Genomic DNA, 56,535 nt, shown 5'->3' with positions numbered 1-56,535 from the left:
CCGGACGATGTGGCGATTAAAGACTTCAGCGCCATGAGCTACACCGCCGCCTTCGACAAAATGTTTGAAACCGTCAAAAAGGAATACGCCTTCACCGACATCCCCGGCAAAGCCCCCGACTGGGACGCGCTCTACGACCAGGTTGCCCCGCTGGTGCAGCAGGCCGAAAGCCAGAACTCGGCAGAAGCCTACTACGACGCCCTGCGCCTGTTCACCTACGCCTTCAAAGATGGGCACGTCTCGCTCAACGCCGAAGGCCTCACCGGCCAGGCCTACTCCATGGCCGCCGCCTTTGGCTACGGTTTCGCCGCGCGCGAGCTGGATGACGGGCGCGTGATCGTGGTGTTTGTGGCCCCCGGCGGCCCCGCCGCCCAGGCCGGCCTGCGCGTGGGCGATGAGCTGCTGCAGATGAACGGCCAGGCCATTGCAGACGCGATCAGCGCCGTGCAGCCCTTCACCGCCCCCTTCTCCACCGATTTCGCCCTGCGCTACGAGCAGGTGCGCTTCCTCTCCCGCGCCCCCGAAGGCACCCGCGCCAGGCTGGTGTGGCGCGCCGCGGGCGGGGCGCAGCGCTCGGCCGAGCTGACCGCCGGGCTGGACATCGACACCTTCGACGCCACCTCGCCCTACCAGAACTACGACCCCAACGCTCTGCCGGTGGATTTCACCATCCTGCCCTCAAACCTGGGCTACGTGCGCGTCAACTCCAACTACGACGACCTCGGCCTGCTGGTGCGCCTGTTTGAGCGCGCCCTGCAGACCTTTGAACTCAATGAAGTGGACGGCGTGATCATCGACATGCGCCTCAACTTTGGCGGCGCGCCGTTGGGCCTGGCCGGCAACCTGACCGATGAAAAAATTCTCATGGGCCAATTGGAATATTACAGCGACGCCACCGGCCAATTCGAGCCGGAAGGCCTGCGCGACAAGGTCTACCCCAGCGTAAAACAGTTCCGCTTCGACAGCCTGGCCCTGCTGGTCGACCAGACCTGCTACTCGGCCTGCGAGATCGAAGCCTACGCCTTCAGCCAGGTGCCGGGCATGCTCGTCATCGGGCAGTACCCCACCGCCGGCGTGGAAGCCGAAGTCTCGCGCGGGCAGTTCACCCTGCCGGAAGGCATCGAGCTGCAGGTGCCCACCGGGCGCTTCCTGCTGCCCGACGGCTCCGTCTTCCTTGAGGGCGCGGGCGTGCAGCCCGCCCTCGACGTGCCGATTGACGAAGCCAGCGTCCTCTCCGGCGAAGACGTGGTGCTGCAAGCCGCCGAAGAAGCCCTGCTCAACATCAACGGCCAGTAAACGCCCTAATAGCAACTCCCCCCAGGGCCGCTGGGGGGAGTTTTTTTGAATCAGCCAGAAAGGATTATGTTATAATCACCGGTGCGCTGAGGGCCCGTAGCTCAGCGGCAGAGCGCGCGGCTCATAACCGCTTGGTCGAAGGTTCGAATCCTTCCGGGCCCACAATTACAAATTTTTTAGCGGGGATATCTTATTAATGGTAAGCGAATGGCTTACCTTTTTTAATTTCTACAGGCAACAGCTTTGTGTACAGTCTTATTGAATGCCGACAAAACGGATAGGGGAATTTGTTGTTAAAACCGCTCATTGATTAATTCAATTAAGAATATAATAGATTCATTGGGGGGTTACCAAAAAAGCACTTCATGTTGATATCTCCCAATTAGATAGATCCCATGCATCTATATAACAGTCTTTCAGGGATTGTTATACGGAATGAATGCAGTATATCCAGTAGTTGGGCGCATAAGATTTTCTACACTTACAGCATAGGGAACACCATTTAGGAATACCCCTAAAAGACAATCAGAACAACCTGAGTCGTGTAGGTAAAATTTCCGCGGCTTCTGTCCGTGTGAAAAACACCCACAGTCAGCAGGCATCAATAACCAGTATTGGTTTTTTGGAAAATTATTAAGAAATGCATGGAGGTCAGCCATCGTATGAAAAGTCAGATTTGTGAACGATGTGGCGGTGGTGAGTTTGTTGATCGAGATGGGTATAGAATTTGTCAATATTGCAATACTAAATATCTGGTAACGCCCGATGACGTAACACAGAAAGGATCAAGTATTGCTCTTGACAATGATATTAAGATGTTGTTGCAAAAATGTCAGGATGATCCTGCGAATGCACGCAGGTATGCAAGTTTAGTTTTAGATATAGATCCTGGCAATGTAGATGCTGTCAAATTCCTTAAAAGAAGGTAATTGGAGGCAACTTATGAAAACAAAGGATGTAGCAACTCAATATGGTTTAGACAAGGATAAGTTTGAAGCCTTTTTAAGGCAGTCGAATTATAAATCTCAAATTAAAGATGGTTTCCTAGGAATGACGATTGATGATGGCGCAAATGTAAGTGCAATAATCGGAGATTTTAAAAAGTATGAAGATGAGAAAGCTAAAGAAGATGCAAGATTAAAAAAGGCTGAGGAAGAAAAAAAAGCAGTCTTGGCCAGCATGCTCATTACATCAGGGTTCAATTTTGATGGCTATACAATAACAAAATATTCTGGCTATATTTCAGGCGATGACGCTATTTCGGTAGACAGGGGAATGTCTGGTAGCATATTTAGTTCGCCTACCAATGTCCAGGACATGCTCATGGAGTCTCTGGTAAGAATTAGGAGGAATGCTTTAGCAGAATTAAAGGAAGCAGCCTATGCGTTGGGGTGTAATGCTGTAATAGGTGTGGATTTCGATTATTTGACACTGGATCCACAAACGGCAAACGCTGGTGGTGGCACAACCTACCTGCCATACGTTTTTGGGGTTACTGCTAACGGGAATGCTGTAGTAATAGAAAAGATAGAAAACTTCAAAAATTCAAGTACCCATATTCCACAAACCACTAACATGATTGCCCAGGAGGATCCCGTTATTTTTCCTAAATCAGACCCCAGGGAAGTTATATGCCCTAAGTGTCATGTGCCGATGATTATACAAACAGCCACAAATGGTGAAAATCAAGGAAAAAAGTTTTATGTCTGCCCGAACTATAAACAATGTCAGCAATTCTTTCCGGTCGAATAACTCAAAATCCCGAACACACCCGACACTGTTTGCAGCGGACAAAAGCAGGGTGGTTCTCCGCTTTTGCCGCTAAAACCAGCCGTTGGGCTGCAAGGAAATCGAATGTCACACCAATTAAATCTTGAAAGTGTAATTGAGAAATTAGTTCTTCTTCAGCACTTTGCCCACGGCAGTAAAGAATATTGCCGTGAAAGATTGGCTGGATCCGAAAAAGACATTGGGGATGCTGAATTTGATGACTATTGGGTTTGGGCAAAAGGTCTTGTTAGTTCATATATATTGGAATGCAGTATTAGGGTTCGAGTTTTACTCGATACGGTTTCAGATAAACCAGAAGCGAAAGAAATAGCGAAAATTGACATAGAATCGATTTCAGGTCTGACACTTGGCAAGGTAGTAAAGGGGGATTTTGATCTGTCAATTCGAGAATCGTGTAACAAAATCATTCATGCAAAAAAAGTTTTTCCTGTATGGCAAAATGCTTTTGAAAAAGATGTAGAATTTCGATACTGGAGTGGTGAGTTCAACTTAATAGGCACAAAGGGAAAAGATGAGTGGGAAGTGATTTTACATATTGCATCTTGGGCAAGAGCGGTTGAAAAATTTCTAACAAACATTGATTTACAAGATTTAATTATTTATGTTGGTCAAGATTGGTATTAATTACAAAATGCAGCCCAACAAAGCGTGCACCGGCCGTGTGGCACACTTTGCGTCCTGCTCCCAGGTGGAGTCCACGCCCGCCCATACGCAGGTATCGCTTGCAATTGATCTAGTTATTGAATCATCAACTTCAGTGAAAATCATTAATCCTGACAGGAGTGATTATGAGTGTGAAACTTGAAAATGACTTTGCCGAGCTACTAAAACAGAAATTAGAAGAAGCATTAAACCAACGTGGCAAAGTAAATATCGTTGTTGCTGGTAAAACGGGGGTTGGCAAAAGCACGCTTGTTAACGCGGTCTTTCAAGGCAATTTGGCTGAGACTGGAGATGGACGCCCTGTTACCAAGACAACTAGAGAAATCAATAAAGAAGGAATTCCCCTCAGCATATTCGATACTCGCGGGCTGGAAGTAAGCGAGTATCATAATACTGTTCATGATCTGGAAAAACTTATACAGGACAAGAAAAAAAGCAAAGACCCGAACCAGCATATTCATATCGCCTGGGTCTGCGTGATGGAAGGCTCTCGTCGTGTTGAAGATGCTGAAATTAAACTTGTAGAAATGCTGGATAAATATATTCCAGTCGTTGGGGTGATTACAAAAAGCATGTCGGACAGTGGTTTTCGGCATACCGTCCAAGAACTTTTACCACAAACTCGAAATGTGGTTAGAGTTCTTGCAAAAGAAACGGTGTTTGATGGCGGATATACTATTCCAGCAATGGGGCTTGATAATCTTGTGGAACTTACAATGACCCTTGTTCCCGAAACTCAAAGAGATGCACTTGCTGCCGCTCAAAAGGTAAGCCTCAATCACAAACTGCAAAGAGCGCATACAGTAGTAGGTGGAGCAGCTATTACTGCTGGTGGCGCAGGTGCTGTTCCTCTTCCTTTCTCTGATGCGCTTGCGATTATTCCGATTCAAATATCAATGCTTGCTAGTATAAGCGCGGTTTGGGGGCTTCCCATATCAACTGCGTTTCTGGGTACTCTGGTTAGCGGAGCTATTACAGGTTCTGCGGGCACATTAGTAGGGCGTGCAACAGCTGGAGCATTATTGAAGTTGATACCTGGAATTGGATCTACAGCAGGAGGGGCAATAAGCGCTGGTGTAGCCAGTACTCTGACAATTGCCTTTGGAGAAGCCTATATAACAGCCCTCTATGTGCTTACTAAAGATGATCCAAGCCGAATACCTACAGCAGAAGAAATCCGCGATGAGTTTATGCGCCAATTGAAATCACTCAAGAAAGAACCAGCGGTGGATTAACAAAGCACGCACCTGATAAGCAGGATTCTGTGCCATTTTCGAGCATTTTCCAGGAAGTACAGAATCCTGCTCCCAAGCAGAAATCACGCCCGCCTACACGCGGAAGGAACTGACGGATGAGAAAATTGATTGTGCTTGAACATATCTCCCTGGATGGCGTGATTCAAGCCCCAGGCGGACCAGACGAAGATCCCAGCGGTGGCTTCGCGCATGGCGGGTGGATCAGTCCATTTTCCGATGAGATTCTTGGAACGTTATTGAGAAGGCAAATGAACACGCCGTTTGATCTCTTGCTGGGGCGCACAACTTTTGAAATTTGGGAGGCGTATTGGCCTGAACACTCGGATGTTTGGCCGGAAGTCAACCAGGCGACTAAGTATGTTGCCTCGAACAACAGAACTTATAGTCAATGGCAGCCGTCTGTATTTTTAAGCGGAGACATTGCAGAAAAAGTCGCCAGCCTCAAACAACAGCAAGGTCCAGATTTACACGTTTGGGGAAGTGGTAATCTTATTCAGACGCTCATCAAACATAATCTGGTAGACACGTTCTGGCTGATGATCTATCCAATCACATTGGGCGCTGGCAAGCGGTTGTTTTCTGACGGCGCACTCCCAATGGCGTTCAAGGTAACCGAAAGCACAATCACCCCGAATGGTGTCGTTGTTATGAATTACGAGCGCGCCCCCCTTTGAGCCAATCCCATCAGCCGAATTAAGCGATAATAATCCATATTCCATCCACCAGGGGGGTTGCGTATGCGACTCCAGTTCTCATCCAATAAAATCTCCAACCAGGCCCGCGCCGCTTTTGGGTTCGCGCTGGGGCTGGTCTTGATGCTGGCGGTGGTTCAAGTCTTCCTGGTCAATCACTTTGATTTCGATAACATGCGCCGTGGAACCGGTCTGCTGCTCAGCGGGGTGAACCCCTGGGCGCCGCAAACGCGCATCCCCCATTATTACAACCCGCCCTTCTCGGTGCTCTTCTTGTGGCCGCTGCTCTTCACCACCCCGCACCTCATGCTGGTCATCGGCGGCGCGCTGATCTTCGCGGTGATCTTTTACCAAAAAACCTGGGCGGCCCTGGCCTGGTTTGCCACCAACACCTTTCTGTGGCTGGTGGCGGCGGGCGGCGTGGACCTGTACCTGATCGGCGCCGGGCTGCTGCTGCTCTTCGCCAGCGACCGGGCGCCCCGGCGCTGGCTGCAAACGGCTCTGCGCGTGCTGGGCTACGGCTTTCTGATGGTCAAGCCGCAGGGCGGGCTGTTCATCTGCGTTTTCTACGCCCTCAAACGCCGCGATTGGGCGGGTGTGCTGGTCAGCGGGCTGCTCTATGGGGTCTTGTTCGCGCCGCTCTACCCCCACTGGCTGCGCGTGTTGATCAGCGACCCGCCCCAGGCGCAGAATGAGGCCTCGCAAAGCCTGCTGATTCAGTTTGGCCCCTGGGCTTGCGCCGCGCTGGCCGGGCTGGTGCTGGTCTCTCGCCGCTGGAAGTACTGGCAAATCGGCGGGGCGCTGGCGGGCATTCTCATGCCCTACGGCATGCCCGGCATTCCCGCCCTGCTGACCCTCTCAGCCGCGGGCAATCTGGCCGCTGCCCCGGCTTACGTTCTCTTCTCCGCCGGGCTGGCCTGGCTCACCTGGACCGGCATCCCCACCCCGCAGATCATGGGCATTTATCACCTCGGCATGATCGGCCTGGCGCTGGTGCTGGCCTGCCTGCTCCCCGCTCCCGAAGAATCAGACGCCGATACCATCGATCTGCGCCTCACCACGCTGCTCAAACACGCCCGGCGATGGAAGAACCGTCGCGGCTTACCCACCCTGTAACACAACCCCTCCCGTCTGGCCACCCGGCTCGCGCCAACTGCCGCGTTTCAGCGCGGATTTTTTTACGCGCATTTTATCCGCGCCTATATCAAATCTAAATCCGCGCTGATTAGCATGGTCATTAACCCATTCGGGCAAACCACATCCGGTCAAAATGACACACAGGAGGCACAATTGATGATGAACGGCATTCAAGGCGCGGGCGGACCTCCGCCCATGGGCGGTATGGGCGGCATGCGCGGCCCGCAGCAGCTCAGCGAAGAGCAGAAACAAACCGTGCAGGATCTGCTGGAGGAATACGAAGAGGAAGAAATCACCACCGAAGATGCCAAAGAACTCTTTGAAGCCTTCAAAGAGGCTGGCATTCGCGGACCCGGCTTGCGCGAGGCGATTGAAGAAGCCGGTTTCAACGCCGACGAGCTGTTCTCCAAGGCGCACGACGGCCAAAAACCGCCCGCTCCACCGTCTGGCGGCCGGCAGGTGAACAGCGCGTCTCTGCAGTCGCTGCAATCCATTCTCGAACAGTACGATCTGGAAAATATGGACCAGGAACAGGCCAACCAGCTCTACTCACAGCTCAATCAGGCCGGTCTGCTGCGCGCCGGTGGAATGATTGACATTACCACCTGAGTTAACGCCAACCGAAAAAGCACAAAAGAGGCGCGGGCGCGCCTCTTTTGATGGGTACGGGCCGCCTTTCCCTACCTGCCAGGCGCGCCCAGGAAGAAAGCCTTGCCATCGGTGGCCACCGCGGCCGTCTGCTGGCAGTGCGGGCAGGGAATGAGAAAAATGGGCATCCGCTCCGCCATAACCAGTCTTAACAGCGGCTCAACCAGCGCGCGGCTGATCCACAAACCGCCCCCCATCCCCACCATCAGCGCCAGCCACCCGCTCACCAGGGGGTGAACACCCACCGCCAAACCAGCCGTGAAGGCCAGCAGCGCGGCGATCAAGGGTGTTACGCGGCGGCAGGTCTGTGGCGTGAAAAGGCGCGCGAAAGCGCCAGAAAACTGAATCCGCGCGCTGGCCGGCTGGCGGTGACCGGAGTACGCGTACGGCAGCTGCTCAACGATTTCTTCGGCCACAACAAAATGGACATGCCGGCAGTCCGGGCAGCAGAGATTAAATCCCCGCTCCATCTCATTTTTAACGGTGCGCAGCTCCACCGCCAGCGGGTTAAAACATAACTCCTCCAAAGGCTGCCGCGCCGCCGGGCCAGAGCCGCCCAAAGGGCTTTTTGCCAGGCTGGGGCCGGGCGCGGGAGAAACCGCAAAAGCCAGGTGAACACAACCGCTCATTTCACACCTTCCTTCCCAATACCGTTCCCATAAACGTTCCAGTAATAAAAAAACGAATCCGGCCAGGCGCGGATTCGCGGTGAGGTTTGCGGGTCTGCGAAAAAACAAAGCAGGCATGCATACCCGGTGAGACTTCCTTAACTTATAATAGCATGAATGGATGACGCGTCCAAGTCCGCGTCGTTTCGCGCGGGCGGCAAACGCCCCCACTCTTTCATCTCAAGGAGACAATTATGCTGCAAGCCCTGTTTGGCAACGCCTCAGAAGTGGATAGCAAAAACCTGCAACGCGACCTGAACGCCATCTTATGCGAGGGCGAGCAGGTGGTGAAAGCCTTTCGCGTGCTGCGCGACCTGTTCATCTTTACTGACAAGCGCCTGGTGCTGGTCGACAAGCAGGGCCTGACCGGCAGCAAAGTGGAATACCACTCCATCCCTTACCGCGCCATCTCCCATTTCGCGGTCGAATCGCCAGGCACCTTCGACCTCGACTCTGAGGTCAAAATCTATCTCATTGGCGAGCCCAACCCGATTGTGCGCGAGTTCAAGCGCGGCACCGACATCACCGGCTTCCAAAAAGCCCTGGCGCAGTTTGTGCTCAAGTAAATTTCGCGCGCCTTGCCGGCCTTTCCCGCCGTGGCGGGAAAGGCTTTTTTTATATGAGAGCTTGTTCATCTCATCCAGCCATTTTGGGGCAAATTGGCCGGGAAAATACGCGGAACCTGTGATTCCTGTGGTATACTGGACAAGTTCGCTTGCCAAAAGGCTCGCCGGACAGCAACATCATACCGGTGGGAAAAATTCTAAGCATTCTCACTGAAGAAAACCACATCAGCAGTCTTTGCCGCTGTTACTTTTTGAGCCAAGCCTCATTCCCCTGACATCCGCTTTTGACTTCTGAAGAAAAGGAACTTTTTGTGAACTTTACCCAGTTCAACCTTGACACGCGCCTGCAGGCCAGAATTGAGCGCGCAGGCTTCACCACGCCCACCCCTATTCAGGAGGCCGCGATTCCCGTTGTTCTCTCAGGCCGCGATCTGATCGGCACCGCCCAAACCGGCACCGGCAAGACCGCCGCCTTTGTATTACCTATCCTCAATAAATTGTTGCGCGGACCGCGTAACCGTACCCGCGCGCTGATCATCACCCCCACCCGCGAGCTGGCCGAACAAATCCACGAAGTGGTGCGCCTGCTGAGCGCCGGCACCAAAGTGCGCAGCGCCAGCGTTTATGGCGGCGTCTCGCAGGGCCCGCAGGTGCGCGCCCTCAAAGACGGCACCGAAATCATCATCGCCTGCCCCGGCCGCCTGCTGGACCTGATGGGCCAGCACGCCGCTGACCTGAGCGCGGTGGAAATGGTGGTTCTCGACGAGGCCGACCGCATGCTCGACATGGGCTTTTTACCGCCTGTTCAGCAAATTCTGGAACATGTTCCCGCCCAACGCCAAACCCTGCTCTTCTCGGCCACCTTTGAGCCCGAAGTGGAAAAGCTGGCCAAACGCGTGCTCACCGACCCGCAGCGCATCACCATTGGGCGCAGCCAGCCGGCCTACACCGTGGCGCACAGCATTTACCCGGTCAAACAGCACCTCAAAACCCCGCTGCTGATCGAGCTGCTCAAACAAACCGAAACGCAGTCGGTGCTGGTTTTTACCCGCACCAAACACCGCGCCAGCCGCCTGGCCGAGCAGATTGAGCGCGCCGGCTACAGCGTTACCAGCCTGCACGGCGACCGCACGCAGGGCCAGCGCCAAAACGCCCTGCGCGGCTTCAAGAGCGGCAAATTCCAGGTGATGGTCGCCACCGACATCGCCGCCCGCGGCCTGGACGTGGAAAGCATTTCGCACGTCATCAACTACGACATGCCTGGCTCGGCGGACGATTATATTCACCGTATCGGCCGCACCGGGCGCGCCCAGCGCAGCGGCGACGCCTACACCCTCGTTACCGGTGAAGACATGGACCTGGTGCGCAAGCTGGAAAAAATCCTCGGCAAGCCCCTGCCGCGCCAGATCCTGACCGACTTCGACTACAAGGTCCCCGCCCCGGCCGGCGCGCCCAACACCAAAACCGCGCCTGCGCGCCCCACCAACAAGCCCGATAAATCCGCGCGCAACTACCTGCGCAAGCGCGGCATCACCGTTACCCAATCGTCCCGGCAGCCTACCGCCGCCTGACCATTACCCCAATCCTCTCAGAGCGAGCCACGCGGCTCGCTCTTTTCATTTGTGTGCCGCTCTATGTTTGCGTTTTTTTGCACGATATTGAACATATTAAGTACACGAAATTACACGAATTTACACGAAACGTCTTGACAAAACCCGCATTCCGGCGTAGACTGGTTTCATATCCAAATAAAGGGTCAGGTTATTTACCATGCAATCTGCAAACAGCAAAATCATCTTGATCATTTCCTGCGTGATCTTCTTCGCGCTGGGCAGCCTTACCGCCGTCAACGGCCCGTTGCTGGCCGAATTCGCTCAGCTCAACCAAACCACCCTCACCGAAATCGGCGTAATCTTCACCGCCCTGTTCGCCGGGGCGCTCATCAGCCAGCTGGCAGCCGGCCCGCTCAGCGACCGCGTGGGGCAAAAGCCGGTCTTGATTGTGGGTGTGGCGCTGATGGTCATCGGCATTGTCAGCTACACCTTCACGCGCGTGTACCTGCTCACCCTTTTCTTCGCCCTGCTGGCCGGGTTCGGCCACGGCGCGGTAGACCTGGGCGGCAACGTGCTCATCGCGCGCGTCTTCAAAAACCGCAGCGTCTCCGCGCTCAATCTGCTCAACCTGTTCTTCGGGTTGGGGGCTTTTGTGGGGCCGGCGCTGGTCAGCTTCGCGCTCAAAACCTGGCAAACCGGCCTTCCGGCAGTGTGGATCAGTGCCGGCATGCTGGCGGTCAGCGGTGTGTGGATGCTGCGCACCCGCGTAGACGAAGAAGCCCCCACCGCGCAGCCTGGCAGCGCCCCGGCAGCCAGCGTCTACCGCTCGCCGCTCTTATGGCTGTTTGGCATGGTGTTGCTCATTTACGTCGGCACCGAGAACGGCATTGGCGGGTGGGCCACCATCTACTTTGAACAGTCGGCCGCCATGCAAACCGCGCAGGCCGCCCTGGTTACCTCGGGATTCTGGCTGGCGCTCACCGCCGGGCGGCTGGTCTCGGCCGGCCTGGGCATGCGCCTCTCTCCCGCCGCGGTGCTGGTTTCCAGCCTGGTTGAAGCGGCCGCCGGCGCGATTTTGCTGGCCGTCAGCCACGGGCAAGCCGCCCTCAGCGTGGTGGCGGTGCTGATGATCGGCTTTGGCTTCGGCGCGGTCTACCCCACCATGATCGGCATCACCACCGAAACTTTTTCGCAGGGCCCCGGCAAAGCCGCCAGTGTGGCCGCGGCCATGGGCTCGGTGGGCGGCATGCTCATCCCCTGGCTGCAGGGCGTCGTCATCGAACAAACCAGCACGCGTGTGTTCACCTTCGCGGTCGGCGCTCTCATCGTCCTCATGCTGGCTATCGCATTCTCGGTTACGCGCCGCTCCGCCCCGCCGGCAGCGATTCCCGCCCGTCCGCGGCCCTGATTGACCTTATCTGTTCAATCCTTCCTTACCCCGCCTCACGGCGGGGATTTTTTGCCAACAAAAAACATTCAATTTACGGTTTCTTTTTTTTATTGAATCGATAATAATATCTTCATCATCACACCATCATTTTTCAGAAAAACGGGGGAGATTAACTCCATATTGCATTTGCTAGCCTGAATTGATTTGGTACACAAAACGACGCCGAATGGGCTGTTGAGTCCATTATCGGCAGTCTCATCTTGACATTCATTGCTTTGTTTATTTGGGGGCAATATTCACCATGTTCGCTATGGAAAACATCGACCATCGCATTTTTAAGAAACCGTCTGCTGGAGAATTTGCAGCAATTGTTTTTGTGCTAACCATATCCATCTCGTTCGTCGTTTGCCATACCGGCGATTTTGTAGACTTCAAAGCCTATCTGGCTAGGACTAAAGGAGATTTCAGCCAATACTTTTATGGCTACTGGCTGCTGCCTTTTTTTCAAATCCTCTCTTGGCTGCCATTTGAAGCGAGTTATATCCTATGGATCGGATTAAGTGTTTTAGGCGTCTGGTTTGCCGCGAGGGTGTTTAATGGAAACAGTGCTCTGGCTTTGCTATCCTACCAGATGAGCAGTGTCTTATTCTGGGGACAAATTACAGGTATCCTTTGCGGCCTGTTAGGATTGTTCTGGTGGTCCATCCATCACCGCCGGTGGTGGATGGCTGGGATAGCATGTTTTTTGGCCGCGGCCAAACCCCAATCTGGCACAATTTTCGTTTTTCTGCTCTTACTATTTTCAAACACTTCATTCCGGGAAAAAATTCGCATTCTAATCATCCCCATGGTTGGATTTATCGTTTCGCTTCTTTTTTATCCGGGTTGGATTCTCGAAATTCTCTCCAGAAGAGGGGCTGTTTATACGGCAGGCAATATTTCTCTCTGGCAGTGGATTGGTCCATGGGCAATGCTCTTGAGTCTACCGGCGCTGGTCATCCCCGCGACGAAACAACAACGTTTTTTGGCGCTGTCAGCAGCCTGGGTACTCAGCATTCCGTATTTTTCGCTGCCTGATTTGTTGACTCTTTTTATATTTCCAGTTGAAATTGCGCCCATCCTGCTGGGCTATCTACCGGGTATTCTGATGCAGTTCTTTGGATTTGAGAGTCAAAAAGCCGGTTTTGTGATTCCCCTTCTGATTCTTGCGATGAATCTGCTTCCGCATTTCTTGCAAAGCAAAGCGGCACAAAAAAAGCTCCGGCTACCAGCAGCCGGTGAGCAAAAGCCCAACAATTGACTTTCCGCGCTTCAAATCCAGCTCAATTGCTCCACCCTGGGCGGATGCCAGCGCGGCGTGCGTGTGGACAGGCCCAGGCGCTGGCACTCGGCGCCCAGGGCGGCATTCAGCGCCTTCCAGTTCAGCGGGCGCGCGTCGTAGCGCTCGCCGTAGGTCTGCTCGTAGCGCGCCCGCAAGCCAGGAAAATGCTCATCCAACTGCTCGTAGAAATACAGGCGCTGGCGGTCGCGCAGAGTCATACCCACCGCCGGCAGCAGATAATCCGCCCCGACCTCTTTCGCCCTGCGCGCGATGGTCAGCAGGTTCTTCTCACTGTCTTCAAGAAACGGCAGCACCGGCATCAACGCCACCCCGGTGCGCACACCCGCAGCAGAAAGGTTTTCCAGCGCCCGCAGCCGGCGCGAGGGCGGCGGGGCGTAAGGCTCCAGCACGCGCGCCAGGTCGTCGTCGGCGGTGGTGAGTGTGAAGGCCACCACCGCCATGCTCTTGCGGTGAATCTCAACCAGCACATCCGCGTCGCGCGTCACCATGTCGCTCTTCGTCAGCAAATGCAGCGGGAAGCCAGCCTCAGCAATCACCTCCAGCGCGCGGCGAGTCAGGCGGTAGTCCCGCTCCACAAAGGTATAGGGGTCGCTCATGGAGCCGGTGCCAATCGTGCCCTTCACGCGCTTGCGCTTTAATTCCGCGCGCAGCACTTCGGGCGCGTTGACCTTGACCAGCACATCGTTGAAATCTTCGATCTGGTAGCATTCGCTGCGCGAGTCGCAGTAAATACACTGGTGCTGGCAGCCGCGGTAAATGTTAAAGCCATACGTCAGCCCGAACCAATCGTCGGGCTGGCGATAGCGGTTTAACATCGTTTTGGCTTCCATCTCGCGGATCAACTCAATCTCCAGTTCTGCGCAGCACCATCTATTGGCAGATGACGCCTGAGCGCTCTGCAGCGCGCCAGCAAATCCATCTCATTTTATACCCGCCCTGGTCATGCGCCGTCAACGGCCAAATCAGAAAGTCCGCCAGTCTTGCTTACCCCCTATAGTGGATGGATGTATAATCGGGGTTGAACTTTTTCTCTAAGGACCACTCCATGATCGCCAGTTTTCGCACCCGCATCGACCGCGCTCTGGGCGCGCAGCCTCATCAGATTCAAAACATGCTGGCTTATTTTGCTGCTTTTGGCGGTTTGGGGCTGTTGGGCAGCCTGGTGGGGCCCACCCTGCCCACCCTCGCGGAGCAAACCGGTTCGCGGGTGGGCGCGCTGGGGCTGATCTTCTTTCTGCGCTCTCTCGGCTTCTCCATTGGCACCGTCACCCTGGGGCGGCTGGTAGACCGCGTGAAAATTAACCAGTTGATGGGCGCGTGCGTCTTCGCCGACGGTCTGGCGGTGATTCTGATTCCCTCTTTGCATTCCAACTGGCTGTTGGGCGCGGCCTTCATGTTCGCCGGGTTAATGGAAAGCGTTATCGCTGTGGCAGCCAACACCGGCATCGTGTGGATGTATAACGAACGCGCCAACCCGGTCATCACCGGACTGCATTTTTGTTTTGGCCTGGGGGCTTTCATCGCCCCGCTGATTGTGGCCCAGCTCATCAATCAGGCGGAGGGCGTCAAACTGTCCTATTGGATCGTATCCGCTTACCTGTTGCTGGTCGGCGCGACACTGCTGTTGCGCGCGCACAGCCCGCTGCCTTCCGAAAGCCACGAAGAAGCGCGGGCGGCCACCACCCGCTCCGACTACGTCCTGGTAGCGGTAACCTCAATGATGCTCTTCTTTTATGTCGGCGCGGAAATCTCTTTTTCCGGCTGGTATTTCACCTTCTTAACCTCGCTGAACGTGGTGGTCGAGCAGACCGCCGCCTATATGAACTCGGCTTTCTGGCTTGCCTTCACCGCCGGGCGGCTCATCGCGGTGCTGCTCTCCATGCGCGTCAAGTCGCAGACCATTCTGCTGGTGGCTCTGCTGGGCTGCCTGACCGCCATGGGGATGCTCATTTTGCTGCCGCCGCTGCCGGCTGTGCTGTGGCTGGTTCCCGCCCTGACCGGCTTCTTTATGGCGCCCATCTTCCCGGTGGGGTTTGCCTGGGCCAGTGAATCCCTGCGCCTCACCGGGCGGCTGACCGGTATCATCTTTATGGGAGACAGCATCGGTGCCATGCTGCTGCCCTGGCTGGCCGGCATGCTGCTCGACACCACCGGCCCGCAAATGCTGGCGCCCACCGTCTTTCTGATCATGTTCCTCAACCTGGCCGCCTACCTGATCATGCGCCGCCTGGTGGCTCACCGCCAGAAGCAAGCCGGGGCTGCCAGCACGTCCTGATCCAGCCGGGTATTTTTCTCCTGCCCCAAAATACGCTATACTGGTTTTAGCACACCGCTGAAAGCCGGTGAACGCGTTTAACCCGCTCATCCAAAGAGAAAGGGGCAGCAGGATGGCAAAAAATCCGGTGGTATTCTGGGAGCTGGCCAGCCACGACCAGGAAAAAACGGCGCAGTTCTTCCGTGATGTGTTTGAATGGGAAATCAACTTCAATGAGCAATTGGGCTTCTACATTGTGCCCGAGCGCTTCACCCCCGAAGCGATGGAAGGCGGCATTTTCACCCTCAAACGCGCGCGCCTGCCGTTTATCGCCCTCTATATTCAGGTGGAAGGGATTGAGGAGATGGCCCAAAAAGTGGAGGCGGCAGGCGGCTCAATCCTCGACCCGGTTACCAGGCTGGGCAGCGGCTCCAAACTGTGCCTGTTCAATGAACCCTCTGGAGTAACCTTCGCCATGATCGAACCGGCCCCCAAACCCGCCTGACGCCCCCTATGAGACTGAGACCCAGGGGTGAATGTATCCAATGAACGCTGAGAGCAATTTCCCCGGCCTGTCCGCGCAAATCGCCGTATTTTGGCCGCTGTTGGGGCTGGCCGCCATCCCCCTCTGGTGGATCGGCCGCGATGACCGGGTCAGATCGCTGCGCCTGACTTTCTCTATTCTGTTGGGACTGTGGCTGCTGTTCTTCGCCTTGCGCTTTACCGCCTGGGTAGCCAGCGAACCGCTACCGGCTTTCATTCCGTCCTGGATTGAAACTGTCCTCTTCTTCGCCGCTGGTCTGGGGCTGGCCGCCGCCCTGCTGATCGTTTTCTCGCTGCGCCTGCAGCCCCCCAAACCCGCCTATCAGCGCGTTAAGAAAGCCGCCGACCTGCTGGCGCTCTCCAACGACGGCTTTGAGCGCCTTGTCCAATACACCTACCAGAACATCGGCTACACCCTCGAAAAGCCTGCCAATCCATCCCAGGCGCGGCTGATCAATTTCATCGCCACCGGGGCTAACAGCCCCACCCACCTGGTACACAGCCACCGCTATGCCGGGCGCGTGGGCGAGCCAGTGCTGCGCGAATTGATCCGCATGCTCGATATCTATCCCGACGCGCGCATCGATGTGATCACCACCAGCACCTTCAGCCCCCAGGCCGAGACCTACGCGCAGAACAAACCTTTTCATCTCATTGACGCCGATGAGCTGATCCGTCTCTTCCAGCGCGCGCAGAAAGCCCAGCTTTCAGCCGCCGCCAAAAAGAAGACAAAAAAAACAGCCCGGCCATAAGCACCGGGCTGGTTTGCTGTTCACAACCACCTGAATTAGATGAACAGGGTCGCGTTCGATTCGTCGGAGCTGGCGATAAACGTGGCCACCCCGGCAATTTCCACGCCGTCGAGCAGTTCTTCCTTCTTGATACCCATCAGATCCATCGACATCTGGCAGGCCAGCAGGCGCACGCCGTTTTCTTGCGCCGTGCGGATCAGCACCGGCAGCGAGTCGACGTTCTTTTCTTTCATAATCCACTTGATCATCTCGGTACCCATGCCGGCCATGTGCATCTTCGAGAGGGTCAGTTTGTTGGCGCCGCGCGGCATCATAAAACCAAACATCTTCTCAATCAGGTTCTTCTTTACCGGCACATAAGCGTCTTTGCGCAGAATGTTCAAACCCCAGAAAGTAAAGAACAGGGTGACTTTGTGGCCCATGGAGGCCGCGCCGTTAGCGATGATGAAAGCCGCCAGGGCTTTATCCAGGTCGCCAGAGAAGACCACCATTGTCTTATCCAGCGAAACTGCCGCCGCGCCGGTCTCGGCTGGTTTTTCAACCATGCCCTTTTGAATGCGCGCCGTGATCACGCCGTTTTCCGTATCCACCGAGAGCAGGCGGTTGCCGGTGCGGTCGCTCCAGGCCTTCACGTCGCTGGTAAAGCCAAAATCGGTGGCGGTGACGGTAATCACATCGCCGTCATTGACTTCTTTAACCTTGTTGTACAGCTTAAGGATGGGGCCTGGGCACTGCAGGCCGCAGGCATCCAGCATGTATTCATTCACATTGGTCAATGTTACCGGCGGGATTTCCTTGATCTCTTCACGGCTGCTGATTGAGACATTTTCAAAAATATCAAAGTTAGACTGCCTCCCCACCGCATGGGAGTAGGTTTTGAAGCCGCCGTTCAAATTGACCACGTCAAAACCTTCCTGCTTGAGCAGGCGGTATGCAAAATAACCACGCTGCCCAGCCTGACAGTAGATCACCACGCGCTTGTTGCGCGGAATCTCGTTGAGATGGTCACGCAGTCCCTGCAGGGGAATATTCGCCGCGCCGTCAATCGCGCCAATCATCAGCTCTTCGGGCTTGCGCACGTCCAGCAGGAAGTTGGTTTCACGGTCCAGACCGGCAATTTCGTTCCAATCAATCGTTTCCACATCACCGCGCAGCATATTGCCCGCCACAAAACCGATGATATTCACCGGGTCGCGTGAGGAGCCAAAAGGCGGGGCGTACGCCAGTTCCAGTTCTTCCAGGTCAAACACCTTCATCCCGGCGCGGATGGCAGTAGCGATCACGTCAATGCGCTTGTCCACACCTTCCATACCCACAATCTGCGCGCCGTAGATCGTGCCATCCAGGCCAAAGAGCAGTTTGAACGCCATCGGCGCTGCGCCAGGGTAGTAACCGGCATGATTGGAGGCGTGAATAATGGCATTCTTGAACTGGATGCCGGCCTGTTCCAACTGGCGGCTGTTCATGCCGGTGGCGGCCACGGTGATGTCAAACACTTTCACAATCGAAGTACCCTGCACGCCCTTAAAGCGCACGTTGCGTCCAACGATGTGGTCGGCCACCATACGGCCCTGCTTGCTGGCCGGACCAGCCAGCGGCAGGCTGGTGGCTTCGTGGGTCAATAAATGCTCCACCGAAGCCGCGTCGCCAATCGCGTAAATGTCGGGGTCGTTGGTTTGCAGGGTGGCGTTGGTGGCAATCGTGCCGCGCGGGCCCAGCTCCAGACCGGCGTCTTTGGCCAGCTGGTTTTCGGGCTTCACGCCAATCGAGAGGATCACCATCTCGGTGTCCACTTTGCGGTCCGACTGCAGGGTAACTTTCAGCCAGCCTTGCTCGCTCGGTTCAATGGATTTCACGCCATCACCCAAAGCCAGGCGCACATGCTTAAAATGCATGTGCTGGTGCACCAGGGCGGCCATATCGTAATCGATGGGCGCCATCACCTGCGGCAGCATTTCAATCAGGGTAACCTCAATGCCGCGGTGCTGCAGGTTTTCGGCCAGCTCCACGCCAATGAAACCACCGCCCACCACCACCGCGCGCGAAGGGCGTTTTTCATCCACAAAGGACTTGATCTTGTCCATGTCAGGAATGTTGCGCAGGGTAAACACCTGCGGCAGATCCGCGCCGGGGATGGGCGGCAGGATCGGCGCCGCGCCAGGCGAAAGCACCAGCCGGTCGTAGCTTTCCAGGTATTCCGTTCCAGTGCGATGATCTTTAACTGTAACCGTGTGATCGTCGCGGTTGATGCGAATCACCTCATGCTGCGTGCGCGCTTCAATCCCCAGTAAATTCTTCAGCTCTTCGGGGGTCAGCACCAGCAGTTTCTCACGATCCTTAATCACCTCGCCGATATGGTACGGCAGGCCGCAGTTCGCGAAGGAAATATATTCCCCGCGCTCCAGAATCACAATATCGGCATGTTCATCCATACGGCGCAATCGCGCGGCCGCGCTGGCTCCACCTGCCACACCACCAACGACAACTGTCTTCATGTCTTGCTCCTTAAAAATAATTACTTGTTATTCCGGTTAAACGATTGGGTTAAATCGGCCCGCGCCTCAATTTTCGAGGTCAGAATGCCGCGCATTAAATCCAGGGCCTGGATAATACGCTGGTCGCTGAGCGAATAAAACACTGCCGGCCCCTGCCGGTCGGTTTCCACCAGCTCACGCTCGCGCAAGACGCGCAGGTGACGCGAGACGGTGGACTGGGGCATATCCAGCAGCTCTGATATCTCGTTCACGTAGCGGCCTTTCTCGGCCAGCACATAGAGAATCAGAATGCGCTTGGGGTCGCCCAGGGCGTAGCACACCCGCTCATGCAGCAGATTGATTTCCTGTTCCAGGATTGGAAGTTCCATCATCCCTTCTTTCTTATATTCACATAACCGCATATAAGAATATACCACTATTCTAACCTGATTGCTTGTGACAAATGTCACGATTCGGGAATGATACAAGGTTTTTCAGCAGGCTTTTGCAAAGTAGCCGGTTTCATGCCATAATACGAGCCACAGAAAGGATGAAAACCGATGAGCCTGCCCTACCAATGGTTATTGTTTGACGCGGACGGAACCCTGTTCGACTATGACGCCGCCGAAGCCAGCGCCCTGCGCGAGGCCTTTCGCCTGGAGCGGCTGTCCTTCTCCACAGAGATCGAGGCCGCCTACCGGCAGATCAACGCGCGCGTCTGGCAGGCCTTTGAAAACGGGCAGATCAGCTCGCAAGAGCTGCGCGTGGAACGCTTCCGCCAGTTATTCCAGCAGTTCAACCTCAATGAAGACGCGCAAATCTTCAGCCGCCTCTACCTGGGCTTTTTAGGCCAATCCAGCCAGCTGCTGGACGGCGCGGAAGAGCTGATTTTCGGCCTGCGCGGGCAGGGCTACCGCCTGGCGATCATCACCAACGGTCTCTCCGACGTGCAGCGCCCGCGCCTGGCGGCTTCTTCCATCTCCGGTTGTTTTGAAGGGCTGTTCATCTCAGAAGAGCTGCCGGCCGCCAAACCTCACCCGGCCTTTTTTGACGCCGTCTTCCAGCAGATTGGCCAGCCGCAGAAATCTAGCGTGCTGGTTATCGGCGACAGCCTCAGCTCCGACATTCGCGGCGGGCAGGCCTACCAGTTGGATACCTGCTGGTACCACCCCAACGGAGGCGCTCCGCTGCCAGACGATCTGCAGCCCACCTACACCATCACCCGCCTGGAAGAACTGCTGGACATTCTCCAATCCCAATAAGCCTGTCCGTTGATTTCCTTCTGGCGTAGACAAAACCAGGGCGCGAGAATCTCGCGCCCTGTTGGGAAACCGAAAAGGATAAACTGCCTCAGGCGCCCGGGCTGGTGCGTCCCCAGTCGTCTTCAAGGCGCACAATATCATCTTCCACACAGATGCCGTACTGCGTTTCAATAAACACCAAAAAATCTTCGCCGTTATTCTCGATGCGGTGAACCTGGCCTTTATCAATATAAATCGCGTCGCCGCGGCGCACCGCGCGCACCTCATCACCAACCGTCACCAATCCGCTGCCCTGCACCACAGCCCAGTGTTCCGCGCGCAAATGATGCAGCTGCAAAGAAAGGCGCTTGCCCGGGTTGACAATAATGCGCTTTACCCGGTAACCCGGCTCATTCAAATATTCTTCCCAACGCCCCCACGGGCGGTTATCTGAATCGATCATAGGTCAATTTGCCTCCTGTTAAGTGTGCACCTTCATTGTACCCCATCCGGCCAGAAGCAAGCCAATCACCGCGGGTAATTGGCTTCTCCATCAATTCTCATGCGTCCGACCAACCCGGATACAACCCCCCACCCCTTTTTTCGTACTATAATCAAGACGTTATCGCATTTCTTCTTTCTATTCTCAGGAGACCCTATGACCAGCGACGCTCAAATCTGCGCCTATTGTGGAGCCCCCCTTTCCCCGAATGCCCGTTTCTGCGAGGCCTGCGGCCAGCCCGTTTCCGGCAGCGCGCCCTCGCCCTTTGAGGCCAAACCGGCTTCTGCCGAAAGCTGGAGCCGCCCCGATGCCGAAGAATTCCCCATCCCGCCCATGCCCGAGACCGACCGCTGGGGTTCGGTGGCGTCCAGCCCGGCGGACAACGAACCGCAGCGCTGGGGCTCACCGCAGCCGATCACCCCGCCCGCGCCTCCGGCCGCCCCGCAGGCTCCCTACATTCCCCCCGCTAAAACCCCAACCGGCGGCAGTTCCTTCCCCTGGAAGGGCATCATCATCGCCGCGGTGGTTCTGGTGGGCCTGAGCTGCCTGTGTGTGATCGGCGCGGCGGTCCTGTTTATGACCCAGACCGGGGTAAACTACTAAGCCCACCGCGGCTGGAACGGCATGAAACAATTATTGAACCGTTGGCGCTTTCCGCACTGGAGCGTGCCCATTGCCCTGCTGGCGCTGTGCCTGCTCAGCTTTGGCCTGCTGCTGCCCCAGATGGGTTTCTACTGGGACGACTGGGCCAAGATGCTGGTCAACCGCATTTTTGGCCCGCAGGGCTATTGGGCTTATTACGCCGAAGACCGCCCCATCTCTGGCTGGACGCACATCTTCCTCACCCCGCTGCTGGGCGAAGCCCCGCTGGGTTGGCAGATTTTTGTGCTGCTCATGCGCTGGCTGACCGCCGTAGGCCTGTGGTGGAGCTTTAGCCTGGTGTGGCCGGGTGCGCGCCGCGCGGTGAGCATGGCCGCCCTGCTGTTTGTGGTTTCGCCTATCTTCACCATGCAGCCCATCGCGGTGACCTTTCACCAGCAGTGGCTGCAGTTCGCCCTGTTCGCTTTTTCACTGGCCTTCATGGTGCTGGCCTGGCGCAAGCCGCGCCTGCGCCTGCCGCTGACCCTGTTGGCCGTGTTCTTCACCCTGGCGCAGCTCACCGTTACCGAATATTTCATCGGCCTGGAATTGCTGCGCCCGGCGGTGCTGCTGGTGCTCAGCCTGGAAGAGAAGCAGCCATGGGGCCGCCGCCTGCTGCGCGTGCTGGCGCACTGGGCGCCGTACCTGCTGGTGCTGGTGGCCTATGTGGTCTGGCGTTTGTTCTTCATTCAACTCACCGGCGAAGACCCCTACCAGGCCGAAACGCTCTTTGGCTTCTTCAGCGATCCGCGCGGCACGCTCGGCTGGCTGTGGCAGACCGTCGCCTTCGACAGTCTCTTTATGCTGGTCACCGCCTGGCAGCCGGTGCTCTCGCTGGGCTATTACAACCTGCCCACCGAGGCGATCAAATCGCTGTGGGGGCTGGGGCTGCTGGCAGGCGGCTTATGCGCCGTATACCTGCTTGGCCTGCGCGATGATTCCCCCGCCGGTGAACCCGCTGCACCCGAAACGGAAAAGAAAACCTGGCTGCTGCAGGCCCTGTTCATCGGCCTGGTGATCATGCTGGTCGGCAGCATCCCTGCCTGGAGCACCGGGCGGCAGGTGGTTACCGATATTCATTCCAACCGCTACGCCCTGCCGGGCATGTTTGGGCCTTCGCTGCTGCTGGTGGCCCTGCTGGAATGGGCCGTGCAGAAACCGGTGCGCCGCGCGCTGGCTTTCTCCGCGCTGATCGGCGCAGCCGTCATCTTCCACTACACCGAACAGGTCAAATACCGCGACACCTGGCAGCAAGAGATGAGCTTCTTCTGGCAGCTTTCGTGGCGCGCCCCCTACCTGGAACCCAACACCGCGGTGATCACCGAAAACCCCATCTTCACCGACCAGGGTGGTTTTTCCATCGCGGCCGCGTTGAACCTGCTCTACCCGCAAGAGAAAAACCCGCCAACCCTGGCCTACTGGTACTACGCCCTCAAACCACGCTTCACCCTCTCCACCGTGGATCCGCTGGGCATTCCCCTGCGCACGCAGTTCCGCACCCTGGTATTTGAAGGTCAGACCCCACAGTCCCTGCTGGTGATGGCCGACCCAGCCGTTTCGGAATGCATCTGGGTGCTGGACGCCAACGACGCCGCCGACCCCGATCTTTCGGAGCTGGCGCGGCACATGCTGCCCATGTCTTCCCCTGAGCGCATTCAATTCGAATCGCCCGACGATTCCTACCCGCCCCGCCACCTGTTCAACCAGGAGCCGGATCACGGCTGGTGCTATATCTACCAGAAAACCGAGCTGGCCCTGCAAATGCAGGACAACCAGCGCGCCGCCGAACTGGCCGACCAGGCGCGCGCCATCTTTGCCGACGCGCCGTACACCTCGCGCTACGACCAGCCGCACGAATGGCTGCCGATGGTGGAGGCCTATGCCCGCACTGCCCGTTGGGAAGACGCTGCCAGCGCCGCCCTGACCGCGGCGGGATTCAACCCCAACCGCTACGGCCCGTGGATGTGCGCAGAATGGCAGCGCATCGCAGACCGCGAGGCAGACTCGCCGGAGAAATCTGCCGCCACGCGGCAGCTCAAACAGGAGCTGAACTGCCAGCCCTGATCCTCACCCCCTGAATCCATTACGCCCGCCGTCCTTTGGCGGGCGTTTTTTCTTCATCCCGCGGGGGCAGCGCGCCTGCCGGTAGAACGCGCCCCCAAAGCCCAGCGCTCATGTTACAATCCATCTCATCCCATGCAGGAGAAAGATAAAATGCGCACCTATTCGATTGTTCTCATCGGTTTTGGCAACGTAGGACAGGGGCTGGCCCAGATTTTGGCCGAGCGCTCGCAAGAGCTGGCAGAGCGCTTCGGCGTGGAATACAAAATCACCGCCGTCTGCGACTTGTTGAAAGGCTCCGTGTTCGACCCCGCCGGGCTGTCGCCCGCCGCGCTGCTGCAAGCCGCCGCGCAGGGACAGCCGCTCTCCAGCTTGCCCGCCGCCCACACCGGCTGGGACGCGCAGCGCACCCTCCAGGAATGCGGAGCGGACATTCTGTGCGAGATGAGCTACACCGATCTGAAAACCGGTCAGCCGGCCATCAACCACGTGGAAACCGCGCTCAAAGCCGGCATGCACGTTGTTACCACCAACAAAGGCCCCATCGCGCTCGACTACCCACGCCTGGCTGCTTTGGCCCAAGAGCGCGGGCTGGAACTGGGCGTGGAAGGCACCGTGATGAGCGGCACGCCCGCCCTGCGCCTGGGCAGCGAACTGCTGGCCGGGGCCGGCATTCGCAAGATTCAAGGCATTTTTAACGGCACCACCAATTACATCCTCACCCGCATGGCCGCCGGAGACAGCTACACCGCCGCCCTGGCCGAAGCCCAGCGCCTGGGATTTGCCGAAGCCGACCCCACCGGCGATGTGGAAGGCTTCGACGCGGCCGGCAAGGTGGTCATCCTAGCCAACCTGCTGATGGGCGCGCACATCACCATGCAAGACGTAGACCGCCAGGGCATCACCGCCCTTACCCCCACCGATATTGAGCAGGCCGAGTCGCAAGGTCAGCGCTGGAAGCTGATCGGCAGCCTGGAGAAGAAAGATGACCGGCTTACCGCCAGCGTGCAGCCCACCCGCGTGGCGCACAGTCACCCGCTGGCCGGGGTGAGCGGGGCCACCAACGCCATCACCTACACCACCGACCTGCTGGGCGACGTCACTCTCATCGGCCCCGGAGCGGGCCGCCTGGAAACCGGTTACGCCCTGCTGGAAGACATGCTCGCCATTCACCGCCGACAGAGCAATTAGGAGCCAACCATGCCGCACAGTCCCGAAACCCTTGCCTTTTGGCAGCGTTTCCTTGATTCACTGCCCGCCGGCGCGCCGCGCCCGCAGACATTTCAGAGCTGGGCCTTTGGCCACGACGCGGACGTTGCCAGCCGCCTGGCCGCCCTGGTGCGCAAGGGCGTAAAAACCGCCACCAGTGGTCTGCTGTGGAGCTATGAAGCCGAACAGGAAGACACCCCAGAGGTGGGCGGCTACAGCGTGATCACCGACTGGGAAGGCCGCCCGTTATGCATCATCCAGACCCTTGAAGTGATCGTGCGCCCCTTCCATGAAGTGGGGGCAGACATCGCCTGGGAAGAAGGCGAAGGTGACCGCTCGCTGGAATACTGGCGCGAAGTGCATTGGGAATTTTTCGCCGAAGAGTGCGCGCAGTTGGGCCGCGCCCCACAGGACGATATGCCCGTGGTCAGCGAGCGTTTCCGCCTGGTCTTTGATCAATCGCCAGATATTTAGTATCATATAAGTACAGAAGGGAACCCTCCTTTCTGCTCCGTTCTTAACTCAAAAAGGCAGCTCGCGGCTGCCTTTTTGAGTTAACCGGCGCGGCAACATTAACCTCCAGCCATGGGTGGTAAAAAGGTAACCTCAGCCGCGTCTGGCAGCGATTCGCTGTCCAGGTAAAGGGTTTGCTTGTTGATAAAAGTAACGGTATTGACCAGTTGGTAACTCAGCGCCGGGTAGCGCTGTTTCAGCACGGTTTTCAGGTCAGCCACCGTTGCCCCGCGTTCCAGTTCCACCTGCGTGGATGCCACACCCGCGGCCGTTTTGAGATGGGCGTAAAAGACCACCTGCACATGGATCAAACCATTTTCGTGTGCCATATCCTCACTCACAATTCACCACCAATTTTGTCTTATTATTATACCCTCTCAGACGGGCGCCGATCAAGAACCTGAAAAGGCGGCTTTCCGGCGCCTGGCCCTTGTACTCCAACAAACACGATGGTTTTTATCCCAAATTAATGGATTTTTTTCTTCAATCGGTTAGAATCTGGTAAATTCTAAATATCAATACGGAAATAGTGCCATGCGTAAACAAAACCAGAAAGAACGCGGCCAGGGATTGTTAGAATACGCCCTAATCCTGGTGGCCGTTGCCTTGGGCGCGCTGATCATCCTCAATCTATTCGGCGTCTCCACCGGCGAGCTGTACCGCACCGCGGTCAACGCCATCGGCCTGTCACCCAGCGGCGGCAGTCCGTCTGAAGAAGCGGCGCTGCCCGGCGATCCCCCCACCCCGTCCGAAGAGGAAGGTCCCCTTTTTGAAGACGACTTCAGCGAAGGGCTTGGCGGCTGGACCTTCCTCGCCTCCAAGTTTTGGAAAGGCACCGTTACCGAGCAAGACGGCAAGATGATGGTCGGCCCGATGGGCGCGGCCTTTGCCACCGGCTTCAGCGGAACGGATTACACTATCAACCTCAGCGGCGCGGAGCTGCAGAAAAAAGCCTCCAACAACGAAGGATTCAACGTCATCTTCCGCTCCGACGGCGCGACAACCACCTTTGACGGCTACACGTTTTCCATTGATAAACCCAAAAACAAAGACGCCGGCACCCTTTCCTTTTATAAATGGGAAAATGGCGTACAGATGGAGCAGCCCATCTCCAGCGCGGCGGTTCCGCCCGGCTTCAACTGGGATCATCCCGGCGAGATTCAGGTGCGCGTGGAAGGCAGCAACTTCACCGCGGCCATCAACGGCCAGGCCGTCCTCACCGGCTCAGACAGCACCTATCCGCAGGGCGGCGTGGGGCTTTCGTCCAATTTTGGTTCGTACCTGCTGGTAGACGGCGTCTCCATTCAGAGCGCGCCATAAATAGAAAAGGCTGTTCAGCATGAGTTTAGACAATTCACCCAAACTGGATCAGTTCAAAAACGGCCTCCCAACCCAATTGCCCGACGTCACCGCGCGCCGCCGGCGGCAGCGCCTGGCGCTGACCGGCCTGGTGGTGTGTCTGCTGGCCCTGGCCGGCTTTCAGTTCCTGCGCTCCGATCCGGCCTCCCACCTGGCGGGGGTGGGCAAAATCACCGGCAGCCTGGTGGATGAGCAAAGCGGCCTGCCGGTGACCGGAGAAGTTTTCATCTCTGGCAGCGACCAGATCATTCAAACCGACGCCAGCGGGCGCTTTGAACTCTTCGGCGTGCCATCCGGTCCGCAGTCCCTGGTGGTGGTGTACCGCAATACAGGCCGCGCCTACCCGATCGAAGTGCCACGCGGCAGCACATTGGATGTAGGCAGTCTTAGCGCCCCCACCCTGGCGCGGTCGTACCTGGATTGAGCCGCCTGATACAGACAAACAAAACCGCCGGGAGCCGTTTCGTTCCTGGCGGTTTTGTTTGATCAGTCAATTTGGCAGGCGCGCCGTTAGTGCAGCACCTGGTAAGGGCGGTATTCGGGCAGCAGGTCCTGAAAAATTTCGTCCAGGTCCTGGCGGGCCATTTCGGCCAGCTCGCTGCAAAAGTCGGGGTTACCCCCGGCAATAATGGCGATGGAGGTGTAGCGCTCGCGGTCGGGGGAGTAACGCGCCAGGCGCAGCGAAGCAGGCGACAGGTTGCCGGTCATCACTTCCCAGATCACTACCGCCGTAATGGGATGCAGCTGGGTCATTAAATCGATCCACTCCGCCGGAATTTCGGGCGGGTTTTTGAAATGCACATCCAGGTTTTCCAGGTCCCGTTCGTTAGTCACGCCATCCTCTTTCTTCGCGCGCAGCGCGTGATGGGAATTATACCCTGAAACCCGCCGGACAGAAAAAACCGCCGCGGGGCGGGATTAAAAGATGCTCTTGTAGGGCGGGTTAGAGGGCGGTAATCTGTTGCGCGTCAAATCAATCTCGAAACCGCCCGCAACCCGCCGTTGTGCGGTGAATTACCTGTCTGCGCCGCGCCCGCGATCATAGTATACTAAAGGTAGCCTTCCTCTGCGGACACGGCCCTTATAAATGGATAAAAGAGAAAGCGAGGTGAAATATGCCTGTTAAAAATACACCCGAAGAACGGGAAATTATCAAACTCATTCCCAAGCTGCCCGTTCAAGACAGTGATAAAAACCAGTGGATGCAGCAGATCGATGAATTTGGCCTGACCGAAGAACTGGTCGAAGAAATCCGCGAGAAACTGAACCATCCCGAAGCAGGCCAGGAAGACCAGGCCGGGCGCTACCGCATGCAGCTTGCCCGCCTGGTGCAGCGCTGGCGGCTGGCATCCCAGTCCCGCCATTTTTCATCCCACTGATCCTGAAGACTCACCAGCTCAGCCTGCCACCCGGCAGGCTGGGTTTGTTAATCTCCCCTAATTGCTTTTCCCCAGCGCCACGGCCACGCAGTCGCGGCCCTGATTTTTTGCTGAATACAGGGCCACATCGGCGGCCTTAAGCAGCGAACGCAGCGTAAGGCCATGCTCCGGGAAGACGGCAATGCCAACCGAAACGGTGATGCCTTCCAACTGCTTGCCCTGGTAAATCAGGGTCAGGTTTTTCAGGCCCACGCGCAGCTGCTCGGCGCGCTTGCGTGAGTCATCCAGAGCCGTATCGGGCATCACCACCACAAACTCTTCACCGCCGTAGCGGCAGGCAATGTCACTGCCGCGCACATGTTCCTGCAAAAACTTGCCAAACAACTGCAGCAGCGCGTCCCCGGCATCGTGGCCGTAGGTGTCGTTGTATTTCTTAAAATGGTCAATGTCGATCATCACTACGCAAATGGTCTGCTTGGCGCGCAGGGCGCGATGCAGCTCGCGCTCCAGGGTTTCATCCAGGTAGCGGCGGTTGAACAGGCCGGTCAGCGCGTCGCGAAGCGACTGCATGCGCAGCGTCTCGCGCAGGCGAATATTCATCAGCGCCATGCCCACCTTTTCCGCCAGGGTCACGGCCAGTTGTTCAACCCGCTCAAAAGACGGCGACTGCCATTCTTTGAAGGTGATCACCCCCAGCGTTTCGCGCTGCACAATGATGGGCGCGCATAGGCAGGGCGCAATGCGCATTCCAGAGTAGGATTCTTCCAGATTGCGGCAAACCATCGGCGAGCGCCCATCGCGAACGCGAAACACCTGCCCGCGGCTCAACGACCAGCAGAATTCAGGGGTCAGCACCGGGCTTTCCATTTTCGACTCGCCCCACATTGCCTGCCGATCAAACAAGCCGCTGCCATTCTGGCCAATATACAGCGCCCCACGGCCGCCTTTGATCAATTTCGGTATGTACTCTTGCAGAGTATCAAACACCTCTTCCTGCGAGTGGCAGGTCTGGAACTTTTCTCCAATCTCATTGATGAGAATGGCTTCTATATTGCGCTGTTCCAACTCGTTAATGCTCTCTTGCAAGCGCCGGTTCGTCTCGGTGAGAGCTTTCTCAATTTTCTTATGGGAGTCGATTTCACGCATCGAGCAGACCCACCCGCGCATCTTCCCGCCGCCATTCCAGATCACGCGGCTGCGCGTCTCCACCCAGAGGTAATTACCGTCCTTGCACCGCCCGCGCCATTCAAAAATATGCTCTTCCCTTTCCAATAGAGAGGGGCCATTTTCGCGCATCAGCTTTTCCCGGTCTTCCGGGTGCATACAATCCAGCCAGCTCGTGCCTGTCAGCTCCTCAGGCCGGTAGCCCAGCACTTTTTCCACCGATGGGCTGATGTAGATCAGGTACCCGTTGTTATCCAGCAGCGACACCACATCGCTCACCGTCTCTGTCAGCAGGCGGTAGCGCTCCTCGGTCTGTTCGCGCTCTTCCTCGGCATGCTTGCGCTCGCTGATATCGGTGAGAAAACTATAAAACCGCCGCTCACCCGAAGGCAGAAAACGGCATGTCTGGTTATCTTCCACCCAGCGTATTTGATCGTCGCTGCGCAGAATGCGGTATTCCAGCACATGGGTTTGCTGGTCTTGCATGCTGTACATTTCATCCCAATAATTCAACAGGCGGGTGCGATCTTCCATGTAAGTCATGTTAAACCACAAATTCGCATCCGCCAGAAACTGCTCAAAGCGGTAACCCGTGATCTCCTGGATGGGGGGAGAAATGTAGATCAGCGAGAAAGGACCCTCTTTTTGAATGGAGCCAATCGCCACTGAGCTGTTGAGAAAGGAAAGCAGAAAATTAAAATCATCGCGGCTGGCGTGCGAAGAATCCCCTTCACTACCTTCCGGGCGCAGCGCCAGCAGGCGTGCTGAAGCGTCTCCCCACTTAACGGGCAGCTCATGATAGCGAAACCGTTTCTCTCCAGCGCAGGAACGCACCTGAATCACGCCCAGGTCGACCACGTTCATCAAGTTTTGAAAGGTAACCGAAGCAGTTTCCTCAGTGGGCAGGCACAACAGGGATTCCGCCCTTGTGCTGGCGAACCGTAAATTGTTCTTTTCGTCCACCAGAATCAACGGACTGTCGACAAGATCGGCAAAACTGGCCAGAAAGTCCGCCAGAACAGCAAAATCGGGGTGTTCATTTCGGTTGGTCTGATCTTCTCCCATATCTACAAAAGACTCCCCTTCCCCTTATTTAACAATCTCAAAAAATGCCTCCACCACGCGCGGATCGAAATCAACGCCGCTTCTCTCGCGGATATAAGCCAGCACGCGCTTCTTCGACCAGGCGTAGCGGTAAGGGCGCTCGTAGCACAACGCGTCAAAGACATCGATCACCGAGAAAATGCGCGCCGCCAGGGGAATATCCTCCCCTTTCAGCCCGCGCGGATAACCGTTGCCATCCCATTTTTCGTGATGGCAGTAGGGAATATCCAACGCCGGGCGCAGAAAAGGCACGCTGGAAAGCAGCTGCATGGCGTATTCGGGGTGCTTGCGCATCACCTGAATTTCGGCGTCGGTGAGCGGTCCCGGTTTGAGCAGAATGGAATCTGGAATTCCCGTTTTGCCAATATCATGCAGCAGAGCGCCGCGCCGCAGATGCACGAACTGCTCTTCGGGCACGTTAAGCTGTCGCGCCAGTTGCAGTGTCAACTCCATCACCCGGTCTGAATGGCCTTTGGTTTCCAGATCGCGCAGCTCGAGGGTTTTTGACCAACCCTGAATGGTGGCGTCATACGCCAGCGAAAGCTCATCGTGCGAGTGCTGCAGCTGTCGGAACAGTTCAGTATTATCAATTGCCACCGCTGTCTCCGCAGCCAGGGTTTCTAAAAAGCACAGCCAGCCGGCGTCGGCTCGCACCGCCTTGCGCGAATACAGTTCCAGCACCCCTTTGAGCGCGCCTTTTACCACCAGCGGCACGCCGTAATAACTGGCAAATTTCTCTTTGCGGTAGAGCGCCAGGCGCTCAAAATCGTTCATCATATGCGCGGCGTCGGGCAGGTGCACAATGCTGTGCTGCGAAATCAGCCGCCCAATCAGACCCTGGTTAAGCGAAAAGCGCGCCGGCTGCAGTGTGGGGTGCCAGAACCCGCTGCCGGCCACCTGTTCCAGCACGTCCCGCTCCGCGTTGTAGAGCAGAATATCGGCGGCATCCACATCCAACTGGCTGGTTACTTCATCAAGCAGCACATTGAGGGTGATATTCAAATCCAGGCTGACGCTGACCGCCAGATTCACCATGCGCAGCGAGGTGAGCCGCTTAAGATGGCTTTCGTTCTCTTCAAACAATCGCACGCGGTGATACGCAATGCCCATCAGCCAGGCCGCCCGCTCCAGAATATTCACTTCCTGCTCCACAATCGGAAAGCGGCCCAGCATTCCCAGAGCGCCAATTACCCTTTTACCGGCTTTCACGGGCACAATTACCGCGGCGGAATGCTCTTCCATCAGCGCCGGGCAGCCCGCCAGCCCGCTGTTTTGCAGGTCATTATTCAGCATTTTTTGCCCGCTGCGCATCACCGCCGCGAGAGCGCAGTCCTCACCGGAAAAACGCAAGCCCACCACGGGGTTCTTCCAGCCGCGTGCAAATTCAATCAACGCCTCGCCGCTTTCTTCCTCCCACACGGCAAAAAAGCAGCTCTGAAACTTCAGAAAGCCCATCAACTTATCCATCACGGCCGTCATCATCTGGCGGCGGTGAACGGTCTCTTGCAGGCAGGCCGTAATTTCCGACAACACGTCCGCTTCCAGGGCGCGCCAACGCCGCTCAGAAACATCATGCAGCGTAAGCAGGCAGACTTGCCGCTGCTGGTCGCACAGCCAGGTGGGGTGCGTTTCTACCACACGCACTTTGCCGCGCACGCCGGGTAAAAAAATCTCTTTCGATTGGTCAATCTCAAAGGGAAACTGGCTGCCCACCACCGGGCAAGCATCCGATTCGGACATCATCTGGCGCGCCGCGTCGTTCATGGCCAGCACCAGCCGCTCTTTGTCCAATAGCAATGCGGGTTCCGCAATCGAGATGGTCATCCCGTTGACTTCCATACCCTGCTGGGCATGTATACCCTGCTGGGCATGCATACCCGCTTGGGTATCGTCAGGTGGAGATTCCACAAATCCATTACAAGACTTTTCCATCGGTTTCCCTATCCATTAACAACACCCCCTGTCGAAAACCACTTGAGCTGCGCAGAGCCTTCAATGTATAAGATAGTATAGAAAAATGCCCCTCGAAAGTCAATTAACAAAATGAACAGGTAAATAACGCAATTCATCCTCTCTTTCCTCTGCCTGCGAGACTGTTTTGAAGCCTGCCCGGACTATAATCCATAAAGGGATGGGTTCCAAACAGCCCAAACCCGGCTGGCGCGCCGTTGTTTGCGCCCTACTCTACTTTTGAGGAGTTGTATGCGCCCTACCGAGGATACCAAACGCTGGGTCATTCCCTTTTTCACCATCTGGACCGGTCAATCCATCTCACTGATTGGCAGCCGCATCGCGCAGTTCGCGCTGGTGTGGTGGCTCACCGAAACCACCGGTTCTGCCACCGTTCTGGCCACCGCCAGCATGGTCGCCCTGATACCAGAAATTGTGCTGGCGCCTTTCTCGGGCGCGCTGACCGACCGCTGGAAGCGCCGCCGGGTGATGATCTTCGCCGACACGCTGATGGCCCTGGCCGCCCTGTGGCTGGCATATCTCTTCTGGTCAGGCAGCATGCAGATCTGGCATGTGTACGTGGTGATGACCGTGCGCGCGGTGGGCAACAGCTTCCACTGGCCGGCCATGGAAGCCTCGACCGGCATGATGGTGCCCAAATCGCAGCTCTCTCGCGTGCAGGGCATCAACCAGACCATGCGCGGCGTGCTGAACATCGTAGCCCCGCCGCTGGGCGCCCTGTTTTTAGACCTGTTGCCGCTACACCAGGTGATGATGATCGACGTGGGCACCGCCGCGCTGGCCGTAACGCCGCTGCTTTTCATCGCCGTGCCCCAACCTGAGCGCGCCGCGCATGAGGCCAACACATCCGTCTGGGCAGACATGGTCAGCGGGCTGCGCTACCTGGTCTCTTGGCGCGGGATGATGGTGTTTATAGGCGCGATCATGCTGCTGAAAATTGCCCTGTCCCCGGCCTTTTCGCTGCTGCCTCTGCTGGTGCGCCAGCACTTCCAGGGCGGTGCCGCCGAGCTGAGCCTGCTGCAAGCCATTAACGGCATCGGCGTGGTGGCCGGCGGGCTGGTTTTGAGCCTGTGGGGCGGCTTCCGCCGCCGGGTTCACACCATGCTGGCGGGCATCGCTTTGCTGGGCGTTTCCATCCTCGCCTTGGGGTTCATTCCTCCCCACCTCTATTGGCTGGCGCTGGTGAGCATCTTCGTTCTGGGCTTCATGGTGCCTATGGTTGATGGGCCATTTATGGCCATCTCGCAGGCCTGCGTGGCCCCCGAAATGCAGGGCCGGGTGTTTGGGGTGATGGGCAGCCTGCTTTCGATCACCTCACCCATCAGCCTGGCGATGGCCGGCCCCATCTCAGACCGGCTGGGGCTGCAAATCTGGTACCTGGCGGCGGGTGGCATTTGCGTGCTGATCGGCCTCATCGGCAGCCGCGTGCCAGCCATTATGCAAATTGAAGGCGAAAGCGAAATCTCCCCGGCCGCGACGGCTGCCGCGGTAAACCCTGAACGCGTGTGAATCTACCCAAAGGAAGAGCCCCAACCTGGTCAGTAGGCCATTCCAGGCCATCTGGCTCTCCGATATGATTCAAACAGGCTGGCATTCTAACCACCGCTTTTCATAACCTGGAGATTCTTATGGACCATGTCGTTTATGTCGACGCGAAATCGAAAGAACTGGAGAAAATTCTCGACGGCTCCAAAACCATGATCATCCGCGGCGCGGCGGGGCGCAAGCTGCCCCACGGGCGGGTATCGGCCGGCGATGTGCTTTACTTCATCCAAAACAACGGCGAAGGCCAGGTGCGGGCGCGCGCCGTGGTTGCCGCCGCCCTGCATTCCGAAAAACTCAGCCCGGCCGAGGCAGAGCAACTGGTGCGCGAAAACCAGGACAAACTGCAGCTTTCTCCGGCGCTGGCCGCGCGCTGGGCCAGCAAGCGCTACCTTGTGCTGGTGGAAATTCACCCGGCCGAGGCGTTGCAGCCCTTTGCTATTGACCGCTCGGCTTACGGCAACATGGACGACTGGCTGCCAGTTGGCGACATCGCCGCTGTGCGGCTGCCCTGACCCTCCGCGGCTTTGCCGCCAATATCACCCCAACCAAAGGAGATCATCGCATGTACGCTTTCCTGCTGCTCGTTGCCGCCCTGTTATTCGCTCTTGTTACCATCGCAATCGTAGTGGTGATCAGGGCCAAAGGAAAGAAATAATGTAAGGAGAAAAAGGGGGATTTTATTTCAAAACCGGTTTGTTTTCACCGCGCGCAATCTTCATTTCCCTTTTATAATTAATGCAGATCATTTTGGTTTGACTTGCCTTTCACGCCATGCTATCATCGTTAAAGGCCTGTATTTATTTTTCTTCTTTCATTTTTATCCGCACATTAACATTTTTTATACCGGAGGAATTATGAGTTCTGAATTCATTGTTCGTTTAATTGGAATGATTATTTTTTCGATCCTTGGCGTGTACAGCGGCGTTTATCTCGGACAGTTGGCCAATGTGGAACCCGGCACAAACACCCTCTCCGTTGAGCAGTATGGGGTGATCATTGGCATGGTAGGTGCTCTGGTTGGTCTTATCCTCACTCCTTTTCTAACGACACGCCCTATTCGCGCCCTGCGGCAGCTTCTCAGCCGCATTTCTGCACAAAATTTATTTGCCGCTCTTTCCGGCCTGGTGGTTGGCCTGATCATCGCCGTGCTGGCGGCTTTCCCGCTCTCCCTCTTACCCAAACCGTTGGGCAGCATTCTTCCCTTTGTGGGCGTGCTCCTGTTTGGGTACCTGGGCGTAGCGGTCTTTATGATGCGCCAGCATGACCTGTTCTCCATCTTTCAATCGCTCAATCCTCGTTCTGGCGGCAGCAGCTCCGCGGGAGAAACGGCTGACAGCAAATCCAACCTCGCGGATAACCGCAGCATCCTGCTGGATACCAGCGTGATTATCGACGGGCGCATTGCCGACATTGCCCGCACCGGCTTCATCCCCGGCGCGCTGCTCATCCCGCGCTTTGTGCTCACCGAGCTGCAATACATCGCCGACTCGCCAGACAGCCTGCGCCGCCAGCGCGGACGGCGCGGCATGGAAGTGCTCTCAACCCTGCAGAAAGAGCCCTCCATCCCCGTGCGCCTGAGTGATATTGATGTGGAAGGCGTGCGCGAAGTGGACGACAAGCTTGTTATTCTGGCACGCCAGATGCGCTGTCCCATCCTCACCAACGACTACAACCTCAACCGCATCGCCGAGCTGCAGGGGGTTACCGTGTTGAACGTCAACGAATTGGCCAACGCGGTCAAATCGGTGCTGCTGCCCGGAGAAATCCTCAATATCCGCGTCATTCAAGAAGGTAAGGAATCCGGCCAGGGTGTGGGCTACATGGACGACGGCACCATGGTGGTTATCGAAAATGGCCGCGAACACATGGACCGCGAAATTGAAGTGGTGGTAACCAAAGTGCTGCAAACCGCCGCCGGGCGCATGATCTTCGCCCGCCCCGAGTTTTAACCCGCAAAAAGATCACCATTTTCAGGGAGATGAAAGAAATGAGCCTACGCATTTACAACACCATGTCACGGCAGAAAGAGCCGTTTGAAACCCTCGAACCCCAAAAAGTGCGCATGTACGTCTGCGGCCCCACCGTCTACAACAAAGCGCACGTCGGGCACGCCATGTCGGCCCTGGTGTTCGATATTTTGCGCCGCTACCTGGAATATCGCGGCTACAGCTTGACCCACGTAATGAACTTCACCGACGTGGACGACAAAATCATCCGCCGCGCCAACGAGCTGGGCATGGACCCGTTCAAGCTCGGTCAATCGTACATTGACGAATACCGCCAGCACCTGCAAGACCTCAACATTCTGGCCCCCACCATCACCCCCTACGCCACCCGCGAAATCGACCAGATTATTGCCATGATCAACGGCCTGATTGAAAAGGGCTACGCCTACCCCGTAGACGGCGACGTGTACTTCCGCGTGCAGAAAGACAACGATTACGGCCGCCTCTCCGGGCGCAAACTGGAAGATATGCAGGCCGGCGCGCGCATCGACGTGGACGAGCGTAAAGAAAACCCCATGGATTTTGCCCTGTGGAAGAGCGCCCGCCCCGGCGAACCCGCCTGGGACAGTCCCTGGGGACCCGGACGCCCTGGCTGGCACATTGAGTGCTCGGCCATGAACCTGCATCACCTGGGCGAGCAGATTGACATTCACGGCGGCGGCAACGACTTGATCTTCCCCCACCATGAAAACGAGATCGCCCAATCCGAAAGCCTAACCGGCAAAACCTTCGCCCGCTATTGGGTGCACAACGGTATGCTGCAGTTCGGCGGCGAGAAGATGTCCAAATCGCTGGGCAACCTGGTCACCATCGAAGAATTCCTGGAAAAACACAACGCCGACGTGCTGCGCTTCCTGGTGCTCAACTCCGGCTACCGCAACCCGCTCACCTTCAACGACGAAGTGCTGGCCCAGGCCGAGCGCGCCCTTGAGCGCCTGCGCTCCGGTCTCAAAGCCGCCCTGCCCGGCGCCAAAGGCGCGGATGCCAGCGCGCTGGAGAACCTGGAAAAGCAAACAGCCGCCAGCAAAGACGGTTTCATCGAATCGATGGATGATGACTTCAACAGCGCCGGCGCGCTGGGCTACCTCTTTGACCTCGTGCGGGTGATCAACCAGGCGCGCGATGCCAGCGCCAGCGCCGAACAACTGCAGCCCGCCCAGGCTCTGCTGCGTGAGCTGACCGGCGTGCTGGGTCTGCGCCTGGAAGAAAAAGAAAACGGCAACCAGGCCGCCGGGCCGTTCATTGACCTGCTCATCGAAGTGCGCAGCGAAATGCGCAAAAACAAACTGTGGGCGCTTTCTGACCTGGTGCGCGACCGCCTGGCCGAGCTGGGCGTCAAGCTGGAAGACAGCCGCGACGGCACCACCTGGCACTGGTAAGTTGACAATCTGAATTACAATGCCCGTTTTCACGGGCATTTTTTTGGCAACAATCCCTTGCGGCTCGCCGGACCGCCCGGCTGTGATACAATCGCTTACACATTTTCAATGGGAGTAAGCTGGCATGAAAGAATGGATTACCGGGCGCAACCCGATTTATGAAGCCCTGCAGGCTCGCCGGCGGCATTTCTTCCGCCTGCGCGTGGCCAAAGGCATTGAAGAAAAAGGCCGCGTGGTCGAGATCATCCGCACCATCCGCGGCTTTCGCCTGCCCATCGAGGTAGTTGAGCGCCGCGTGCTCGACCCGCTGGGTGAGAATCACCAGGGCATGGCGTTGGAAGCCAGCGACTACCCCTACGCCGTTCTCAAAGACATCTTCGAGCGCGCCGAAAAACGCGGTGAACCGCTGTTCGTGCTGCTGCTGGATGTGCTGCAGAATCCCCAAAACCTGGGCACGCTCATCCGCACTGCCGAAGCCGTGGGCGTGCACGGTGTGGTTATTCCGCCCAACCGCGCCGCGGGCGTTACCCCGGCCGTGGTCACCGCCTCCGCCGGGGCCACCGAGCACATGCTGGTGGCGCAGAGCAATCTGGCGCAGGCCATGCAGGCCATCAAAGACGCCAACGGCTGGGTGGTCGGCCTGGAAGGCAGCCCCGACGCCCAGCCCATAGAAAAACTGCGCCTCGACGGTCCGCTGGGGCTGGTGGTGGGCAGTGAAGGTGAGGGCATGCGCGCCCTGGTGCGCAAAAACTGCGACCAGCTGCTCAAACTTCCCATGGTCGGGCGCATTGAATCACTCAACGCCGCCGTGGCCGGCTCGGTAGTGCTTTACCTGGCCTATCAGGCGCGCAGCCCCCAACATTAATTCACAATCCCAAAGCGCTTCCAACTATCACATCTTCACCCCTTCCCTGGTTTTATCGCCGGGGAAGGCATCCGCCCATCCGGGGAATGGGGCTGGGTGAGCGTCAGACCAACGCGAAACCCAAAGTGCTTCCAACTATCACATCTTTACCCCTTCCCTGGCTTTCCCGCCGGGGAAGGGTCGGCCCATCCGGGGGATGGGGCTGGGTGTGCGTCAGACCAACGCGAAACCCAAAGTGCTTCCAACTATCACATCTTCACCCCTTCCCTGGCTTTCCCGCCGGGGAAGGGGTCGGCCCAGCCGGGGGATGGGGCTGGGTGTGCGTCAGACCAACTCGAAACCCAAAGTGCTTCCAACTATCACATCTTCACCCCTTCCCTGGCTTTCCCGCCGGGGAAGGGGTCGGCCCAGCCGGGGGATGGGGCTGGGTGTGCGTCAGACCAACGCGAAACCCAAAGTGCTTCCAACTATCACATCTTCACCCCTTCCCTGGCTTTCCCGCCGGGGAAGGGGTCGGCGCAGCCGGGGGATGGGGCCGTTTAAGGCAGCCAACCCTCTACGATTGATTCCCCCCGCGTTTCTCCTGATGCTATAATTAATTTCAGGGAAATTCCCTCAAAATAATCAAAATATTGAAGGAGAAAAAACCTATGCTCATCAGTAAAGAACTGGAAGCGGCCATCAATGCCCAGATTGGCAACGAATTGGGCGCTTCACACCAGTATTTAAGTATCGCCGCTTATTTTGAAGGCCGTTCGCTGCGCGAATTTGGAAAATTCTTCTTCGCCCAATCGGAAGAAGAACGCGAGCACGCCCTGAAGTTCCTCAACTACCTGCTCGAGGTCGGCGCGGAAGTCAAAATCCCCGCCATCGCCGCCCCCAAACCCACCTTCGATTCAGCCGAAGAAGCCGTGCAGGCCGCCCTCACCTGGGAAAAAGAAGTAACCCGCCAGATCTACGGCCTGGTGGAAATCGCCCTGAAAGACAAAGATTACATCTCGCAAAACTTCCTTAACTGGTACGTCAAAGAACAGTTGGAAGAAATCAGCAGCATGGAAACCCTGTTGGCGCTGGTAAAAATGGCTGGCAGTAATCTATTAATGCTGGAACCGCGCCTGCACGAGCTTCGCGAAGAAGAAGACGAGGATTAATCCCCCTCACCTGCGACCTGAACGGGGCAGCTTTCCGGCTGCCCCGCCCATCTCCCAACAACCTCTGCCCTTATGAATCAAGAGACCTCCCCCACCCTTTCGGTCATTTCTGCCCGGCAGCTGCTCCCGCAGTTAAGAGCCCTTCAACAGAACACCATTGGCTTCCTGCTGGAGACCACCCGCCAGCACGGCGACCTGGTGCTGTTTGACCTGGGCACGCAGCGCGCGGTATTGGTCAACGATGCCAATCTGGTCAAGCAGATTCTGCAAGACCGCCATCCTCACTACGACAAAAACACCATTCAATACAACATGCTGGCCACCGTCACCGGGCGCGGCCTGCTCACTGCCGATGGTGAAGACTGGTTCAAGCACCGCCGCATGCAGCAGCCCGCCTTTGTGCGCCCGCGCCTCGAGACCAGCCTGGTGCCGCATATTGTGCCCGCCGCGCAGCGCATGCTCGATCGCTGGCAAACCGCCGCCCAGCGCGGCGAGCTGCTGGACGTGGACCGCGAGATGATGGACGTGGCTCTGGAAGTGGTTGGGCAGGCCCTCTTCAGCCTCGATTTAAGCCGTGACGCGCGCCGCCTCACCTCGGCCGTGCTGGTGTGCCTCGACCACATCATCCATCTGGCGCGCAATCCCCACCTCAGCCTGCTACCAGACTGGCTGCCCCAACCCGGCGGGCAGAAGTTCAAACGCGCCCTCAAAGAACTCAATCTATCAGTGGAAGAGATCATCCATCAGCGCCGCGCGGCCGGCGGCCCGCCCCCCGATGACCTGGTAACCATGCTGCTGAACGCCCGCGACCCCGAAAGCGGCGAAGGGTTAAGCGACGCCCAGATCCGCGATGAGCTGATCACCATTCTCATCGCCGGGCACGAGACGGTGGCCAGCGCGCTCACCTGGACCTGGCTGCTGCTGGCCCAAAACCCGGATGCCTTCCAGCGCCTGCGCGCAGAAGTGCAGAGCGTGCTGCCTGACCGCGACCCCACGGCCGAAGACCTGCAGCGCCTGCCCTACACCGCCGCCATTTTTGACGAAGCCCTGCGCCTTTACCCGCCAGCCTGGCTGATCACCCGCCGCGTGGTCGAAGCCGATTCCTATTACGACGTGCGTGTCGACCCCGGCACCCTGGTGATCCTCTCGCCCTACGCCCTGCAGCGCCACCCGCGCTACTGGCCCGATCCGCACGCCTTCCGTCCCGAGCGATTTCTGCCCGACGCCACCAAAACCTACCCGCGCTATGCTTACATCCCCTTTGGCGGCGGCCCGCGCCTGTGCATTGGCAACCATTTCGCGAAAATGGAAGCCGCCATCATCATCGCCATGGTCGCGCGCCGCTTCCGCCTGGAGCGAGCGGACAGCACGGAGGTGTTTCCCGAATCGCTGGTTACCCTGCGCCCGCGCGGCGGCCTGCCCATGCGCCCCATTCCGCTGAGTGAGGAGGCAAACTGAGGCGGTGAAAGACCTGCGCGCGTCACCGGAAGAGATTGCCCTGCTCAAAGCCTACACCCTCGATGCCTTGAGCATCTTACAGCACTGCCTGGAGTTGAGCGGTGATTGCCCGGCGTTTTACCGTGTGGCCGCCCTGCAAATGCGCCTGCTGCTGTGCGACACCACCCGCCGCCACGGGCAGGTGGTCTCAATTGCCACCCTGCCGCGCCTGCTGCCCGACCTGCGCCTGCCCGCGATAGACGCCGCAAGCCGCCCCGAAGAGCGCGTCCGCCTGCCGCTCTCAGAGTGGCTCGACACGCCGCTGCCCGCGGCCAGCGCGCCGGTAACACCACACCAGATCATCCGCTGCGTATGCGACCAGGACGGCGGCGCGCACGTGGACCTCAAACCGGTAGCCAACTTACGGGAACTGCCCGCTGAAGAAACCGCCCTATGGATTTACCGTCTGGCTCAAATCCTGCTGGACGCGGTTCTGCCACTGCTGCGGGGCGGCCCCGAAAGCGGGAATGGCTAGGCGCGTTTCCCTCGGCTTTACATCGTGCTGGTTTTTCGTATAATTACCAGTATCCGGGTGCCAGCGCGGCGCGCGCAGCGGCATTCACGCCCCAAATGACAGCAGAACCCGGCCGGATCAAGTTCTGCGCATGGAGATTGAACATGCGCTGGATTCGCAGTTACACCCCCGACCCGACCCAACAGCGGCTGTATCGCCAGGCGCTCATCATCACGGGTGTTGGTAACCTCACCCTCGCCGCTGGAAAAGCGGTGGCCGCGTACCTCACCGGGTCAGCCGCCCTGTACGCCGACGCGGCCAATTCCGTATCCGATGTCGTCTATTCCGCCTTAATGATCCTCGGCCTGTGGGTGGCCATGCAGCCGCCCGACCTCTCTCACCCCCAGGGACACAGCCGCTTTGAGCCGCTGGTCGGCCTGATGGTAACCCTCTCGATGACCCTAGCCGGTTATGAAGCCGCGCGCACCGCCATAGAGCGTTTTCTGGAAGGCGGCCTGCGCGTGGAGCTGGGCTTGCCAGCCATCGTGCTGCTGATCGCGGCGGGCATCAAGGCCTGGATGTACGTCAGCGTGGCGCGCCTGGCGCGCCAATTGCACAGCCCCACCCTCGAGACCACCGCGCGCGACAATCTTTCCGACGTGCTCACCTCTTCAGCCGCCTTCATCGGCGCCGCCGGTTCGCAGTTCATTCACCCTCTGGCCGACCCGATCGCCGGCCTGATCGTCGCCATCTGGATCTTCCGCAACGCTTTCCTGGCCGGGCGCGAGAACCTCAACTTTCTCACCGGCGCAGGCGCCGACGAGGAGTTACGCCAGGAAATTGTGCGCAAAGTCGAATCAGTGGAAGGCGTGCAGCGCGTGCACTTCATGGTGACCGAATATGTGGGTCCCAAACTGGTGGTGGATGTGCACGCCAACGTGGACGGCAGCATGAGCCTGGACGCCGCTCATGAGATCAACGACCAGGTGATTGAACTGCTGGAAGATATGGCAGAGGTGGACCGCGCCTATGTGCACCTCGAACCCGAACACGAAGACTAACCCCCCATCCCTCAACCTCAAGCGCCTGCTGCCGCGGGCGCTGTTTGCTTTCTGCGCCGCCTGGGTGATTCTGGCCGCCGGGCTGAGCGCGGTCTACACCCGCGGCCTGCTCCACCCTGCCTGCGCCCCGGCAGGCGACCCGCCCGCCGGGTTTGCGAGCGTGCGCCTGCAAACGCAAGACGATGTAGCGCTGCAGGGCTGGTGGGCCGCCCCGCACAACGGCGCGGTGATCCTGCTGCTGCCCGGCCACGGCGGCAGCCGCGCCAGCCTGCTGGAAGAAGCGCGCTTCCTCAGCGCCGCCGGTTACGGCGTGCTGAGTGTCGACCCGCGCTCCTGTGCCGGAGAAAAATCCACCATCGGCTGGCGCGAAGCGCAAGACCTGCGCGCCATGCGCGACTATGCCCTGGCCCAACCCGGCGTGCAGTGGCTGGGCGTGTTGGGCTTTTCCGCTGGCGGCGCGGCTGCCATTCTCGCCGCGGCCGAGATGCCCGAAATCCGTGCGGTGATCGCCGAGGGTAACTACGCCAACCTGGCCGCCGAAATCACCTTCACCCCCGCCTTCCCGCTCTCCATGGAATGGCTGATCCAGCGCTTTACCCTGCTGACCTACACCCTGCAGACCGGCGTCTGGCCGGGGCGGGTCAGCCCCATCGAAGCCCTGCCGCGCGGCTGCCCGCGGCCGGTATTGCTGATCCACGGCCAGCGTGAGATTGAACGCTCGCGCGGAGAGCAGCAAGCCGCGGCTGCCCCCTGCGCGCAGTTGTGGGTGGTCCCCGCAGCCGGCCATGGCGAATACGCCGCCGCCCAGCCGCAGCTCTACCGCCAGACAGTCTTGCAGTTCCTCGCACAGGCCCGCCAGACGGTCGACGTTCCATCCCCATAACGATCACCTTCTCTTGTAGCCGGTATTGTGGAGCCGCTGCTGGTGCGGCAGCGCCGCACCCTACGGAAGAATCTGATCCCATTCCCCGGTAGGGGCGCGAGGTGTCGCGCCCGCTTTTTTGGGTGACGCGCCCGCTTTTTTCGGGCGGACGGCCGTCCGCCCCTACCGAAGAACCAGCTTCTCTTGTAGGGCGGTGTTGAGGGCGGATCAACTGCCTTGAACCGACACCATCTCCCAACCGCCCGAAACCCGCCGTCCTCTTCTGGACGACATCCTCCGGATCTTCCACCCTTCCCTGATCCATCGGGGAAGGGTCGCGCCGCAGGCGCGGGGATGAGGTATCAAACAAAAACGCGGGCAACGCGCCCGCGCTTTGATTCTCTTTCATAACCCCAATCTTTACGGCGACACCAGCGGAAAAATGCGCATGATTGTCGAACCGAACAGCGCCACCCGCCGCGTGTACCCGCCAAAGGGAATCGATAGCAGCGCCTCGCGGTACTCCGTATCCGGGCTGGTATAACGCACTGTCACCGCGCAGCTATCCCCCGAAGACCAGGTCTCCGCCGGGTTGCAGGTATCAGAAATGATGCTGAAGGCCGCGTCTGCCCCGCCGCCCTGCGGTGATTCCAGATACAGCGCGCTCGCAAGGTTCAGGTCGCCTTCAAAAAAGGTCAGGTTGAAGGTGATGTCATACGAACCGCCAGGAAACGCATAGAAATATCCCGAACTGGGTTGGATGTTGGGGTTGCCGCTGGTCTCGCTCATATCGCGAATGTAAATATGCACCTGTTCCAACTGCGACGGCCGCAATTGCTGGTCCACGCGCAGATCGGTGTAGCTGGAAAAGCCCACAAAGCGCGAATTGCCGCTCAGCGAAGCGAAGGCCGAGTTGTAATACGCCTCCACCCCGTTAGGCGAGAGCGAAGCGCGCCAGGTTTGCGGCTCGCCGCCGCCCGAAACGTAAAAGCGCCGGATGAAGACATCCGGGCAGTTGGTATACAGCTCGCCGTCAATGGTAAACCCGCAGTGCTCATTGTGGTCAGCCGTCACCAGATTGTTCGCCAGCGAGGTATAGGCCACCACGCGGCCGTCCGCCGAGAGCGAGGGCATGTAGCTGTGGTAATTGCCCGCCGCGCCGGCCAGCCCCGAAGCGCGCGATCCCAGATACAGCTCGCGCACGGCCGGGTTGCTTTTGTCCAGAACCAGCACAAACACATCGGACGCGTTGCTGGTCGAAGCCTGGCCGTCATACGAATCCACCAGGTTCTCGGCAAAGCTGTGGAAGGCCACATACACAAACTGCCCGTCCTCAGCAATGCTGGGGTACCATGATTCATCCGCGCCGGCCGCGCCCGTGGCCGAGGTACTGGGGTCAACATATTGCGACGCCAGATACCATTTGTAATCCAGCTCCTCGTCGTACGTTCCATTGGTGATGAAGTCGCGGTCCAGCAGGTAAACCTGCGCCAGCGGCTTGCTGTCTGACCCATTGGGAATGGTTACACCCTCCACCAGGTTGTTCGCCTTGCACACCATGGCCACAAAACGCCCGGTGCTGGTGGCCGCCGGGGTGGTGCAGGGACCATTGGCCAGCACCCCCGCCGCGTTTTTCGAAAGCAGGCGAATCTGACGCGGGTCCAGGCCGGAGGGGGTTGTGCCGGCCTGGTAGAAACCGGTGCGCACGTAGATATGCCGGTTGCTCTGGCCGTCGCTGCTGGGGGTCAGCCCCAGCGTGGCGCTCACCAGATTGGTGGCCAGCGACTCGAACACCACACGCTGCTCGGCGTCAGTGCCCAGATACACACTGCTGCCAGGCTTCAACGGATTGCCAGCGATATGCGCGCCGTTGGCGTTATTATGCACCGAGGTCAGCGGAAGCACGTTACCCGAGGGGCCGTTGGGCGCCTGTCCGTTGGCAGTCAGGTTGGCCGGGGTCATCGCCCAAATGCCCGGCGATGTATAAATACCCGGAATGGTCAGGCCTTCGTAATCCTCCGTGCTCACCCCGCGATCGTACAAGAAGACGTCCATCTTCCCGGCCAGTGGATCCGATTCGTAGGAATGAAAATAACTGAACTGGCTCGATGTCGACTCAAAAGAGACAAAACGGCCGTCAAACACATCCTGGTAGGTATACCCGCCGCCCGCTGGTTGGTCCCAGGGGCTTTCTCCGCTGGTGCGCGCGATGGTTGGGTAATACGAGCTGGCGTTGCTGCCTAGGGTGATTTCGCTAAAGGCTTCCTTGCGCGTGCCAGGGTTCTCGGTATCGTCGTAGTTTTCGTACAGAAAAATGTCATTGTAACTGTCATTGTCATTGGTCAGGTTGGCCGCCTGCGACTCAAACGCCACCCAGCGCCCGGTGTAAGAGATGTTGGAAAACAGGGAATTTCCATCCGCAACGCCTTCCAGGGGATCATCGGGCACGGGGTTGCTCACCATCCAGGTCTGCTGAGAAGTGCTGACCGCCGCGGCGACACCCGCCAGCAACGCCAGCCCAACCACCGCGATGATCCCGGCGCGCGCCCAATGCCATCCACGCGCCCCCCGAATCACTTGTAACCAATTCGCCATAACCGACCTCCCGTTAAGAGCCGCGAACACATACCCCTGTCCGATGCGACAAGCCTTTAAGCGTATTGTAATAGATTCATCTGGCTGCCGACTTTACAATTTACTAACTAACCCCAAAAGCGGGCCAGGCTCGCGCCTGACCCGCCAAATTTCAACCTGCCCGCCGCGCCAGAATGTCATCCACACTCTCGCGGCTGCCGCCCACCACCCAGTTCCACAGCGCGTCCAGCAGATCGCGGTCGCAGATGCCCGCCTGGCGGTCCTGCTCCAGCGTGCGCTGGCGCTCATCCGGCGAGGGGTCGTGCGCGGCGATGATCTCTTCCGCCTTGCGCGCCTCGTCCGCGCTCAACGCGCGCAGGTAGATCACCCGCCCGGTTTCGTCCACGCTGGTTACCGGCAGGCCGGCGTCGCCCAGGTCGCGGTGCAGTTTTAACGGGTTGACTTTCATCAAACACCTCCTTTCTAGGCCATCAGCAGCCCGTTGATCTGTGCGCGCGTGAAGGTGGAAACCCCGCTGGAATATTCCAGCACGCACACCGTGTTCAACCCTGCCTGCGGGCTGGCATATCCGCCGCAGGCGGCCCGCTGGCGCGCGCTGCCGGTGAGCATGCCGGTCTCAAAGGCGGGCAGATTGGTGGAATTCAGTCCCACCCCATACACTGCCATACTGGCCGGGGTGGCGTCCACCGTGGCATACAGCCAGGCCGCCTCGCCTGCCAGCCCCACCACCGCCTGGGCGCACTGGCTGGCGTCGTTGTTCCAGGCACGGTACACACCCGCGTCGTAGGTATGCAGGGTCTCGCTGCTCCAGCGCAGGCCGCGCGGGGCGCGGTTTTCGGCGTTCCATACAAAGCGTTTCAACCCCGAATCGTCGCACTTGCCCGCCTCGGCGGTAGTGCGGAGGGTGCCCAGGTAGCGCCAGCCCGGCGCGCCGTCTTTCACCAGCACGCCGTCCTGGCGTCTCAACGCCGCCGCGCGCTGTGTAGAGGAACTCCAGGCCGTTTTTTCCAGCACCAGCGCGCTGCCGTCGTGCCGCAGAAAAATATCCGCGTTGGTGTTGGCCGCCAGCCCCTGCAAAGACAGGCTCAACTCCGCGAATTCCCACTCGCGCCAGCCGAATCCCTCGCTGTACAGGCCCACCCGGTTGCCGCGCCACGGCCCATAATAGACCGTCCCCGCCGCGGCAATATCCTGGGGCGGCAGCCCCTCGCCCGCCGAAAGGCTCAAGCGCCCGCCCGCCGATTGCGCCGCCAGGCTGCCCAAGACGCCCTGCAGAAACTGCCCGCGCTCGCTGCGCAGGCTGCCGGGCGTGATGCGCGTGCCGTCCCAATAAAAGCGCCCGATTCTGCGCCGCCCGCTCGATTCCAGGCTGCTGGTATTCACATCCAGGCAAAAGCCGCTGCTGCCGGGCGAGCGCAGCGCGAACACAAAATAGTCGCAAGCCGCCCCGCTGGGCGCGCTGCTGACGCTCAGGTCCGCCGGTTGGGTGATTTGCAGCGGCGCGCCGTCGATCACCAGGCTCACCGGCTCGGCAGGGCTGGCCGGCACGCGCACGCGATTGCTGCCCAGCACATCCAGGCGCAGGCCGTCTTCCCAGCGCGCCAGCAAAGCCGCCAGGGTTACCGCGTCGGCATCCGCGCAGCCCAGGCGTAACGCGTCAGCGCGCAGGTTGTTGTAGTGCGCCGCGGCCGTCGGCTGACCGGGCGACACCTCACTCGACAAAGGATAACTCATCTCTCAAACCTCCTGTTTAGCGCCACACGGCCGCGTCCCAGGCCAGCACGCCGTCCCACACCGCGTTGTCATACACGCTTTGCGCCACCGCGGCAAAATACGGACCGGCATTGTTGAGCTGGCAGGCCACCACCGTCAGGCGCGGATAGTGCATCTCGGCCGCGCTGTAGCCCAGCGCGCCCACATTGGCAAACACCCCCGCGCTGCACGCCACCGCCACTCCGCTGGTCTGCCGCAGATACGCATTCAGCGCCGCGTACATCTCCTCCCGGCTGGCGGCGTGCGCTGAACCGTCCGGGTTCACCAGGCGCTCGGCAAGCAGCACATCAAAGAACAGCCGCACGCGCGTCTGCCCGTTGGAATCCGTTTCGCGCTGCACGCTCACCAGCGCGCCGTGCTCGTTTTCCTCTTCGTCCAGTAGAAAGCCAACCGGCTCTCCGTTGTTCACCGCCGGATGCGCCAGGGTGATGTGGCAGTCTTTTCCAATTTCGGCCATGCCCGCCTTCCTTTTATCGCTTCGCGCCCTTTTTGTATGTAGGCGCGCGGTATGGTTTGCGGCGCGCCAGTTTGCCAACCCTGGGGCGGCTCATGCGCGCGATGCGCGGTTTCAGCGCCGCCTTGCGCCCGGCGACCTGCCCGCGAAAATTCTCATAGCGCGGGGCGGCCTTCTTTTCCGGATGGGTCTCTTCGCGCTTGCGCGGACGCGTGGGCGGGGCGGGCATTCCGTCGATCACCGGCTCCAGGCGGCAGTCGCAGTGCCGGTGAAAACCGGGCATGCGCGTGAGCTGCCACGCGCCCAGGCTGCGCTCCTCACCGTCCAGCCGCGCGCAGATCGGGCAGTCCGCCGCGCCGCGCGCCACCCAGCGGTAAATATCCCGCCCGCTCACCGGCAGACCTCCCAACGGTCGCACGGCCAGCCGCGCTGCGGCAGCGCCCAGGGAATCTCCACTCCGCTCCGCCGGGCTTCCTCCGCCAGCCGTTGTTCAAAGCGCTGCAACTGCCCCCCGCCCCAGGCGGCCAGTTGGCCCAAATCTGAGGCGCGCGAACCGTAGCTTTCGGTGAGCTGCGCGGCGCGCATCTGTGCCGCGTAGCCTGCCGCCCCTTGCGCCAGCAGCCCCAGGTCGGCGGCTTTGACCGAGCTTTGCGGCGCGCCGTCCAGCCCTTCCAGGCTGTGATTCAACGCGCAGCGCGCCAACAACCCGTCTCCCGGCTGGGGGTATGGCGCGCTAAGCCACTCGATCAGCGGCTGCCCGTCCTGCCAGACAATCTGCCACGGCCGCCCGGCGCGCAAGATTCCGCTGGCGGCGCGCCACTCCACGTCCAGCACCAGCCAGGCCCCGGCCAGCGGCAGCGCCTGGCGCGCGGAAGCGCTTTCCACCACCCACGCCACGCTCTCAATGCGCGGCGCGCAGCGGCTGAAGGCCTCCAGAGCGCGCCGCGCGGCTTCTGCCAGCACAGCCGCCGGGTACTGCCCGTCCAGCGGGTCGCCCAACAACTGCAAGGCGCGCTGGCTGACCTCATCGTACGCGCTCATGCTTTGCCTCCTTCACCGGCGGCCGGCGCGGACCGCCCAGAATTTCACCCGCGGCGCGCGCCGCCTCTTCCGCCGAAAACACCAGCTTGTGCCCCTGGCTGTCCACCACCACCACGCGCCCGTCCGGCAGGCGGCAGTAGGCCAGCGCCTCGCCCACCGCGCCCAGCGGATGCGCCGCGGCCAGGCGCTGCGCCACCTGTTTCAACTGCGTATCAGCCGCTTTAGCTGCCACGCTCTGCGCCTTTCAGGCTGTCTTCCAGCGCCACACCCGTGGAATACACCGCCAGGGCGGCAATGGCGGCCTGCACCGCCTGCCACACACTCATTTCTCCGCTGGCAAAGCCACCCGCGGCGGTCAGCAAAGCGGCCAGCAGCGCCCAAAACTTGCGCGAGCGCAGCACGCGCAGCAGTTGTTCTTTGACTGTCATAATTTCCTCCCATTTATGATCACTTTTTGGGCGGGCGGCGGGGAGCCTGCCCCGCCGCGCCGCCGTTCCTTAAGGAGCGCAGGGATCGCTCCGCAGCGATTACGCGTTAGCCACGTTGGCTTTCACCAGCGGGCGGTAGTCGGCCACAAACACGCTCACCCAATGGCGCACCTTGATACGCACCTCGTCGTTGCTGAACAGCGCGCCCTGCTGCGGGTGATCGGCGATGAAGATCTCAGGCATCAGGCCGAAGCGCTCGCCCACCACAATCGCCGGCGCCAGGCGCGGATCGGCTGCCGCGGCCCAGTCATTGGTGTCCGTCCACTCCGGCACGGTGATCACATCCCCCGGCTGGCCTTTTTGCAGGTTGTCCGAGAAGATCTGGCTCTGGTAGGCAAAATTGGGGTACAAAATCTGCATGGCGCTCAGGCGCAGGCTGCGCGGCACCAGCAGATAGCGCGCGTCCACAGCCAGTTTGGGCGCGGTAGCCCCGTTCGCGGCGGCCATGCTCTGGTTGTAGATGGCCGCGCTGGCGGCTTCCCAGGCGCTGCCCGACAGGGCAGTGGTGATCAGGTTGCCGTGATGCGTGGGATCAAACACATTGTAGGTATCAGCCATTTGCGGGCCCACGCTGGCATTGGCGGTGAACACCGCGCTCACCAGCGCGGAGATGCGCCGCAGGGCTGAGGCGGCCAGCTTGCGCGGGTACTGGCGCAGCTTGTGGGTCTCGTCGCGCTCGAACATCTCCAACGTCAGGGCCACATAGCCGCCGTACTTGTTCCACTCACCGCTCTCGGATGAGTCGGCCACGGACAGCTCACTGTAGGCGGCCCCTTCGGCCACGGCAGGCAGGGCGGTTACCTCGCCCACCAGCACGCCGGTCAGCGGGTGCAGGCTGTTGAAGTGCTCCACCGCTACCAGCGGCTCCCACCAGCGGTAACCGGCGCGGCCCAGCTCTTCCCACTGCTCCACCACCAGCTTGTTCATCACATTCTTCAGCAGACCCGGCAGGCTTGCCGTGGTCGCGAGCTGCGCCCGCTCAGGGTACCAGCCGCCCACAAACGACGTGTCGCCGGTGAAGAGCGTGTACAGCTCGCGGATGCCGCTCAGACGCTGCGGACGCGCGCCTTCCAGCCCGGCCGGGCGGCCAGCCCCCAGCAGATCGTGCAGCGCGGCGTTGATCTGGTCTTCGCCGGAGAACATACCGCTCACCTGCCCCGCGCCCTGCACCACCAGGCCGCCGGTCAGCTCGCTGACCAGTTGGCGCGTGTCTTCAATCGCCGTATCCAGGGCCTGCGCCTCGAACACCTGCCCGCCAAACTGGGCGCGCAGGCGTTTGGCGGCCGCTTCGGGCAGGCGCGCTTCGCTCAATTTCGTCTCCAGCAGATTGGCGCAGCGCGCCTGCTTCAGCTCTTGCGCGGCCTCGGCCAGCGCCTGCAAACCTTCTTTGTTGCCTTCCGTCATCCTGTCGGTCTCCTTTTTGATTGGTTCGGTTTCATCCAACCCCGGCTGGCGGGCGTTGAGCGCGCGCAGAAACGCGCCGCCGCGCGCCGGGTCCATCACCAGGTCCACGCTCAACACGCGCAGAATGGTTTTCACTTCGCGCCCGCTGGCGCTGAACAGCAAGTCCGCCGAAAAACCCACTGCCGGGCGCGGGTCGGCTTCCGCCAGCATCTGGCGGCCCAGCTCCGCCAGCAGCCCCGCCGAAGGTCCCAGCGGGCGCAGCTTGAGCAGCACCCCGCGCTGCTCCGCGTCCCAGCGCGGCTGGCGGCATACCCCAGCCAGGTCGCGTAGCGAGTGCCCGCCCCAGGCGTGATCGATAAAGCATTCCACCCCATCCCACAACGCCAGCGACTCTTGCAGCGCCTGCTCGCTGAACTGCCAGCCGTTACCCTCCCCGGCGCTGATCGCCAGAATCTCAAACTGGCCGTTTTCGTCCACCCGCGCGCTGGCGGCCAGCTTCACCTGCTGGCGTGTTTGCGCTTCTTCCATAAACGTTCCTCCCGAATTCATTCCAGTTTTTCCGCCGGTTTCAACACCTGGCGCGGCGGCCGGCGGCGGTCCACCTGCGGCTTGCGCGGCGGGGCGGCGCGCCGGGCGCGCTCCAGCAGCGATTGGGCGTCCACCGCCTCCCCGGCAAAGCGGTACACCAGGCGCAGATACTCACCGTCATCAATCAATCCGCGGTCGCGCAGTTCGGCCAGCACGGTGTTGATATTGGCCGCTGCCAGCCCCAGGGCAGCATTGTCGCGCGCCGAAATATCGGCCCCGCGCACCTCCATCTCCGCTTCCGCGTCCAGCGCGCGGTCGAGCATCGCCCGGCGGCGCAGCGCGGCGCGCAGCACGTCTTCGATCACCCACAAGAAGAAGCGCTGGCGCTGCTCAAAGCGCCGGTAGGTTGGCCCACCGGCTGCCTCGGCCGTGGTGCGCGTGGAACCTTCCGGCTCGGCCAAAAAGTGCATCGGCACACCCGCCCCGGCTGCCGCCATCTTCTTCAGCGCCAGGCCGTCGCTGTTGGCTTCGTTGGCGTCCAGCTTGGGAGAAAGCACCTCCCAGCTCTCGCTCTCACCGGTCACCAGGATGCTGCCGGGGCGCGGCGGTTGGGCGTTAAGCTGCTGCTGGCGCGCGATGCGCTCGGCTTCAGAAGCGAAGCGCGCTTTAACCACATACAGAAATGCGTTGCGGTAGCGGTTGAGCCGCGCGCGGTCTTCCAGCCAGTTGGCGTAGCGCGCCAGCCAGCGCAACAGCGGGGCCAAATCCGACTCGCCCCACACCGCCCCCACCGGGCGGTTGACGGCGTAATGCAGCATTACGCTCTCAAAGCCGCCCCCCGCCAGTGGAGCATCCTGCTGCGGGTCGTAGGCCTTCCACGGCCGCGGATCGGGCTGTTCCAGACCGGGGTAAGGGTAAAACGCCACGGCCTGCTCGCTGTCGTTGGAGCGCGTCTCAATGCGCTGAATGCTGGCCGCCGGAACGGCGCGCGCGTACGACATGCCCGCCGCGTCGGTGGAAAGCAGCACAAACAGATTGCCGCTGCGCGCCAGCTCGTCGCACCACTCCATGCAGCGCGTTTCCATGCGGTTCAGGCGGCTGCGCCAGAAGGCCTTGAGGAACTGCTGCGCGGCCGCGTCTTTGGCGCTCACTGCCAGCCCGCCGCCCACCACATACTGCGTGGTCAATTCCACGATCCGCCGCGCCAGCGGATTCACCCGCCAGGCCTCCAGCGACTCGCTCAATATTCGCTCGCGCTCGGCCGGGGCGCGCTCCAGGCTGCCGCTGCCCGCCCATTGTCCGCCCAGCGCGAAGGTGGAATCATCCTCCACGCTGAACTGTGCCTGCCACTTTGCCGCCTGGCGCGCGGCGGCCTGCTCAATCTGCCGGCCAAACAGGCCGCGCACCATGCGCTCCTTCCAACTGGTCTTATCGGAACTCATTTTGTCTTTCCTCTTGCTCATATCGCCCAACCTGCCGCGCGCGCCTGCGCCTCCAGGCGCACCATGCGCTGCTCCAGCGAGAGGGGAACCTCAAGCGCCGCTTTGCCCCATCCGCGCCCAGCCCGGCGATGGCATCCCACCAGCCCAGCTTGCCCTCCGCACCCGGCGCACTGCCGTCTTTGGCGCGCAGCGAATCCCAGCTCCACCAGCTCAGCCCCGCGCAGCCAGCCGATTGGGCCGCGCGTGAGAAGGCGCGCATCTGGTCGGGCGAAGGCCGCCAGTAGCCGCTTTCCAACTGCTGCCCGTAAGCCGCGCCGATGGGCGCCACGGGTAGATCCTTCAGCGCGCGCAGTTCCTTCATTGATCGCTGAAGCTGCAGCGCCGGTCCATCGGGGCGCGCGTCGCCCACCCAGTAGACCTGCGGCATGTGCGCGTCGCCGCGCTGCCCGTCCATCTCATCCAGAAAAGCCTGCCAGGGAAACTCGCGGTGATAACTGGGGAAGCGATAGCTGCACAGCGCCAGGGGAATGTTCCCGGCCAGTTTGCGCAGGCGGCGCATAAAACGCCGCGCCGCGTCGGCCCCGGCCAATTTGTACTCGCTCTCCGCGTCCAGAATGTAGCCTTCCAGCCCCAGCGTTACCATGCGCTCGGCGGCCGTGTCGGCCTCGCGCTCTGGCTCCGCGCCGTACAGATAATGCCAGCCCACCCGCCGCAGACCGGCGCGCGTGAAGGCGTTCAACAGCCCCGGCAGAATTTCATCCCGCCAGCCCAGCCCACCCGAACCGCCCGCGACCTGGTTATAGCGGTAGGGACCGTCGGCCACCTTCACCGGCACATACGCCAGCCCGGCCTGGCGCGCGGTGACTGCCAGATGTTCATGGGCTTCGGCACTGTGGGCGGGCAGCGGCAAAGCGCACTGCTTCACCTGCCAGATAAAAACCGCCTGTCCGCGCCAGACACAAACATTAGAATCCATAATCCAGTTCCTCCAGGGGGTCCGCCGCCGGGATCACCAGCGCCGGGCCGTTGCTTGTCAATGCCATTCCGTCCAGCAGCGCGCACAGCGCCGCCGAGATGATCAGGTCGTCATGCAGGCGCTCGCCGGTCGCCGGGTCGCGCGCGCCGTCTGGCACGCCCCACCGCATGCGCCGCTCCGCGCCGGGCTGCACGTCCATCTTGCAGTACGCCAGCTGCCGGAAGAAAGCCTCCTGCTCGGCGTCCGCGCCTTGCGGCGCGTACTCCTGCCAGCGCCCGGTCTCCACCACGCTCAAAAAATCCCATCCCAGGCGGCTTTTGCTGGCCGCCGAGAACACAAAGCGAGTTACCCGCCCCGGCAGCGCGCGCTCCAAAAACGAAGCCAGCCCCGCCCCCACCCCGGTGGCGTCCACCACCACCTGAACCGCCTGCCAGTGCCGCGCCAGGGCCAGCAGTTCGGCGTACAGGGCGGTGTGCTTCACACCGATCCACTGTTTGCGGTCAACCGCGCGGTAGGTATGGGCGGCAAAGCCTTCCCCGCCGCCAGTCGGGTCGATCTCCACCACCGTCAGGGCGGTCAAATCGCGCAGCGGATTTTCCAGCCCGTTCTGCCCCTCGTCTTCCCCGGCCACATCCAGCAGCAGAGCGTACTGCCAGCCGGGGCGCGGCGCGCGCAGACGGGCATGCGTTCCCTGCATCAGGGCAGCGCGCTGCGGCGGAAACATGCCGCCCTCCGCGTCCAATTCTTCGCTGAAGTACTGCGTCTTCACCATCGGGTTCTGCCGCCCCAGCCGCGCCACCTGCGCCTCCACAAAACGCCGGTAAGCCGGCACTTCACTGCCCACCTGCTCAGCCGAGATGACGAAACAGCGCCGCAGGCCGTCGGCCTGCTCAGCGCGCCGCGCCGCGCGCAGCTCGCGCGCCAGCAGCGTATCAGCCGTCCAGGCCGTGCCCCAAAAAACGCGTGTGGCGTTGGTGCTGGCCGCCATGGGAGCAATATCGCGGTCAAACTTATCCGCGCGCACGCTCTGCGCCTCGTCCACTTCCAGCAGCAGGTCCGCCGTCGCGCCAACAATATGGCTCTCCGGCGCGCCGGAAAGAAAAATCATGCGCGCCGCTCCCAGGCGGTAGATGTAACCGCTTTCTTTGCTCCAATGCCGCGCGGTAACGCGGTTGCGCTTCAGCACACGTTCCAGGCGCTGCATGGCGTTGATGCTCTGCGGCTTCCAGGTGGGAGACACCTTCACCATATTCCCGCCCACGCGGTTGAACAGCACCAGAAAATAGGCTTCCAACTGCGCCTGCAGCTCGTTCTTACCCGACTGGCGCGGGAACATCACTACAATGCTCAAGCCCAATTCTCGCAGCACCGAATCAATCACCGCCTCTGCCACTTCCTGCTGATAGCGGCGCAGGTGCATGCTGCCCGCTGCCTGCCAGAAGAAACGCTCTTCCGCCACCAACCACCTGATGCCATGCTGAATATTTTTTTCTTTATGGGGTTCATCCAAAGAAAGCCCTCACTAACGCCGCCAGCGACATCAACCCCGAACCGCCAGCCGCCAACCCGGACCACACTTTGAACTGCGTTACGCCTTCGCTGGCGCTGCGCAGGCGCGCCTCCTGATCGTCCGCCCGTTTCTCCAGAACGCACAGGCGCTGGTGAGTCAATTCCGCCTGGTGCGACTGGCGCGCCTGCAGGGCGTTGATCTCGGCCTGCATCAAGTCGAGCGCATGGCGCAGCTGCCCGGCAATCACCGCTGCCTGTTCTTCTTTCATCGCTTCACCTCCTCTCACCGCCTGGCAGGGGGCTGGCAGCCCGGAGAGAACGGAGGGCGCCGCTATATGGGTATACCGGCATTTGCCGCCGCGGCCCAACATGATCTCATTCTCCGTCCGTCCCTCCGGCGCATGGCCGCCAGGGCACCGCCAGCCCGCTCACAGGCGCTTCTGCTCTGCCTTCCGCTCCAGGTCGGCGCGTTTTTCCAACAGCACCTCGTCAATCACCTGGTTGAGCACATCGAACAAATCGTCCTGGTTCTGCAGGGTTTGCTGTGTTTTCAACAGCGTAGCCAGGCGCGTGCTGGCCCGACCCACCTTCTCCAGAATTCCCAGCAGCTCCTCCAGCTCGCGGCCGCCCTCAGCCAGGCTCACCACCCGCTGGATCAGACCGCGCAGCATATCAATCTCCTCGCGCAAATCGCCGCCGGGCTGCGCGCCCGGAACGCGGCCGGGGTCAGCGGCTGCCTTTCTCTTCACCAGACTCTCCTTGCGAATAGAATATATGTTCTATTACGTAACCAGTATTGCACACCCGCGCGCCGGTTTCAACCTGTCAAAACCTGCAGGTTGGTATAGTAATTTATGCATATTCTTGAATTAGAATAATAAAAACCTTGCATCTTCACCCCTTCCCTGGCTTTCTTGCCGGGGAAGGGGTCGGCGCAGCCGGGGGATGGGGTCTTACAACCGCAGATTTTGGTAGGGGCTGCATACCATGCAGCTCTCTTTGCTTCACCCCTTCCCTGGCTTACCCGCCGGGGAAGAGGTCGACGCAGCCGGGGGATGGGGTCTCACAACCGCAGATTTCGATCCCTTCCCTGGCTTACCCGCCGGGGAAGGGGTCGGCGCAGCCGGGGGATGGGGTCTTACAACCGCAGATTTCGATCCCTTCCCTGGCTTTCTTGCCGGGGAAGGGGTCGGCGCAGCCGGGGGATGGGGTGTGGTGGACCCATAAAACTGGACACAAAAACAGGGATAGTTTAGGGGGTACCCACCACTGATTGTGATGACAGCCAAGCAGCTTCGAACTCGGCAGGTGTCAGGTAACCCAACGATGAATGGATAC

Annotated in this window: 57 protein-coding genes and 1 tRNA gene (1 of these 58 only partly in view); 35 read left to right on the top strand and 23 right to left on the bottom strand. The window is 59.5% G+C overall.

Annotated features, from left to right (window positions below; translation table 11 throughout):
- From ADN00_RS14330 to ADN00_RS14295, 9 genes are all read left to right on the top strand, one after another.
- Nucleotides 1–1,296: the 3' portion of a S41 family peptidase gene (locus ADN00_RS14330; RefSeq protein ID WP_075063683.1), read on the top strand. Its footprint begins 747 nt before the window's first position; the window shows 1,296 of its 2,043 coding nt (coding positions 748–2,043); the start codon falls outside the window, past its left edge; the stop codon is at nt 1,294–1,296.
- Between the two features lie 90 nt (nt 1,297–1,386).
- Nucleotides 1,387–1,458, top strand: a tRNA-Ile gene (locus tag ADN00_RS14325).
- Between the two features lie 500 nt (nt 1,459–1,958).
- Nucleotides 1,959–2,225, top strand: coding sequence for a TFIIB-type zinc finger domain-containing protein (locus ADN00_RS19860; RefSeq protein WP_152966366.1), 267 nt, complete (start codon nt 1,959–1,961; stop codon nt 2,223–2,225).
- A gap of 13 nt (nt 2,226–2,238) precedes the next feature.
- The gene (locus tag ADN00_RS14320; RefSeq protein ID WP_075063682.1) at nt 2,239–3,048 is read left to right on the top strand and encodes a heavy metal-binding domain-containing protein; all 810 of its coding nucleotides are present in this window, start codon (nt 2,239–2,241) and stop codon (nt 3,046–3,048) included.
- A gap of 102 nt (nt 3,049–3,150) precedes the next feature.
- Nucleotides 3,151–3,711 (top strand): hypothetical protein, encoded by a 561-nt coding sequence (locus ADN00_RS14315; protein ID WP_075063681.1) that lies wholly within the window; start codon nt 3,151–3,153, stop codon nt 3,709–3,711.
- 164 nt (nt 3,712–3,875) lie between these two features.
- Entirely contained in the window at nt 3,876–4,985 is a 1,110-nt protein-coding gene (locus ADN00_RS14310; protein ID WP_075063680.1) for a YcjF family protein, read from the top strand.
- Nucleotides 4,986–5,101: 116 nt separating this feature from the next.
- Entirely contained in the window at nt 5,102–5,680 is a 579-nt protein-coding gene (locus ADN00_RS14305) for a dihydrofolate reductase family protein (protein WP_075063679.1), read from the top strand.
- Nucleotides 5,681–5,743: 63 nt separating this feature from the next.
- Nucleotides 5,744–6,814: a hypothetical protein gene (locus tag ADN00_RS14300; protein ID WP_075063678.1), complete on the top strand. Its 1,071-nt coding sequence runs from the start codon at nt 5,744–5,746 to the stop codon at nt 6,812–6,814.
- A 180-nt stretch (nt 6,815–6,994) separates the two neighbouring features.
- On the top strand, nt 6,995–7,444 hold the full coding sequence (locus ADN00_RS14295; RefSeq protein WP_160317534.1) for a hypothetical protein: 450 nt from the start codon (nt 6,995–6,997) through the stop codon (nt 7,442–7,444).
- A gap of 71 nt (nt 7,445–7,515) precedes the next feature.
- On the opposite strand, the gene ADN00_RS14290 is transcribed toward ADN00_RS14295, so the two are convergent.
- A complete protein-coding gene (locus tag ADN00_RS14290; RefSeq protein WP_075063676.1) occupies nt 7,516–8,112 on the bottom strand; it encodes a hypothetical protein in 597 nt (198 codons plus the stop codon).
- 233 nt (nt 8,113–8,345) lie between these two features.
- Here ADN00_RS14290 and ADN00_RS14285 point away from each other — a divergent pair, with 233 nt between their 5' ends.
- The 4 genes from ADN00_RS14285 (at nt 8,346) to ADN00_RS14270 (ending at nt 12,960) form a co-directional block, all read left to right on the top strand.
- Entirely contained in the window at nt 8,346–8,717 is a 372-nt protein-coding gene (locus ADN00_RS14285) for a PH domain-containing protein (protein ID WP_075063675.1), read from the top strand.
- 311 nt (nt 8,718–9,028) lie between these two features.
- Nucleotides 9,029–10,288 carry a DEAD/DEAH box helicase gene (locus ADN00_RS14280; protein WP_075063692.1) on the top strand — a complete coding sequence of 420 codons (1,260 nt, stop codon included), beginning with the start codon at nt 9,029–9,031 and terminating at the stop codon, nt 10,286–10,288.
- 199 nt (nt 10,289–10,487) lie between these two features.
- Nucleotides 10,488–11,678, top strand: a complete 1,191-nt coding sequence (locus ADN00_RS14275) for an MFS transporter (protein ID WP_075063674.1) — start codon at nt 10,488–10,490, stop codon at nt 11,676–11,678.
- 283 nt (nt 11,679–11,961) lie between these two features.
- A complete protein-coding gene (locus tag ADN00_RS14270; protein WP_075063673.1) occupies nt 11,962–12,960 on the top strand; it encodes a glycosyltransferase family 87 protein in 999 nt (332 codons plus the stop codon).
- A gap of 11 nt (nt 12,961–12,971) precedes the next feature.
- Here ADN00_RS14270 and ADN00_RS14265 read toward each other — a convergent pair whose 3' ends face one another.
- Nucleotides 12,972–13,844: an SPL family radical SAM protein gene (locus tag ADN00_RS14265; RefSeq protein WP_075063672.1), complete on the bottom strand. Its 873-nt coding sequence runs from the start codon at nt 13,842–13,844 to the stop codon at nt 12,972–12,974.
- A 203-nt stretch (nt 13,845–14,047) separates the two neighbouring features.
- Between ADN00_RS14265 and ADN00_RS14260 the strand changes: the two genes are divergently transcribed.
- From ADN00_RS14260 to ADN00_RS14250, 3 genes are all read left to right on the top strand, one after another.
- Nucleotides 14,048–15,277, top strand: coding sequence for an MFS transporter (locus tag ADN00_RS14260; RefSeq protein ID WP_075063671.1), 1,230 nt, complete (start codon nt 14,048–14,050; stop codon nt 15,275–15,277).
- Nucleotides 15,278–15,389: 112 nt separating this feature from the next.
- A complete protein-coding gene (locus ADN00_RS14255) occupies nt 15,390–15,761 on the top strand; it encodes a VOC family protein (protein ID WP_075063670.1) in 372 nt (123 codons plus the stop codon).
- A 40-nt stretch (nt 15,762–15,801) separates the two neighbouring features.
- Nucleotides 15,802–16,551, top strand: a complete 750-nt coding sequence (locus ADN00_RS14250) for a restriction endonuclease (RefSeq protein ID WP_075063669.1) — start codon at nt 15,802–15,804, stop codon at nt 16,549–16,551.
- Between the two features lie 35 nt (nt 16,552–16,586).
- Here ADN00_RS14250 and ADN00_RS14245 read toward each other — a convergent pair whose 3' ends face one another.
- Nucleotides 16,587–19,046, bottom strand: coding sequence for a DsrE/DsrF/DrsH-like family protein (locus tag ADN00_RS14245; protein ID WP_075063668.1), 2,460 nt, complete (start codon nt 19,044–19,046; stop codon nt 16,587–16,589).
- A gap of 20 nt (nt 19,047–19,066) precedes the next feature.
- On the bottom strand, nt 19,067–19,414 hold the full coding sequence (locus ADN00_RS14240) for an ArsR/SmtB family transcription factor (protein WP_160317532.1): 348 nt from the start codon (nt 19,412–19,414) through the stop codon (nt 19,067–19,069).
- 171 nt (nt 19,415–19,585) lie between these two features.
- Between ADN00_RS14240 and ADN00_RS14235 the strand changes: the two genes are divergently transcribed.
- Entirely contained in the window at nt 19,586–20,287 is a 702-nt protein-coding gene (locus ADN00_RS14235; RefSeq protein ID WP_082390154.1) for a YjjG family noncanonical pyrimidine nucleotidase, read from the top strand.
- Between the two features lie 88 nt (nt 20,288–20,375).
- On the opposite strand, the gene ADN00_RS14230 is transcribed toward ADN00_RS14235, so the two are convergent.
- Nucleotides 20,376–20,729 (bottom strand): phosphomannose isomerase type II C-terminal cupin domain, encoded by a 354-nt coding sequence (locus ADN00_RS14230; protein ID WP_075063666.1) that lies wholly within the window; start codon nt 20,727–20,729, stop codon nt 20,376–20,378.
- Nucleotides 20,730–20,924: 195 nt separating this feature from the next.
- Between ADN00_RS14230 and ADN00_RS14225 the strand changes: the two genes are divergently transcribed.
- The 4 genes from ADN00_RS14225 to ADN00_RS14210 all read left to right on the top strand — a co-directional run bounded on the left by ADN00_RS14225 (nt 20,925) and on the right by ADN00_RS14210 (nt 25,151).
- Nucleotides 20,925–21,371, top strand: a complete 447-nt coding sequence (locus ADN00_RS14225; RefSeq protein WP_075063665.1) for a zinc ribbon domain-containing protein — start codon at nt 20,925–20,927, stop codon at nt 21,369–21,371.
- A 21-nt stretch (nt 21,372–21,392) separates the two neighbouring features.
- Nucleotides 21,393–23,471 carry a hypothetical protein gene (locus tag ADN00_RS14220; RefSeq protein ID WP_075063664.1) on the top strand — a complete coding sequence of 693 codons (2,079 nt, stop codon included), beginning with the start codon at nt 21,393–21,395 and terminating at the stop codon, nt 23,469–23,471.
- Between the two features lie 150 nt (nt 23,472–23,621).
- Nucleotides 23,622–24,659 carry a homoserine dehydrogenase gene (locus tag ADN00_RS14215; protein WP_075063663.1) on the top strand — a complete coding sequence of 346 codons (1,038 nt, stop codon included), beginning with the start codon at nt 23,622–23,624 and terminating at the stop codon, nt 24,657–24,659.
- Between the two features lie 9 nt (nt 24,660–24,668).
- Nucleotides 24,669–25,151, top strand: coding sequence for an ASCH domain-containing protein (locus tag ADN00_RS14210; protein ID WP_075063662.1), 483 nt, complete (start codon nt 24,669–24,671; stop codon nt 25,149–25,151).
- A gap of 98 nt (nt 25,152–25,249) precedes the next feature.
- Here ADN00_RS14210 and ADN00_RS14205 read toward each other — a convergent pair whose 3' ends face one another.
- Nucleotides 25,250–25,519 (bottom strand): MoaD/ThiS family protein, encoded by a 270-nt coding sequence (locus ADN00_RS14205; protein WP_075063661.1) that lies wholly within the window; start codon nt 25,517–25,519, stop codon nt 25,250–25,252.
- 205 nt (nt 25,520–25,724) lie between these two features.
- Here ADN00_RS14205 and ADN00_RS14200 point away from each other — a divergent pair, with 205 nt between their 5' ends.
- Both ADN00_RS14200 and ADN00_RS14195 read left to right on the top strand, forming a co-directional pair.
- Nucleotides 25,725–26,510 carry a Flp family type IVb pilin gene (locus ADN00_RS14200; RefSeq protein ID WP_075063660.1) on the top strand — a complete coding sequence of 262 codons (786 nt, stop codon included), beginning with the start codon at nt 25,725–25,727 and terminating at the stop codon, nt 26,508–26,510.
- A 19-nt stretch (nt 26,511–26,529) separates the two neighbouring features.
- Nucleotides 26,530–26,973, top strand: coding sequence for a peptidase associated/transthyretin-like domain-containing protein (locus ADN00_RS14195; RefSeq protein WP_075063659.1), 444 nt, complete (start codon nt 26,530–26,532; stop codon nt 26,971–26,973).
- 86 nt (nt 26,974–27,059) lie between these two features.
- Here the strand turns inward: ADN00_RS14195 and ADN00_RS14190 are convergent, their stop codons facing one another.
- Nucleotides 27,060–27,383, bottom strand: a complete 324-nt coding sequence (locus ADN00_RS14190) for a hypothetical protein (RefSeq protein WP_075063658.1) — start codon at nt 27,381–27,383, stop codon at nt 27,060–27,062.
- 281 nt (nt 27,384–27,664) lie between these two features.
- Here ADN00_RS14190 and ADN00_RS14185 point away from each other — a divergent pair, with 281 nt between their 5' ends.
- On the top strand, nt 27,665–27,928 hold the full coding sequence (locus tag ADN00_RS14185) for a hypothetical protein (protein ID WP_075063657.1): 264 nt from the start codon (nt 27,665–27,667) through the stop codon (nt 27,926–27,928).
- A gap of 57 nt (nt 27,929–27,985) precedes the next feature.
- Here ADN00_RS14185 and ADN00_RS14180 read toward each other — a convergent pair whose 3' ends face one another.
- The gene (locus ADN00_RS14180; RefSeq protein ID WP_075063656.1) at nt 27,986–30,157 is read right to left on the bottom strand and encodes a GGDEF domain-containing protein; all 2,172 of its coding nucleotides are present in this window, start codon (nt 30,155–30,157) and stop codon (nt 27,986–27,988) included.
- Nucleotides 30,158–30,181: 24 nt separating this feature from the next.
- Nucleotides 30,182–32,128 carry an HD domain-containing phosphohydrolase gene (locus ADN00_RS14175; RefSeq protein ID WP_082390152.1) on the bottom strand — a complete coding sequence of 649 codons (1,947 nt, stop codon included), beginning with the start codon at nt 32,126–32,128 and terminating at the stop codon, nt 30,182–30,184.
- 270 nt (nt 32,129–32,398) lie between these two features.
- On the opposite strand from ADN00_RS14175, the gene ADN00_RS14170 reads away from it, so the two are divergent.
- The 10 genes from ADN00_RS14170 to ADN00_RS14125 all read left to right on the top strand — a co-directional run bounded on the left by ADN00_RS14170 (nt 32,399) and on the right by ADN00_RS14125 (nt 43,008).
- Nucleotides 32,399–33,676: an MFS transporter gene (locus ADN00_RS14170; RefSeq protein WP_075063654.1), complete on the top strand. Its 1,278-nt coding sequence runs from the start codon at nt 32,399–32,401 to the stop codon at nt 33,674–33,676.
- Between the two features lie 119 nt (nt 33,677–33,795).
- Complete coding sequence (locus ADN00_RS14165; protein WP_075063653.1) at nt 33,796–34,224, top strand: hypothetical protein; 429 nt, start codon at nt 33,796–33,798, stop codon at nt 34,222–34,224.
- A 342-nt stretch (nt 34,225–34,566) separates the two neighbouring features.
- Complete coding sequence (locus tag ADN00_RS14160) at nt 34,567–35,661, top strand: PIN/TRAM domain-containing protein (protein WP_082390151.1); 1,095 nt, start codon at nt 34,567–34,569, stop codon at nt 35,659–35,661.
- A 38-nt stretch (nt 35,662–35,699) separates the two neighbouring features.
- Complete coding sequence (gene cysS, locus ADN00_RS14155) at nt 35,700–37,097, top strand: cysteine--tRNA ligase (protein ID WP_075063652.1); 1,398 nt, start codon at nt 35,700–35,702, stop codon at nt 37,095–37,097.
- A gap of 124 nt (nt 37,098–37,221) precedes the next feature.
- A complete protein-coding gene (gene rlmB, locus ADN00_RS14150; RefSeq protein ID WP_075063651.1) occupies nt 37,222–37,962 on the top strand; it encodes a 23S rRNA (guanosine(2251)-2'-O)-methyltransferase RlmB in 741 nt (246 codons plus the stop codon).
- A 650-nt stretch (nt 37,963–38,612) separates the two neighbouring features.
- Entirely contained in the window at nt 38,613–39,113 is a 501-nt protein-coding gene (locus ADN00_RS14145) for a ferritin (protein WP_075063650.1), read from the top strand.
- Nucleotides 39,114–39,185: 72 nt separating this feature from the next.
- Entirely contained in the window at nt 39,186–40,571 is a 1,386-nt protein-coding gene (locus ADN00_RS14140) for a cytochrome P450 (RefSeq protein ID WP_082390150.1), read from the top strand.
- A gap of 4 nt (nt 40,572–40,575) precedes the next feature.
- Nucleotides 40,576–41,085 (top strand): hypothetical protein, encoded by a 510-nt coding sequence (locus ADN00_RS14135; protein WP_075063649.1) that lies wholly within the window; start codon nt 40,576–40,578, stop codon nt 41,083–41,085.
- 143 nt (nt 41,086–41,228) lie between these two features.
- Nucleotides 41,229–42,125, top strand: coding sequence for a cation diffusion facilitator family transporter (locus ADN00_RS14130; protein WP_075063648.1), 897 nt, complete (start codon nt 41,229–41,231; stop codon nt 42,123–42,125).
- Nucleotides 42,094–43,008 carry an alpha/beta hydrolase gene (locus tag ADN00_RS14125; protein WP_075063647.1) on the top strand — a complete coding sequence of 305 codons (915 nt, stop codon included), beginning with the start codon at nt 42,094–42,096 and terminating at the stop codon, nt 43,006–43,008. The genes ADN00_RS14130 and ADN00_RS14125 overlap by 32 nt, the downstream gene beginning before the upstream one ends.
- Before the next feature lie 399 nt (nt 43,009–43,407).
- On the opposite strand, the gene ADN00_RS14120 is transcribed toward ADN00_RS14125, so the two are convergent.
- The 14 genes from ADN00_RS14120 to ADN00_RS14055 form a co-directional block, all read right to left on the bottom strand.
- Nucleotides 43,408–45,582: a hypothetical protein gene (locus ADN00_RS14120; protein ID WP_075063646.1), complete on the bottom strand. Its 2,175-nt coding sequence runs from the start codon at nt 45,580–45,582 to the stop codon at nt 43,408–43,410.
- 151 nt (nt 45,583–45,733) lie between these two features.
- Entirely contained in the window at nt 45,734–46,030 is a 297-nt protein-coding gene (locus ADN00_RS14115) for a hypothetical protein (RefSeq protein ID WP_075063645.1), read from the bottom strand.
- A gap of 14 nt (nt 46,031–46,044) precedes the next feature.
- Nucleotides 46,045–47,316 (bottom strand): hypothetical protein, encoded by a 1,272-nt coding sequence (locus tag ADN00_RS14110; protein WP_075063644.1) that lies wholly within the window; start codon nt 47,314–47,316, stop codon nt 46,045–46,047.
- 16 nt (nt 47,317–47,332) lie between these two features.
- A complete protein-coding gene (locus ADN00_RS14105; protein WP_075063643.1) occupies nt 47,333–47,812 on the bottom strand; it encodes a hypothetical protein in 480 nt (159 codons plus the stop codon).
- A gap of 13 nt (nt 47,813–47,825) precedes the next feature.
- Nucleotides 47,826–48,227 (bottom strand): hypothetical protein, encoded by a 402-nt coding sequence (locus ADN00_RS14100; RefSeq protein ID WP_152966365.1) that lies wholly within the window; start codon nt 48,225–48,227, stop codon nt 47,826–47,828.
- Nucleotides 48,200–48,850 carry a hypothetical protein gene (locus ADN00_RS14095; RefSeq protein WP_075063641.1) on the bottom strand — a complete coding sequence of 217 codons (651 nt, stop codon included), beginning with the start codon at nt 48,848–48,850 and terminating at the stop codon, nt 48,200–48,202. The genes ADN00_RS14100 and ADN00_RS14095 overlap by 28 nt, the downstream gene beginning before the upstream one ends.
- The gene (locus tag ADN00_RS20040) at nt 48,834–49,082 is read right to left on the bottom strand and encodes a hypothetical protein (protein WP_075063640.1); all 249 of its coding nucleotides are present in this window, start codon (nt 49,080–49,082) and stop codon (nt 48,834–48,836) included. Before ADN00_RS20040 ends, ADN00_RS14095 begins: the two co-directional genes overlap by 17 nt.
- The gene (locus tag ADN00_RS14085; protein ID WP_075063639.1) at nt 49,072–49,278 is read right to left on the bottom strand and encodes a hypothetical protein; all 207 of its coding nucleotides are present in this window, start codon (nt 49,276–49,278) and stop codon (nt 49,072–49,074) included. Before ADN00_RS14085 ends, ADN00_RS20040 begins: the two co-directional genes overlap by 11 nt.
- A 99-nt stretch (nt 49,279–49,377) precedes the next feature.
- Nucleotides 49,378–51,270: a phage major capsid protein gene (locus ADN00_RS14080; RefSeq protein WP_152966364.1), complete on the bottom strand. Its 1,893-nt coding sequence runs from the start codon at nt 51,268–51,270 to the stop codon at nt 49,378–49,380.
- Nucleotides 51,271–51,287: 17 nt separating this feature from the next.
- Complete coding sequence (locus tag ADN00_RS14075) at nt 51,288–52,712, bottom strand: hypothetical protein (RefSeq protein WP_075063637.1); 1,425 nt, start codon at nt 52,710–52,712, stop codon at nt 51,288–51,290.
- A complete protein-coding gene (locus ADN00_RS14070; protein ID WP_075063636.1) occupies nt 52,699–53,688 on the bottom strand; it encodes a hypothetical protein in 990 nt (329 codons plus the stop codon). Before ADN00_RS14070 ends, ADN00_RS14075 begins: the two co-directional genes overlap by 14 nt.
- On the bottom strand, nt 53,678–55,198 hold the full coding sequence (locus tag ADN00_RS14065; RefSeq protein ID WP_075063635.1) for a hypothetical protein: 1,521 nt from the start codon (nt 55,196–55,198) through the stop codon (nt 53,678–53,680). The genes ADN00_RS14070 and ADN00_RS14065 overlap by 11 nt, the downstream gene beginning before the upstream one ends.
- Complete coding sequence (locus ADN00_RS14060) at nt 55,191–55,466, bottom strand: hypothetical protein (RefSeq protein ID WP_075063634.1); 276 nt, start codon at nt 55,464–55,466, stop codon at nt 55,191–55,193. The genes ADN00_RS14065 and ADN00_RS14060 overlap by 8 nt, the downstream gene beginning before the upstream one ends.
- Nucleotides 55,467–55,625: 159 nt before the next feature.
- Complete coding sequence (locus ADN00_RS14055; protein ID WP_075063633.1) at nt 55,626–55,946, bottom strand: hypothetical protein; 321 nt, start codon at nt 55,944–55,946, stop codon at nt 55,626–55,628.
- Between the two features lie 238 nt (nt 55,947–56,184).
- Between ADN00_RS14055 and ADN00_RS14050 the strand changes: the two genes are divergently transcribed.
- Nucleotides 56,185–56,424, top strand: a complete 240-nt coding sequence (locus ADN00_RS14050; protein ID WP_075063632.1) for a hypothetical protein — start codon at nt 56,185–56,187, stop codon at nt 56,422–56,424.
- The last annotated feature ends 111 nt before the right edge of the window (nt 56,425–56,535 follow it).

The organism is Ornatilinea apprima (genome assembly GCF_001306115.1).
In the GTDB taxonomy this organism is placed as follows: domain Bacteria; phylum Chloroflexota; class Anaerolineae; order Anaerolineales; family Anaerolineaceae; genus Ornatilinea; species Ornatilinea apprima.
Note: the sequence above shows the minus strand (reverse complement) of the source record. Positions and strands in the feature narration are given on the sequence as shown.

Coding starts and splice junctions, on each gene's coding strand:
- ADN00_RS19860 (WP_152966366.1), top strand. CDS start 1,959: ATGAAAAGTCAGATTTGTGAACGATGTGGCGGTGGTGAGTTTGTTGAT.
- ADN00_RS14320 (WP_075063682.1), top strand. CDS start 2,239: ATGAAAACAAAGGATGTAGCAACTCAATATGGTTTAGACAAGGATAAG.
- ADN00_RS14315 (WP_075063681.1), top strand. CDS start 3,151: ATGTCACACCAATTAAATCTTGAAAGTGTAATTGAGAAATTAGTTCTT.
- ADN00_RS14310 (WP_075063680.1), top strand. CDS start 3,876: ATGAGTGTGAAACTTGAAAATGACTTTGCCGAGCTACTAAAACAGAAA.
- ADN00_RS14305 (WP_075063679.1), top strand. CDS start 5,102: ATGAGAAAATTGATTGTGCTTGAACATATCTCCCTGGATGGCGTGATT.
- ADN00_RS14300 (WP_075063678.1), top strand. CDS start 5,744: ATGCGACTCCAGTTCTCATCCAATAAAATCTCCAACCAGGCCCGCGCC.
- ADN00_RS14295 (WP_160317534.1), top strand. CDS start 6,995: ATGAACGGCATTCAAGGCGCGGGCGGACCTCCGCCCATGGGCGGTATG.
- ADN00_RS14290 (WP_075063676.1), bottom strand. CDS start 8,112: ATGAGCGGTTGTGTTCACCTGGCTTTTGCGGTTTCTCCCGCGCCCGGC.
- ADN00_RS14285 (WP_075063675.1), top strand. CDS start 8,346: ATGCTGCAAGCCCTGTTTGGCAACGCCTCAGAAGTGGATAGCAAAAAC.
- ADN00_RS14275 (WP_075063674.1), top strand. CDS start 10,488: ATGCAATCTGCAAACAGCAAAATCATCTTGATCATTTCCTGCGTGATC.
- ADN00_RS14270 (WP_075063673.1), top strand. CDS start 11,962: ATGTTCGCTATGGAAAACATCGACCATCGCATTTTTAAGAAACCGTCT.
- ADN00_RS14260 (WP_075063671.1), top strand. CDS start 14,048: ATGATCGCCAGTTTTCGCACCCGCATCGACCGCGCTCTGGGCGCGCAG.
- ADN00_RS14255 (WP_075063670.1), top strand. CDS start 15,390: ATGGCAAAAAATCCGGTGGTATTCTGGGAGCTGGCCAGCCACGACCAG.
- ADN00_RS14250 (WP_075063669.1), top strand. CDS start 15,802: ATGAACGCTGAGAGCAATTTCCCCGGCCTGTCCGCGCAAATCGCCGTA.
- ADN00_RS14245 (WP_075063668.1), bottom strand. CDS start 19,046: ATGAAGACAGTTGTCGTTGGTGGTGTGGCAGGTGGAGCCAGCGCGGCC.
- ADN00_RS14240 (WP_160317532.1), bottom strand. CDS start 19,414: ATGGAACTTCCAATCCTGGAACAGGAAATCAATCTGCTGCATGAGCGG.
- ADN00_RS14235 (WP_082390154.1), top strand. CDS start 19,586: ATGAGCCTGCCCTACCAATGGTTATTGTTTGACGCGGACGGAACCCTG.
- ADN00_RS14230 (WP_075063666.1), bottom strand. CDS start 20,729: ATGATCGATTCAGATAACCGCCCGTGGGGGCGTTGGGAAGAATATTTG.
- ADN00_RS14225 (WP_075063665.1), top strand. CDS start 20,925: ATGACCAGCGACGCTCAAATCTGCGCCTATTGTGGAGCCCCCCTTTCC.
- ADN00_RS14220 (WP_075063664.1), top strand. CDS start 21,393: ATGAAACAATTATTGAACCGTTGGCGCTTTCCGCACTGGAGCGTGCCC.
- ADN00_RS14215 (WP_075063663.1), top strand. CDS start 23,622: ATGCGCACCTATTCGATTGTTCTCATCGGTTTTGGCAACGTAGGACAG.
- ADN00_RS14210 (WP_075063662.1), top strand. CDS start 24,669: ATGCCGCACAGTCCCGAAACCCTTGCCTTTTGGCAGCGTTTCCTTGAT.
- ADN00_RS14205 (WP_075063661.1), bottom strand. CDS start 25,519: ATGGCACACGAAAATGGTTTGATCCATGTGCAGGTGGTCTTTTACGCC.
- ADN00_RS14200 (WP_075063660.1), top strand. CDS start 25,725: ATGCGTAAACAAAACCAGAAAGAACGCGGCCAGGGATTGTTAGAATAC.
- ADN00_RS14195 (WP_075063659.1), top strand. CDS start 26,530: ATGAGTTTAGACAATTCACCCAAACTGGATCAGTTCAAAAACGGCCTC.
- ADN00_RS14185 (WP_075063657.1), top strand. CDS start 27,665: ATGCCTGTTAAAAATACACCCGAAGAACGGGAAATTATCAAACTCATT.
- ADN00_RS14180 (WP_075063656.1), bottom strand. CDS start 30,157: ATGGGAGAAGATCAGACCAACCGAAATGAACACCCCGATTTTGCTGTT.
- ADN00_RS14175 (WP_082390152.1), bottom strand. CDS start 32,128: ATGGAAAAGTCTTGTAATGGATTTGTGGAATCTCCACCTGACGATACC.
- ADN00_RS14170 (WP_075063654.1), top strand. CDS start 32,399: ATGCGCCCTACCGAGGATACCAAACGCTGGGTCATTCCCTTTTTCACC.
- ADN00_RS14165 (WP_075063653.1), top strand. CDS start 33,796: ATGGACCATGTCGTTTATGTCGACGCGAAATCGAAAGAACTGGAGAAA.
- ADN00_RS14160 (WP_082390151.1), top strand. CDS start 34,567: ATGAGTTCTGAATTCATTGTTCGTTTAATTGGAATGATTATTTTTTCG.
- cysS (WP_075063652.1), top strand. CDS start 35,700: ATGAGCCTACGCATTTACAACACCATGTCACGGCAGAAAGAGCCGTTT.
- rlmB (WP_075063651.1), top strand. CDS start 37,222: ATGAAAGAATGGATTACCGGGCGCAACCCGATTTATGAAGCCCTGCAG.
- ADN00_RS14145 (WP_075063650.1), top strand. CDS start 38,613: ATGCTCATCAGTAAAGAACTGGAAGCGGCCATCAATGCCCAGATTGGC.
- ADN00_RS14140 (WP_082390150.1), top strand. CDS start 39,186: ATGAATCAAGAGACCTCCCCCACCCTTTCGGTCATTTCTGCCCGGCAG.
- ADN00_RS14130 (WP_075063648.1), top strand. CDS start 41,229: ATGCGCTGGATTCGCAGTTACACCCCCGACCCGACCCAACAGCGGCTG.
- ADN00_RS14125 (WP_075063647.1), top strand. CDS start 42,094: ATGTGCACCTCGAACCCGAACACGAAGACTAACCCCCCATCCCTCAAC.
- ADN00_RS14120 (WP_075063646.1), bottom strand. CDS start 45,582: ATGGCGAATTGGTTACAAGTGATTCGGGGGGCGCGTGGATGGCATTGG.
- ADN00_RS14115 (WP_075063645.1), bottom strand. CDS start 46,030: ATGAAAGTCAACCCGTTAAAACTGCACCGCGACCTGGGCGACGCCGGC.
- ADN00_RS14110 (WP_075063644.1), bottom strand. CDS start 47,316: ATGAGTTATCCTTTGTCGAGTGAGGTGTCGCCCGGTCAGCCGACGGCC.
- ADN00_RS14105 (WP_075063643.1), bottom strand. CDS start 47,812: ATGGCCGAAATTGGAAAAGACTGCCACATCACCCTGGCGCATCCGGCG.
- ADN00_RS14095 (WP_075063641.1), bottom strand. CDS start 48,850: ATGAGCGCGTACGATGAGGTCAGCCAGCGCGCCTTGCAGTTGTTGGGC.
- ADN00_RS14085 (WP_075063639.1), bottom strand. CDS start 49,278: ATGACAGTCAAAGAACAACTGCTGCGCGTGCTGCGCTCGCGCAAGTTT.
- ADN00_RS14080 (WP_152966364.1), bottom strand. CDS start 51,270: ATGGAAGAAGCGCAAACACGCCAGCAGGTGAAGCTGGCCGCCAGCGCG.
- ADN00_RS14075 (WP_075063637.1), bottom strand. CDS start 52,712: ATGAGTTCCGATAAGACCAGTTGGAAGGAGCGCATGGTGCGCGGCCTG.
- ADN00_RS14070 (WP_075063636.1), bottom strand. CDS start 53,688: ATGGATTCTAATGTTTGTGTCTGGCGCGGACAGGCGGTTTTTATCTGG.
- ADN00_RS14060 (WP_075063634.1), bottom strand. CDS start 55,466: ATGAAAGAAGAACAGGCAGCGGTGATTGCCGGGCAGCTGCGCCATGCG.
- ADN00_RS14050 (WP_075063632.1), top strand. CDS start 56,185: ATGCAGCTCTCTTTGCTTCACCCCTTCCCTGGCTTACCCGCCGGGGAA.